The sequence below is a fragment of the Dactylosporangium sp. NPDC049742 genome, assembly GCF_040674675.1.
GTDB lineage: Bacteria > Actinomycetota > Actinomycetes > Mycobacteriales > Micromonosporaceae > Dactylosporangium > Dactylosporangium maewongense.
The window spans coordinates 57,672-103,334 of sequence record NZ_JBFANF010000044.1 but is presented as its reverse complement, the minus strand read 5'-3'; the positions used below and the strand labels follow the sequence as shown (position 1 = coordinate 103,334).

Genomic DNA, 45,663 nt, shown 5'->3' with positions numbered 1-45,663 from the left:
GACCGTGAGCACGGCGGTCACGGTCGACACGATCAGGCTGTTGGTGAGGTACCGCAGCAGCTTCGCGTTGTCGAGGATCGCGGTGAAGTGCTCGAACGTGATCCGGTCGGGAACGAAGTGCGGCGGGAACCGGAACACCTCCTGCGTGGGGGTCAGCGCCGTGACGAGCACCCAGTAGACCGGCCCGAACGCGAAGATGCCGACGAGCGCGACGGTGACCGCTGCCTTTCTCACGCCCGCTCACCCCGCTCGGAGAACCGGACGTAGACGACGGTCAGGCCGAGGATCAGCACCAGCCACAGGGCGCCGAGCGCGCTCGCCTGGCCCAGGTCGAAGGCCTTGAACGCGGTGTCGTAGACCGCGACCGCGAAGGTCGTCGTGGAGCCGGCCGGGCCGCCGTGCGTCAGCACGTAGATCATGTCGAAGTGCTGCAGGTTCCAGATGACCTCCAGCAGCACGACGATGCCGAGGACCCCGCGCAGGTGCGGCAGCGTCACGTGCCAGAAGCGGTTGACCGCTCCGGCGCCGTCGAGCGCGGCGGCCTCGTACAGCGCCTCGGGCACGGTCTGCAGCCCGGCCAGCAGCATCACCATGATCCACGGGAAGCTCGCCCAGGTCTTCGCCACGATGACGGCGGCCATCGCGGTGCCGGGGCTGCCGAGCCAGACGATCGGCTCGTCGATCAGGTGCGTGCTCATGAGAAGCCCGTTGAGCAGGCCGTAGTTGGCGTTGAAGATCCAGAGCCAGACGAACGACACGACGACGCCGGGGATCACCCACGGCAGCAGGAACAGCCCGCGCAGCACCGCCCGGCCCTTGAGTCGCGTGTTGAGCGCCAGGGCGAGGGCCATGCCGATCGCGACCGGCGCCACGGTCGCGCCGGCGGTGAAGACGAGCGTGTTGCGCAGCGTCGGCCAGAACTGCCGGCCGAGCACGTCGGTGAAGTTGGCCAGGCCGACGAACGAGCGCCCCGGCAGCACCAGGCTCTGGTCGAACAGGCTCGTGGTCAGCGAACCGATCAGCGGGTACAGCACCACGGCGCCCAGCAACGCCAGCGCGGGAAGGGTCAGCAGGAACCCGAACGTCCGGTCCTTCATGTCATCACGCTCGGGTGGTCGTCGTCGAGGTCGATCAGCTCCGGGTCGAGCTGGGCCGCCAGCTCCACGCCCAGCTGCCACTCGACGTGGTCCCGCGCGGCCCGCTCGGCGCCGTCCGGGTCCCGCCGCCGCAGCGCGCCGAGGATCGCCTCGTGCTCGGTGATGACCTGCCCCCAGGCCGGCTCGACGCGGACGCCGACGCGGTAGTGCTGCACCCGCAGCAGGGCCAGATCGGTCAGCTCGCGGAGCGTCGCGTAGCGGGTGGCGGTCGCGATGCCGGTGTGGAACTGCCGGTTGAGCCCCGACATCGGGGTGAGCTTGCCGCGCTGGTGCTGGAACTGCATCTGCGCGTGCAGCTCCCCCAGCTCCTCCAGCTCGGCGTCGGTGATGACCGCGGCGGCGACCCGGGCGCTGAGCCCTTCGAGCGCGCCACGGGCCAGGTAGACGCCGCGCATCTCGCGCAGCGACAGGGGTGCCACGTGCGCGCCCGCGTGCGGGTTGGGCTGCACCACGAGCCCCTGGCCGGTGAGCCGCTGGATCGCCTCCCGCAGCGGGATCTTGCTGATGCCGAACTGCCGCGACAGCGCGTCGATGTTGACCCGCTCGCCGGGGCGCAGCTCGCCGCTGAGGATCGCGTCGCGCAGCCGCTCGTACACGAGGTCCGCCTTGGTCTGGAACCCACCGAGCGGCCTGTCGAACGCGTCTGCCATGTCAGGCATCTCCCCTGCTCAGCGTCGACCGTATACGATCGACCATCTACTGAATCAGGAGTGTGGCACGAGCAGCATCGATCCACAAGAGCCCGGACGCGGGCGGTACGGATTGCGCCTTCACGGCATGCGGTGGCGTCGCGCCGATCCTGCTGAGCCCGCCTGCGCACGGTCGCGGCGGTGGTGGTGTACCTGGTCGTGGTCGGCGCTGATGAGGCTGACCGTTTCGTCGCCGGTGCGGGGCTTGTGGTGGCGTTGCTGGCATTGGGCGCGCCGTATCTGTTGCCTGTTGCGGAAGAAACAGCACAGATGCCAGAACCAGACCGGGTCGAGGACACCGGCAATGCCAACGCCACCAACGGCGGACAGGCGAACACCGGCGCTGACATCACCCGCGACGGTGGCCCAGTACAGGTGGTCAGGTCCGGGGACGCGACCACGGACGGACCGGGCTCAACGGCCAACACCGGGACGCCGCCGCGTTCTGCGAATGGCTGCACCCCACCAACCGGCGCTGGCTGATCGTCCTGGACGACATCGCCAACCCAACCCACCGCACCGAGTTAGGCGAAACCGGTCACCACCGACCAGGCACGCGCTGCCCTGCGGCTGCTGCACCGGTACGGAATCCTCACCCGAACCCCCACCGACGGCCCACGCGCCGCCCGCGAACACCCCACCACCAACCTTGCCGAAACCGCCCGCACCGCCGCCTACGCACTCCAGCAGCTCTGACCCACCACCGACCCACATCCTCGAAACCGCTCCGCTGGTCGAATCTCCGCGCCGACACCACCACCCTGCACACCCACGCCGGGTCAGCCCTCTGGCAACCCGACGCACACCAACTGCTCTACACCGCAGGTCAAAGCCTCCTCAACGCCGGCCTGCACACCGCCGCAACCACCCACTGGCACACACTCACCCGACCACCCCAACACCATCACCGCCCGCGCCAACCTCGCCGCCTCCTACCGGCAAGCGGGCCGCACAAGGTTGTCAAAACCTGTTCATTACGAGTGAACAGGTCCGCTACTTGTCGACGTCGCCGACTACGAAGAACATCGAGCCGAGGATGGCGATCAGGTCGGGGACCAGGGTGCCCGGCAGGAGCTTCGACAGGGCCTGGACGTTTGAGTAGGACGCGGTGCGCAGCTTCAGGCGCCACGGGGTCTTCTCGCCGCGGGAGACCAGGTAGTAGCCGTTGATGCCGAGCGGGTTCTCGGTCCAGGCGTAGGTGTGGCCCTCGGGCGCCTTCACGACCTTCGGCAGGCGGACGTTGACGGGGCCGGTGAGCTTGTCGACCTCGTCGAGGCACGCCTGCGCGATGTCCAGCGAGGCGTACACCTGGTCCAGGAGCACCTCGAAGCGGGCGTGGCAGTCGCCGGTGGTGCGGGTGACGACGGGGACGTCCAGGGCGCCGTAGGCCAGGTACGGCTCGTCGCGGCGCAGGTCGAAGTCCAGGCCGGAGGCGCGGGCGACCGGGCCGGAGGCGCCATACGCGGCGGCGGCCGCGGCGGACAGGACGCCGACGCCGACGGTGCGGGCGAGGAAGATCTCGTTGCGGCGGATCAGGTTGTCCAGGTCGGGCATGCGGCGGCGGACCTGGTCGATCGCGGCGCGGGCGCGGGTGGTCCAGCCGGCCGGGACCTCCTCCTTGAGGCCGCCGACGCGGTTGTACATGTAGTGCATCCGCCCGCCGGACGCCTCCTCGAGCACGGTCTGGATGGTCTCGCGCTCGCGGAAGGCGTAGAAGACCGGCGTGATCGCGCCGATCTCCAGCGGATACGAGCCGAGGAACATCAGGTGGTTGAGGATCCGGTTGAGCTCGGCGAGGGCGGTGCGCAGCCAGGTGGCGCGCTCGGGGACCTCGATGCCCATGAGGCGCTCGACGGCGAGGGCGACGCCGAGCTCGTTGCAGAACGCCGACAGCCAGTCGTGCCGGTTGGCCAGCATGATGATCTGCCGGTAGTCGCGGACCTCGAAGAGCTTCTCCGCCCCGCGGTGCATGTAGCCGATGATCGGCTCGGCGCTCAGGACCCGCTCGCCGTCGAGGACGAGCTTCAGTCGCAGCACGCCGTGGGTGGAGGGGTGCTGCGGGCCGATGTTGAGCACCATGTCGGCGGTGTCGAGGCCCGCCCCGGTGCCGACCGTCAACTCGGAGGTCATGCTGTAACCCTAAAGCCCCTACAGGTCCTGCAGGATCCGCAGCGCGCGCGAGACGTTGTGCATCGTGGCGGTGTCGGCCACGGCGACCCGCTCGACGAACCAGCGCTTCAGCGGTGAGGAGATCCGGTCGGGCATGACGACCAGGTCGTCGAGCTCGACGGCGAGCGGCGAGTCGCGCAGCTCCTCCTGGTCGGTGACCTCGGCGACGATGACGACGGGCACGTCGGTGCCGTTGAAGACGTCGGAGCTGATGATCAGACCGAGGCGCTCGCGGGCGCCCTTGATCAGCCAGACCTCACCGCGCCGCACGGCGCCCGCTGAACAGCTCCGCGTCGACCATGGCGATCTCTTCCTCGTCGGCGAGCGCGGCCCGCTCCAGGTCGGGCTTGGCGCGGCGCACCGCCTCGGCGTGCGCGGTGAAGATCTCACGCAGCGCGCGCTCCTGCGCGGCGCGGTCGATCCACGCGCTGAGCGACACGCCGTCGCGCTCGGCCCAGTGCCGGGCGTCGGCGATGGTCTGGTCGGAGAACGACAACGTCACCTTGGCCGTCATGCCCCTAGCGTACTCCCGGTATGACCGATGTTCATACCCAGTACATGACCCAATGATGGCCGCCGAGGCCGGCGGGGTCGGTCAGCTCTGCCGCCTCCCCGGCCCGCGCCAGGGCCCGCACGTAGCCGACCGGGTCGGTCGAGGCGAGCGCCAGCGGCGGGCGCCGGCCGTCCACCCCGAGCAGGCGCAACGCCTCTCGCTGTGTCGTCAGCAGGTGGTGCACGCCCAGCGAGTCCAACGCCACCGCGATCGTCAGATCACACGACCCGTCGGGCACGGGTGCGGTCTCCCGGCCGTCCCGGAAGCCGGTGAGCGTGCCGAACAGCGGGCGGTCCCCGGCGAGGTGCCCGTAGTCGACGGCGAGCGCCATGCCGTGCGCCACGCTGGCCGTGGCCGCCGCCCAGGCCTCGTCGCGCGGGGCGCCCACCTCGGCGCGGGCACCCTCCGGTAACCCTGCGAGGGGCCACCAGTCGGCCAGCCATCGGGCGTCACCGGGTTCCAGCGGCGACTCGTCGAGCGTCAGGGTGCCGTCGGGCGTGCTGCGCCAGTACCGTGGCCGCAACGTCGAATCGAGCTCCACGACCTCGACGGGGATGTTGTCGAGCCATTCGGTCGCCACCAGAAGGCCGGTGATGCCGAAGGGGATCGCGGAAGTCCACCCGATCGTGGGGGGCAGGTCCTCGGGGCGGGGCGCGACCTCGACGCCGACGGGCGCGACCCGGGCGGCGACCGCGGGCGGCAGGGCGGCGACGATGCCGCGCAGCAGCTCACCGCGGCCGGCGCCGACGTCGACGAGGTCGAGCCGGGCCGGGTGGTCGAGGGCCTCGTCGACGCGCTCCAGCAGCGTGGCGATCGCCCCGGCGAAGAGCGGCGACGCGTGCGCGCTGGTCCTGAAGTGCGCGGCCGGGCCGGCCTTCGCGCGGAAGAACCCGTCGTCGCCGTAGAGCGCCCGCTCCATCGCCGCCCGCCACCGCACGCTCATGCCGTCACCTCCGCTGCGCTCCGGCGCCGCCCTGAGTCAACCCTGCAACACCGGTGAGCGGCCCGAGCCGCTCCGCTGGCCGCTCACAGAAATACTTTGCCTTCTCCCCGGTACGTGGGCACGGTGTCGACGATCGTGTCGCCGGAGACGAGGTGCACCTCGTTGACGTGCTCGCACAGCTCGCCGGCCTTGGCGTGGCGGAAGTAGACGCGCTCGCCGAGGCGCAGGCCGGCCGCGCCGGGGCCGATGAGCGGGGTCTGCACCTCGCCGGCGCCCTCGGTGCCGATCAGCTTGAGGCCCTCCGGCAGCCACGGCTGCGGCTGGCGGGTCGGCGAGGTCTCCCCGGAGGCGATCCAGCCGCCGCCGAGCACGGTCGCGACCTGCTGGTTCGGCCTGCGCACGACCGACATGGCGAAGAACGCCGCCGGTTGGGGGCGCCAGCGGCGGTACGAGTCGAACAGCCACGGCCCGAACAGGCCGGACCCGGCGGCGACCTCGGTGACCGAGGGGTCCTGCGCGGTGGCCTGGACGCTGCCCGTGCCGCCACCGTTGACGAACTCGAGGTCGGCGTGGCGCCGCACCTCGGCGACGACCGCGGCCCGCCGGGCGAGCAGCTCCGGGAACGAGCGCGACTGGATCATGCGGATCAGCGCCCCGCGCACGGGCCGTCCGGGTGGGGCGTCGCCGAGGCCGGCGATCTGCGCCTCGTACGACATGAGCCCCACCAGCCTGAATCCCGCCCGGCCGGCGATCGCGGCGGCGAGCTCACCGGCCTGGCGGGCGCTGTGGACCGGGGAGCGGCGCACCCCGATGTGCACGCTGCTCATCGGCCGCCAGGAGGCGTCCAGGTCGATGCACACGCGCACGGCGCCGGCCCGCTCGCCGGCCGGGACGACCGAGTCGACCAGGTCGAGCTGGGCGGTGCTGTCGACCATGACCGTGACGGTCGCGGCGAGCTTCTCGTCGGTGGCGAGCCGGTGCAGCGCGGCGCGGTCCGCCGTCGGGTACGCCACCAGGATGTCCCCGGACGTGCCCTGCTCCGCCAGCCAGATGGCCTCCGGCAGCGTGAACGCCATGACGCCCTGCCAGCCGGGCTGGGCGAGCGCCCGGTCCATCAGGGCGCGGACCCGCACCGACTTGCTGGGCATCCGCAGCGGCTTGCCGGCGGCGCGGCCGAGCATCGCGGCACTGTTGGCGTCGAACGCGTCAAGGTCGACGATCGCGAACGGCGGGTCGAGATCCGCGGTCGCCCGGTCGTAGCGGGCCCGCTGGGCGGCACGTGAGCTGGTCACGACTCACCGTACCGAGTCGGCGATGAATATGAAAGAACCTCGCGTCCGCGCGTCGGCCGACACCGGGGCGACACCTGGGGACCGGTAGCGTGGTTACAGTAGGCGTCCTAGTTGAGGAGGTGCCGCCATCGCGAGCAGCGACCTGTCCGGCTTCGGGGAGCTCAAGGCGGTCCTGCGCATCCGGGCGTTCCGCCGGTTGTGGGCCGTCCTGGGGCTCTCGTCCCTGGGCGACTGGCTCGGCCTCCTCGCCGCGGCGACGTTCGCCGCCTCGCAGGTGTCCAACTCGGCGGCCCAGGGTGCGGCGTTCGGCTCGGTCATCGCCGTGCGCCTCCTGCCCGCGCTGATCCTCGGACCGGTGGCGGGCGTCTTCGCCGACCGGTTCGACCGGCGGCTCACGATGGTCGCCTGTGACCTGGTCCGCTTCGTGTTCTTCGCCTCGATCCCGGCGTCCGCGCTGATCCTCGACGACCCCGCGCTCGTGATCGGCTGGACCGCGGTCGCCACGTTCATCATCGAGACCACCGCGATGATCTGGAACCCGGCGAAGGAAGCCGCGGTGCCCAACCTGCTGCCCCGCGCCCGGCTCGAGACGGCCAACCAGCTGACCCTCGCCACCACCTATGGCATCACGCCGGTGCTCGCCGGGCTCGTGCTGATCGGCCTGGAGCAGCTCGTCGTCCTCGTGTTCGGCGCCGAGGGCCGCCCGAGGGGCGCGGAGCCGAGCGACGTCGCGCTGTGGTTCAACGCGCTGACGTTCCTGGCCACCGCCATCACCGTGTTCTTCGGCATCAAGGAGATCAGCGGCCGGCGCACCGCGGCCGTCGAGCACAAGCCGGGGATGCTCAAGGAGTTCGTGCAGGGCTGGGCGTTCGTCCGGCGCACCCCGCTGGTCCGCGGCCTGGTGCTGGGCATCTTCGGCGCCTTCGCCGGCGGCGGCGTGGTGGTCGGCACCGCGAAGTTCTACGCCGTGTCGCTCAGCGCCGGCGACGCCGCCTTCGCCCTGCTCTTCGCCACGCTCTTCCTCGGTCTCGGGGTCGGCATCGCGGCCGGCCCGCGGATCGTCGGCGCGCTGTCCCGGCGCCGCTGGTTCGGCCTGTCGATCATCCTGGCCGCCGGCTCCGTGCTCATCCTGGCCCTCGCCACCCACCTCGCGGTCGCCGTCGGCGGCTCGCTGCTCGTCGGCGTCGGCGCGGGCATGGCGTTCCTGTCCGGCACCACGCTGCTCGGCAGCGAGGTGTCCGACGACATGCGCGGCCGGGCGTTCGCCTTCGTGCAGACCGGCACCCGCGTCGTGCTCATGCTCACCATCTCGCTGTCCAGCGTCATCGTCGGTGCCGGCGGGTCGCGCCACCTCAGCCTCGGCTTCACCTCCGTGGAGATCTCCAGCACCCGGCCGCTGCTCGCCCTCGCCGGCGTCCTGGGCGTCATGGCCGGCATCGTGGCGCTGCGCCAGATGGACGACAAGAAGGGCGTGCCGCTCCTGGCCGACGTGCTCGGCTCGGTCCGCGGCCGCCCGCTCAGCCCCGACGAGCCGAAGGCCGCCAGCGGGCTCTTCATCGTCTTCGAGGGCGGCGAGGGCGCCGGCAAGTCCACCCAGGTCAAGCACCTCGCCGAGGCGCTGCGGAAGCTCGGCCGCGACGTCGTCGTCACCCGCGAGCCGGGCGCCACCGCGCTCGGCGCCCGGATCCGCAGCCTCGTGCTCGACCCGCCGGAGGTCACCGGCGAGGTCGTCACGCCCCGCGCGGAGGCCCTGCTCTACGCCGCCGACCGCGCCCACCACGTCGCCTCCGTCGTGCGCCCCGCGCTCACCCGCGGCGCCGTCGTCGTCAGCGACCGTTACGTCGACTCGTCCCTGGCCTACCAGGGGGCCGGCCGCACCCTCCCGGTCGACGAGGTCTCCTGGCTGTCGAAGTGGGCGACCGGCGGCCTCAAGCCCGACCTGGTGGTCCTGCTGGACCTGGAGCCCTCGATCGGCCTCGCCAGGGCCGGCCGCCGCGGCGAGGCCGACCGGCTGGAGAGCGAGTCGCTCGCCTTCCACGAGCGGGTCCGCTACGCGTTCCTCGACCTGGCCGCCGCCGACCCGAGCCGCTACCTGGTCCTCGACGCCTCCATGCCGCCCGAGGCCCTGGCCACCGGCGTCCTGCAACGGGTCCGGCACCTGATGCCCGCCGACGAGGAGTTCGACCTGGAGGAGGCCATCGAGGAAGCCCTCGAGGACGCCGCCGACACCGTCACCATGCTCACCGGCGACGAGCTGACCGACCTCTCGCCCGTCGACCTGGACAAGGACGCCCCCGGCGGAGGCCGGGAGACCCGGGTATGACCCCCGACGCCGCCCCGCTCCGCCCGTTGCCCGCCGACCTCCGGCCCGGCACCGGCGCCCGGGGCGACGTCCTCCCGAGCACCGTCGCGCTGAAGGCTGATGTGCACGGCGCCACCACCTCCGACGTCGTTGTGCCGCGCGTTGGCATGCACGACGGACGTCCTCCAGCCGGTGGTGTGCCGAGCGCCGACGCGGTGGTTGACTGCCTCCCTGACATCGGCGCGGTGGTCGACGGGCTTTGGAGCTTCGTCGCGCTGAAGGCTGATGTGCACGGCGTGACCACCTCCGACGTCGTTGTGCCGCGCGTTGGCATGCACGACGGGCGTCCTCTAGCTGGTGATGTGCCGAGCGCCGATGCGGTGGTCGGCGGCCTCCCGGGTATCAGCGCGGTGGTCGACGGCCTTTTGAGCGCTGTCGCGCTGAAGGTTGATGTGCACGGCGCCACCGTGTCCGACTTCGGTGTGTTGCGTGTCGGCGTGCACGACGGAGGTCCCCCGGTCGGCGGTGTGCCGAGCGCGGACGCGGAGGCCGAAAAGTTCCCGGACGGCGGTGCGCCCACGACCGCTGGGCGGAGCGGCCGTGCGTCGTGCGTCGGTGTGCCGCGCCGATCGGCCTGGCCGGGAGTTCGTGAGACGACGCGCCGGGAGACGACGCGCCGGGAGAGGACGGTCGGCGCGGGGCCGAGCGCTGTCACGACGCACCGTCCGCTGGGCGCCGGTGTGCTGCACGTCGGCAGGCGGGGCGAGCGCCTCCCAGGCAGCGACGTGCTGCGCGCCGCCGCGGTGGTCGATGTGTTTTCTGACGGCAGTGTGTTCGCGACCGCTGGGCGGCGCGGCCCGGTGTCGTGTGCCGGGGTGCCGTGCCGATCGGCGCGGTCGGGGTTTAGCGAGAGGCCGCGCCGGGGGCGGACGGCGGGCGTGGGTCCGAGCTTTGACACCGCCCCGCGCCGTCCAGCGGGCGGCGACGCAGGCACCTCTGCGGGGGTGGGTGTTGTCCGCGAGCCTCTGCTGAGCGGTGCTCGTATGGGCGACAGTGTTGGGGGCGGCCGACTGGCGAGTGACGCTCGTCGGGGTGCTGTGTTGCAGGGCGCCGGCTGGCGGGCGACGTTCGTCGGGGTGACCGGTGGTCGCCTGCGGTGTGGTGGGTCGGCTGGAGACTGCTCCGGCGGTCGGGGGAGGCGTGGGCATGATGCCTGAGGTCAGCACGGCTCCGCCGATCTTCGCGGAGCTGGTCGGGCAGGATGACGCGGTCGCGACGCTGAGCAGGGCGGTCGCGGCGGCGGGGGTGATCGTCCGGGGAGGCGTGCCCGAGGCGGGCATGACGCATGCGTGGCTGTTCACCGGGCCGCCCGGGTCGGGCAGGTCGGTGGCGGCGCGCATCTTCGCCGCGGCGTTGCAGTGTCCTGATGGTGGTTGCGGCGTGTGTACTGCCTGCCACACGACCCTCGGTGGCACGCACGCCGATGTGCGGTTCGTGGTGCCGGAAGGGCTGTCGATCGCGGTCGGTGAGATGCGGGCGCTCGTGTTGCGGGCGGCCAGTTCGCCGACGCAGGGGCGCTGGCAGGTGCTGCTGGTCGAGGACGCGGACCGGCTGACCGAGGCGGCGGGCAACGCGTTGCTCAAGGCGATCGAGGAGCCGCCGCCGCGGACCGTGTTCCTGCTGTGCACGCCCAGCACCCATCCCGACGACATCTCGGTCACGATCCGGTCCAGGTGCAGGGTCGTGCCGCTGCGGCAGCCGCCCGCCGACGCGATCGCCGGGCTGCTGCGGCGGCGGGACGGGCTGGACGAGCAGACCGCGGCGTGGGCGGCGGCCGCGGCGCAGGGGCACGTGGGGCGGGCGCGCCGGCTGGCCCGGGACCCGCAGGCCCGCGCCCGGCGCGAGGCGGTGCTCGCCGTGCCGCGGCGGCTGACGGGCATCGGGGCGGCGTTCGACGCGGCCGCGGCACTGATCGAGGCCGCCGAGGCGGAGGCGGCAGCGTCGGTACTGGAAACCGACGCGGCCGAGCGGGCGGCGCTGGAGACCGCGCTCGGCGCCGGCGGCACGGGCAAGGGCGCCGCCGGGGCGGCCCGCGGGTCGGCCGGGCAGCTCAAGGACCTCGAACGGCGGCAGAAGTCCCGCGCCACCCGGGCCCAGCGCGACGCGCTCGACCGAGCGCTGGTGGATCTCGCCGGGTTCTACCGGGACGTGCTGGTGCACACGTTCGGCGCGGGGGTCGAGCCCGTGCACGGTGACACCGACGAACTCGCCGGGGCCGCCGCGCAGAAGTGGGCGCCGGAGAGCACGCTGCGCCGGCTGGAGTCGGTGCTGGAGTGCCGCGTCGCCATCGAGGCCAACGTCAAGCCCCGCATCGCCGTCGAGGCGATGATGCTCGCCCTGTGGCGGGGCTGAGGCGCGAGGTTATCCACAGGCCTGAGTTCGGGGTTTCGTGTCACTCGCTGGTGCCGTACGGTCACTCCGGGGAGGGGCCGACATGCGCGAGATCGACGAGTCGTGGATCGAGGAGGCGGTGGAGCGTTACCGCCGCATCGAAGCGCTGCTCGCCGAGTTCGACAAGGCGGTCACGACCGTCGAGGTGAGCGTCCGCTCACCCGACGGCCTGGTCGAGGTGGTGGTCACCGCCGACGGCACGATCCGCGACGTGCGGATCGACCACCTGCGGGGGCAGACGGGCGCCGAGGTGTCCCGCTCGGTCCGCGCGGCCGTCACCGCCGCCACCGACGCCGCCGCCTGGGCGAGGAAGAAGCTGCACGCCGAGACGTTCGGCGACTACCGGTCCCTGGCCTGACCAGCACACGTCGACCCAGCGGGGGGACTGCATGCGACTCGACGACCTGGCCAACCGGCTCGACGCCACCGGCGACGAGCTGGCCGCCACCAGCACCACGACGGCGCTCATCGACCCCGGCTCCGGCCCGCTCGGCGGCGACGCCCCGGGCGGCCCCGGCGAGCTCGGCCGCGCCCTGCACCGCACGCTGACCACGGCCCTGACCGCCCGCGGCCGGGAGGCCTCGACCCACGGCGCCCGCCTCGCCGAGACGGCCGAAGCGCTCCGCCAGGCCGCCCGCTCCTACCGTGCCGCCGACCACGACGCCCGCCACCAGCACCGGGACACCTGATGCTCCGGGCCGCCGCACCTCCGACCCGCCTGCGCACCCGGGCCGCGGGCCGGCCGGCCGCACCGACCACCCCGACGGCCCACCGCGCCACGGGCACGGCGTCGCTGGACGCCCCCGCCATCGACACTGGGACACCCGGTGCTCGGGGTCGACGCATCTCTTGCCCGTCCGGGGACCGGTATGCCGTGCGGTCGAGGGCTCGCCGTGCCGTGGGCGTGGCGGCGTTGGACGGCCCCGCCAGCACATGCTCTGGGGCACCGCCCGCCCGACCCGTCCGGAGACCAGCCGGGCCGCCGCACCCCGTGCCCGTCCGGGGAGAGGCCGGCCACGCGGTCGAGGGCTCGCCGTGCCGCGGGCGAGGTGGTGCTGGACGGCCCCGCCACCAGCACGGGAACGCCCCATGTTCCGGGGCGACGCGTCCACCCACGACCGCTGAACGTCGTCGGCAGGGCCAGTCGCGTGCCGCCCAAGGCATCCGTTCCGCGGGACGGGCGGGGAGGCGATGATGGACGCGCTTGAGCGGTTGGCGGGGGTCGGGGGTGACCTGCTGCGCCGGGTCGACGGAGTGCTGATCGCCGGGGGTGCGCCGGCCGGGGACCCGGTCTGGGAGCTGCTGCGGCAGGTCGGGGCGCTGCCCGGGGACGTGCTGGAGTTCGGGCTCAAGGTCAGGGGCGAGCCGCTGCGGGTCGCCGGGGCGCAGCTGCGGGCGGACGCCGACCGGTTCGCGCGGCGGCAGGGCAAGCTCACCGTGGATCTGGCCGGGGTGTGGGAGGGGACGGGAGCCGAGGCGTTCGCGGTGCGGTGGGGGGCGCTCGCCTCGTACATCGGCGACGGCGGCGATCCGGGCACCATCACCGGCAGGCTGCGCGCCACGGCCGGCTACACCGAGGCGCTCGCCGACTGGTGTGACGCGCTGCGGGCCGAGCTCGCCGAGGCGGTCGCCCGGGTCGTGGGCTCAGCGGAGGCCGTCACGCTGCGGCAGGCGGGCGGGGAGGAGCCACCGGCGGCGGAGGTGCTGGAGGCGGCGGCGAGGATCGCGGGGCGGGTGCTGCGGCCGGCCGCGGACGCGTTCGCCGGAGCGCGCGAGCTGATGGCGCGCCGGGCGCCCGACCTGGAAGAGCTGCGCTACAGCGAGCCCGGGGCCGGGCCCGCCGGGGGTGCGGCACCGACCACCAGGGTCGCGCTGTAGGGGCATTACGATCGCCGCATGCCAACCGCGGTCGAGCAGCTCTCCGGATACGGCGACGACGGCTTCGAGGGTGACCTGGTCCGCTGGTTCCCGGATCGGCCGCCGGTCGAGGTACCGGCGGACACCCGGCCGGTGGAGCCGTTCCTGGCACGGCTCCCGCGGGAGGCGGCCGTGGCGCTCGCGGCGTTCGACCGGCGGGTGCGGTCCGGGACGCTGCCATGGGTCGTCGACGTGTCCGGGTATTCGTACGGGTTCGACTTCGCCGGGAACGAGTGCGAGATCCTCGACTCGGACTACGCGACCCGGCTCACCGACGACGACGTGTGGTCGATCGCGTCGGACGGCGGCGGCAACCTGTACGTGATGCTGACCAACGGCAGGATCGCCGTCTGGTTCCACGAGGAGCAGGTCATCGAGGGGCACACCCAGTTCGACAACCTCGACGTGTTCCTGTACTCGATCGTGCGGTACCAGGCGGCGCGCAGCGGCGTGCTGGACCGGGCCGCCGTCGCCGAGGAGTTCCGCGCGCTCGGGCAGCCCGGTGCGCTCGCGCCCGAGGTGGGGCTGCTGGCGTACCTCGGCGGCTAGGACACTTCGATCGAGGTCGCTCCAAGAGGCGGCTAGGACAGCTCGATCGGGGGCTCCATCAGCCGCAGGGCCATCGCCTTGCGCGGGGCGAACCAGGAGCCGGTCGGCTGCGCGTTCCAGCGGCGGGCGGTGCGGTCCACCCCGATGGGGTAGATCGTGAGGGTGCCGTCGGCGCCGAACCGCATCCGGAGGAAGCCCTTGTAGCCGGTGATGCCCTGGCCGGCGAACAGCTCGTTGAGGTTCACGCCGAACTTCGAGGCGATCAGCAGGTACAGCGCGAAGAGCTCGCCGGCCGCGACGCACGACAGCGGGAAGTACAGCACGATCGCGATGAGCAGCGGCAGCGGCCACGGCTGGTCGACGAACGGCAGGCTGAGCCACGCCCACGTGCCGAGCACGGCGATGCCGACGAACGCGGCGCCGTGCCCCAGGCCGAGAATCCAGTGCCGGGGTCTGCGTTTCCCGGCGACGCCCGGCATCGCGAGGAAGAAGCCGCTGAGCACGTCGATCATCACCATCAGGAACGCGGGGATGGTGACGAGCCGCTGCTCGGTGCCGGAGATGACGCGGTCGGCGGCGTTGACGAAGGCGAGCATCGTCAGGGTCTGCAGCACGCCGAGCAGGCCGAGGAACATGGGGTTGCGCCACGGCACGCGCCAGAAGACGCCGAGCGAGAGGCCCCGCGACCGGGCCTTGCTCGGGTACGCCGCCTTGAAGTCGAACCACTGCGAAGGGCTCGCGTTGCGCACCAGCGAGCGCCGGGGCGGCACCTCGATCCGCGGCGGCAGCTCGTGCGTCGGGTACAGGTACGCGCCCCCGCCGCCGCAGGTGATCAGCTGGCGGTCGGTGCCCTCGTACCGGGCGTAGTGATGCAGATCACCGGAGAGCATCAGCTTCACGTCGGCGCCGGTCGGGGTGATGACGGTCCGCACGAAGTAGTCGAGGCTGTCGTACGCCTTGCGGTCCTCCTGCGCCTCCACCCAGCTCGGCGCCGGTGGGCAGATGATCACCTTGTCGCCGGGGCCGAGGCGGGCCGCGACACGGTTGAAGTACCGCAGCTGCGGGTCGTCGATGTACGCGCCGGCCTGCACGTCCGTGCCGAGGATCCACCACCGGTTGGGCAGCTGGATCGCGAAGTACGACCGCGACTGGCGGGTCTGCCAGCCGCCGATCTTGCCCTCGCCGCCGCGGACGAACAGGCGGAGGAACGCGGTCAGGCCGTCGTACCAGTCGTGGTTGCCGGGCACCGCGTACATGCGGGGGCGGGGACCCTCCGCGGGCGGGTCGGGGAACGCGGCGCGGAACGGGCCCTTGAAGCGGTCCTCGTACTGCTGGCCGCTCGCCGTCGGGTAGACCTGGTCGCCGCCGAGGACGAGCACCTCACCGCGGGGCAGCTCGTGCCCCTCGACCGTCAGCGACTGCTGCGCCAGCAGATAGGCCACGGAGTAGGTGGCGTTGAACCCGTCGCCGGTGTCGGCGCAGTAGTCGACCCACAGCTCCCCGTCGGGGATGTCGTCGGCGTCCTCGGCGGTCAGGAAGCCGGTGTACCCGGGCGCCTCCCGCATGATCCGGTCCGGCATCGAGTCCTGCAGCTCGCGCTTGTCCAGGTACGCCCCGAACAGGTCGGCCAGCACCACCCGCACCGCGGTGCCGCTGAGCAGCACCGGGCTCAGCCACGGCACGGCCCGCCGCGGGGTGAACCCCATCTGGTCGGGGTCCAGCGCGTTGGGCCGGTCACCGACCTGCGCGACCGGCGGCCCGGCCTCGGGCATCGGCAGGATGGGGTCGCCGGGCTGTGCCGTGAGCTCGCCGGGGGCGGCCGGCAGATCGTCAGGGATCACGCGCCGGACGTTACTCGGATAACCCCTCGCGCGCGCCCCCAGGGCGTGCCGTACACTTGGTCATCGTTGCCGCCTTAGCTCAGTCGGCAGAGCGATTCACTCGTAATGAATAGGTCAACGGTTCGATTCCGTTAGGCGGCTCTGGCAACCCGGATGCCCTCCACCGCAGGTGGGGGGCATCCTCCGTTTCCGGGCCAAGCCGGCCGGCGGAACGGAGGGATCGCTGCGGCGCCGGCGCGGCACGACCGCGGGCCCGTCTCAGTCTTGGTGTGGAAGCACCGGATGCCGCCGCCGGTGCGCCCGGGGCCGCCAGTCCGCGTGCTGAGCGCAGCCTGGTGGGCAGGCCTTTGTGCAGTGGTGCAGGTCGCGGTGTCTCCGGCAGGCGCCTGGCCGGGCGGCGTTTGAACACTGACCAGCTCGGTGCTTGGTGCACTCCGCAGGCGGCCTCTTACACAATGACCAGGACGGCGCCGTGCAGGTACCGGTCGCCGTGTCTCCATCGTGTCGTGCATGCCGCCTTCGGCGCCCCGACGAGCGCCTCCATCTTTGAGTGGATGTGATCACGGTCTGCTTTGGGCAAGGATGCCGAGGTTCCATTCCTCGGCAAACGATCCTTCGCTGATCGCGTGACGGTGTCACACCACGCGGACATGCCGGAGCACCGATGACCGTCATGACCAACGTCGTGGCGCCGGACGCGAACGCCGCCTCCGGTTCGTCGCCGCGGGTCAGCGCCAGCGGTCGTCGTCGCCTTCGAAGTCGACGATCTGGCGGGCGGGGCGGGGGCGGGGGTCGTCGCGGGAGCCGTTCCAGCCGTAGTCATCGTCGTCGTCGTGGCGGGCGCGGCGGGAGACGCGCTCGTCGTCGCGGGCGGGGCCGGGGTCCTGCCAGCGGGAGGCCGGGGACGCCGGGAGGGCGGCCTGGGTGCCGCCGATGGCGGGGCGGCGGACCTCGGACCAGCGGGTGGTGCCGGTGTCGTCGCGGCGGGCTTCCTCGTAGCTGGACTCGGACCACTGGACGTCGGCGCCGTGCTGGCGTTCGCGCTCGCGGCGGGCCTCGGACCTGCGGGGGCTCTCGCGGCGGGGCTCGGCGTCGTCGTCGGGCACGTACTCCTCGTGGCGCACCGACGCCCACCGGTCCTCGATCCGGACGTGGGTGCCGGTCTCGTCGGCGTGGACCGCGGCGCGGCGCTCGCCGACGCGCAGCTCCCGGCCGCCGTGCTCGTCGCTGTGCACCGACGCCCACCGGTCCGTCGTGCGGACCCCGGTCACGCTGCCGGCGTCGTCGTCCGGGTCGTACGCGCGGCGGCGCCCACCGGAGCGCACCACCTCGCCGGAGTCGTCGGCGCGCGCCATCCGGTCGCGCAGGAGCTGCTCGGTCCAGGACGGCTCGCGGGGTTCCTCGCGCGGGGTCTCGCTGCGTTCGATCCACTCCGAGCGCTCGCTGCGCTCGGTCCACTCGGAGCGCTCCGACCGCTCGGTGCGCTCGGAGCGGCTGACCCGCTCGGCACCCCAGCCCCGATCGGCACGGTCGGCACGGTCGGGCTGGTCGTCCCGGCTTCCGCGGTCGGTGTGCTCACCACGCCCGCCGCGGTCGGCGTGGTGACCCCGGCTCCGGTCGGAGTCCCAGTCGCGGTCCCTGTCTCGGTCCCTGTCGCGGTCTGTGTCACGGTCGGCGTCGGACCATTCGCCGCGCCTGCCGCGGCCCTCGCCGCCGCCGTCCCAGTCACCGCGCCCGCCACGGTCGGCGCGGTCGGCGCGGCTCGCACGGCCGGCCGCCTCGCCGCGCTCCGACCACTCGCCACGGCCCGCGCGTTCGCCCCGTCCCGGGTCGCCGTCGCGGGAGGACCACTCGCCGCGGTGATCGGCCCGGTGGCCGGCGCGGTCCGCACGGTCGTCGTCGCCGTCGCGGGAAGCCCACTCACCACGGCCGCCGTCACGGCCGCCGTCACTGTCGCGGGACGCCCACTCGCCGCGGCCGCCGTCGCCGTCGCGGGGGGAACGGCCGGCGTCGCCGTCGCGGGAGGACCAGTCGCCGTGGCTCGCGCGGCCGCGGTCGGGCGCGCCCGCCCGGCCGCCACGGTCGGGAGCCTCGCTCCAGTGCCCGGTGCCGTCCACGACCCGGCCGGTCTCGTGCCAGTCGGCGTCGCGGTCGGAGGCCCGCTCCGACACGCGCTCCGACACCGGGCGGCGCTGCTGCGGGATCTCGACGGGGCGGGCGCCGTACACGGTGCCGTCGCGCCGCTGGTCGGTCGGGTCGACGACCATCGTCTTGGTGGTGACCTGCACGGTCTCGGTGTGCCGGAGCACGCCCTGCGGGACCGCGGCGGAGCCGACCGGCTGCGGGCCGCCGTGCTGCGCGGCCGCCGCCTGCTGCGCGGCCCGCGTCGCGCGCTCCAGCTGGCCGCGCATCATGTCGACCTGGTTGCGCAGCGCGTCGACGGTCTCGTGCAGCACGCCGATGCGCTCGACGAGCTGACCGTGCGTGGCGCGCGCCGCGTGGGTGATGTCGCCGCGGATCTCGTCGCGGAGCGTGTCCATCTCCTCGAAGACCGCCTCCTCGACCTCGCTGCGCACGTTGTCGTTGTCGGGGCGCAGCGCGATGGACAGCCCGATGAGCACGACGACGCCGACGGCGAGCACCGCGGCGAGCTGCAGGACGAACCCACTGCCGACCAGCAGTAACAGTGCCGCCAGGGGAGCCAGGCCGACACCGGCCCAGAAGAGGATCTGGAGCAGCTTCGCGCTCGGCCGTCCTCCGGTGGTCTCCGCGGCTGGCATGAGCAGAGACCTTACCTACTCTTCAGGGCAAGCGAAATGCCCGCCCTGGAAGGCCAGGACGGGCATTCGCCAGCTACCGTGCGTATCGGATGAGCTAGCCGAGCGAGCCGTCCGAGGAGAAGACGAGCGCGATCGTGGCCGTGCCCTTCTTCAGCGCGTCGAGGCTCTGCGGACCGCCCGCGTCGAGGCTGACGAACTTGCCGAACTGGATGCTGTACGTCTTCTCCAGGCCGGGCTGGCAGAACGGCCGCTGCGGGCACTCGGCCGGACCACCCAGGATGGTCTCCTTGCCGGAGCACTTGGCGGCGAAGTCGCTGAGCGTCTTCACCCCGTTCTTGTCGGCGAACGCGGTGGTGACCGCGAACGCGTTCTGGTCGGCCGCCTTCGACGCCTTGCCGAAGCTCAGACCGGCCTTGCCGCCGATCTCCTTGAGCGCGGTGACGGTCTTGTCGACGTCACCCGAGGCCAGGGCCTTGGCGTCCTTGCCGTTGACCTGCCCGTTGATGAACTCGGTCAGGGTGCCGGCGTACTCCGGGATGACCTGGATGTCGCCCTTGGTCAGCTGGCCGTAGTAGACCTCGCGCTTGCCGATGGTCTGGACGGTCGCGTCGTAGCCGGCGGCGTCGAGGACGATCTCGTAGAGCGCGCCGAGCGTGGCGCTCTCCGCGAAGTCGGCGGCGCCGATCTTGATCGCCCCGCCCTTGCCCTTCTCGATGCCGGTGGTGAGGTTCTCGGCCTTGGCGAAGTCCTCCGCCGCGACCTTGGACGTCTTGCGGTCCACGACGACCGCCTTGTTGAGCTGGATCAGCTTCTCCGTGGTGAGCGCGTCGGAGACCTTGTCCAGCGCCGCGACGAGGGCCGGGTCGGCGGCCTTCGTGTTGATCGCGGCAATGATGTTGTCCGCCGTCTGCAGTTGCTTGTCGTCGGTGAGGACGACGAGCTTGTCCCCGGCGACAGGGGCACAGCCGGCCCCGCTCACACTCGCCGGCGCCTTGGTGCCCGAGGAGCCCTCCTCGCCGCAGGCCGCGAGGCCCACGGTGGCGAGGCCCAGCAGGACCCCGAGCGTGGCGCGCATGGCAGTTCGCAAAATGGCCCGCCTTCCGTGTCCCGGCGCGATCACTGTGACCGGCCGCGTGTCCGACGGACGGCGCTATCGGCTTGAAGCCCGCCCGCTGCTAAATAGGCAACTCTGGCTATGGGAAATCGGCAACCGCATGCAGGCACGGTTTCGTAACGACCCGTCACGGCGGTGCCGGCGGCCGCGGCGCGACCGGTGCCGCGCCCCTGGTGGCAGGTACCCCGGAAGGGTCACGCCCTACCCGCGGCCTGCCGCAGCACCTTGGGTGTGACCTTGCGCTCCACCAGGGCCATCAGCCCGTCGATCAGCAGCGCGAGCAGGGCCACGAGGACCGCGCCGGCAAGGATCTGGGCGTCGCCGCGGCCCGGGCCGAGACCGAAGCCGGCGGAGATGATGTTGCCGAGCCCGCCGCCGTTGACGAGGGTCGCGAGGGTGGCGGTGGCGACGACCTGGGTGGTCGCGATGCGCAGGCCCGTCGCGAGGTAGGGCACGGCGAGCGGCAGCTCGACCCGCATCAGCATCTGCGCGGACGTCAGGCCCATGCCCCTGCCCGCGTCGCGGACCTCCTCGTCGATCTCGCGCATGCCGGTGTACGCGTTGGCGAGCAGCGGCGGCAGGCAGAACACGGTCAGCGCCACCACCACGGCCGGCTTGCCGATGCCGAGCGGGCTGAGCGACAGGATCGTCAGCAGCGCGATGACGGGCATCGCCTGCGTGATGTTGGACAGGATGACGACCACGCCCGACCCGGCGCCGCGCCGCCCGAGCCAGATCCCGATCGGCCAAGCCACCAGACTGCCGAAGAGCACAGAGAGAAACGAGATCTCCAGGTGCTCCTGGAGTCGTACGAGCACCCCGTCGGGATTGGTCCAGTTCAGCGGGTCGTTGAACCACAGAACCATGTCGTTGATCGCGCTCATGCCGTCACCTCCGCTGCGCTCCGGCGCCGGCCCGAGCCGCTCCGCTGGCCACTCATACCTTCGTCCTCCTGGTCCACGGCGTGAGGGCCCGGGTCAGGGCGACCAGGAGCAGGTCGAGCACCAGGGCGAGCAGCACGCAGACGAGCGCGGCGGTGGCGATCTGCGCCTTGTAGAAGTTGTTGCGGAAGCCGCTGAGGATCAGCGCGCCGAGGCCGCCCTGCGAGCCGACGGCCGCGCCGACAGTGACCAACGCCACTGTCGAGACCGTCGCGAGCCGCAGCCCGGTCAGGATCGCGGGCAGGGCGAGGGGAAGCTCGACGCGCAGGAGGCGGGCGCCCCGGCCGTAGCCCATCGCGGTGGCGGCTTCGCGCACGTCGCCCGGCACCTGCTGCAGTCCGGTGAGCGAGTTGCGGATGATGACGATCAGCGCGTACATCACCAGCGCCACGACGACCGGAGTGCGTCCGGTGCCCAGGAACGGCGCGAGGAAGGCCAGCAGCGCCAGCGACGGAATCGTGTAAAGCACGCTGGCTGATGTCAGAATCGGCGTGGCGAGCGGGCGCACCCAGTAGGCCAGCACCGCCAGCGGCACCGCGATGGCCACCGCGATCGCGACCGACCACACGGTGATGGCCACGTGATCCAGCAGCGCGTCGCGGATCGTGTCGGCGTTGTCCCGGACATAGCTCCAGGAGAACCAGGGGTTGCCCGCCTCACCGCGAGCCAGGAAGGACATGCGTGGACCGTACCGCGAAGGCCGACGGCGCGCCGATCACGCTCGATCGGCTGGGCAAGACGTATCCGAACAACACCACGGCGGTCGAGGAGCTGAGCCTGGAGATCGCCGGCGGCGACGTGACCGTGCTCATCGGCCCCTCCGGCTGCGGCAAGTCGACCGTGCTCAGGATGGTCAACCGGCTCATCGAACCGACCCGCGGCCGGGTGCTGGTCGACGGCGAGGACGTGACGCGCGCCGACCCGGTGCGGCTGCGGCGCACGATCGGCTACGTCATCCAGAACGTCGGACTGTTCCCGCACCAGACGGTCCGCACCAACGTCGGCACCGTGCCGCGGATGCTCGGCTGGGACAAGCAGCGCATCGCCGCTCGCACCGATGAGCTGCTGGAGCTCGTCGGCCTGACGCCGGAGCAGTACGCCTCCCGCTACCCGCACGAGCTGTCGGGCGGCCAGCGGCAGCGGGTCGGGTTCGCCCGGGCGCTCGCCGCGGACCCGGTGGTGCTGCTGATGGACGAGCCGTTCTCCGCCGTCGACCCGATCAACCGCGGGCGGCTGCAGGACGAGTTCCTGCGGCTGCGGCAGAGCGTGCGCAAGACGACGATCGTGGTCACGCACGACCTGCAGGAAGCGATCAAACTCGGCGACAAGATCGCGGTGCTGTCCGACCGCGGCCACCTGGAGCAGTACGCGACGCCCGCGGACCTGCTGGCCAACCCCGCGAACGCGTTCGTCGAGCAGTTCATCGGCGAGGACCGCGGGCTGATGCGCCTGTCGGTGACCCCGATCCCCCGCGACCGGCTGCACTCCCTGGACGGCGCGCCCGGCGACCTGCCGGTGGTGTCCGCGGACGCGACCCTGCGCGTCGCCTTCGGCGCGATGCTGGCGGCGGGCGTCGACGCGGTGGTGGTGCGTGATGGCGATCAGCCGCTCGGGTTGCTGTCGGCTGCCGATGTACGGGTAGCGCTCGCCGAGGTCGACGCCGTCAAGCGGTGACCGGCGGTGGAGAGTTCCCCGCCGCCGGCATGCCGCACTGTCAGGCCCGCGTCTGCCGCCACAGGCCGGCCGGCCCATGTCGCTGCTGGGCCGCTTTTCGCTGTTCAGGGCCACTTTTCGCTGGTCAGGCCGCTTTTCGCTGGTCAGGGCCGGCGGCCGGCCATGGTGGCGAGGCCGATGATCCAGCCGACGATGAGCCCGTAGCCGGCGCCACCGGCGGCGGCGACGACCGCTCCGCCGATCGAGGCGTCCGCCAGCAGGAACGCGGTGATGAGGGCGGCCAGCGCCGCCGCGAACATGTAAGCGGCCCAGCCGGTCAGGATCGCCGAGATGGTGCCGCGCGCGCTGGCGAGCTGCGCGCCGACGAGCAGCGTGATGAACACGGCCGTGAACAGGACCAGCAGGATCGCCTTCAGATCGGCGGCGAGCAGGTCACGCACCGACTGGTCGGTGTCGAAGTTCCACGCGGGCCACGCGAGGGTCTCCAGGAACACGCCACGGTCGCCCTCGTTGACCCAGTCGACGTACCAGGGGCTGCCGAAGATCAGCACCAGGAGGAACGCCACCAGAGTGCCCGCGCTTGACGCGGTGCGGTAGCGCGAACGAGTGATAGCCATGCCCCGGATGAGTCCCGGGAAACACGTTTTATAAACAAGTACCGATAGTTACTTGGCCGGCGACATGATGTAGTCGATGAACGCGGCGCGGACCAGCGGCTCGGACTCGCCATAGGTGTGGTCGGTGACCTCGCGCCACAGCGCCACGACGTCGTCGATGGTGGCGTCGAGCGAGCCGAGCCAGCCGTCCTGCGTGTCGTCGTTGCTGGCCGTGACGTGCTTGAAGAGGTCCCAGAAGAACTTCACGTCGCGACGCTGCCGGGCGAGGGCGAAGGCACGTTCGCGGAGCTCCTCGGTGGGTAGTGCGTCAAGCTCCGCAAGGGTGGCGTCGGTCATGACCACAGCTTAGCGAGACACCCGCCGACCTAGTCGGCCGCGCTCACGCCCTCCGTCGCCAGCACTACCCGCCCCCAGCAACCCAACGACACTCGCCCGGCCCGCCGGAGACCACTCCCCGGATATGTCCGCTTCGCGAACATATCCGAAATTTCGGTTATGTCGGGGAGCGCAGCGAGTCGACATAACCGACCCAGGGCGGCACCTGGAGACCAGAGCGAGCCGACATGCCCAGGCGCCAGAGAAGGAAGCAATCCACCACGACCGGCTCGGCGACGGTGCCGAGGAGCGAGCGAGCAGACCGCCGCGGCGATGTCCACCCTCCGCCCTACAAATCAGAAACTTCGGCTATGTCGAGTGGCGGAGCGAGTCGACATGACCGGCTCGGTGGTGCAGGAGAACGAGGCAAGCCGACATGAGCAGCCCAGCGGCGGCGCCGGAGAAGGACGCGAGCCGACGTGACAGGCCCAGCGGCGGTGTCGGGGAGCGGAACGAGCAGCCCGCCCCGGATATGTCCGCTCCGCGAACATATCCGAAATTTCGGTTATGTCGGGGAGCGTAGCGAGTCGACATAACCGACCCAGGGTGGTGCTGGCAGTCGTTGCGGTTCAGCGGTTGCTGCCCCAGCGCTCCTCGACGCCCCAGTCCTCGTCGGTGCTGCGGGCCGGCATCTGGCTGGTCCAGCCGCCGGTGCGCGACGCCGACCAGGCGCTGTCCGGCTCGGCCTGGCTCGACCCGTAGCTCGCGGTCGAGGTGCTCGGCGTCCAGATCTGCTCCTCCTCGACGTCGTCCTCCACGGTCCGTGGCCGGCCGAACGTCTCGATCAGACGGGTCACGACCAGCCCGATGGCGATCGCGCCGCCGCCGACGGCGAGCGGAGCGATGTTCCACTGCTCGGCGGCGGAGTACTGGAACAGCAGCGTGATCGCGGCGACCGCGAGGACGGTGCCGAGCACGCCGCCGCGGCGGCCGTAGACGGAGGTGCCGCCGAGCAGTGCCGCGCCGAGGGCGAGGATGGTGATGGAGAGCCCGGCCGCGGCCATGCCGTTCTGGGTGGTGGTGACCTCGCGCTGGTCGAGCGCGGTCAGCACGCCGGCGAAGGAGGCGAGCAGGACGGAGCCGGCGATCGCGAAGCCCGTGATGGTGGCGGCGCCGCCACCGCGGCGGCGGGCCGGGTCGGCGACCGGGCGGAAGCGGCCGACCGCGCGGCGGACCGGCCGGATCAGGCCGATGGCGCTGCCGGCGACGGCGACGAGCACGACCCCGAGCATCCACCAGAGTGCCTGGTCGTGCGGGTCGTACGCGCCGGTGACGACCTTCTCGTCGTTCTGGTCGGCGATCCAGGCCATGAGCGCGACCGCGACGCCGAGGCTGGCCGCCCAGCCGGGCACGTGGAAGCCGACGACCAGCACCGCGATGACCACGCCGACGCCGAGCGCGATGAGGGCGGTGATGCCGGCGGTCATCGCCAGGCCACGGTCGGAGTTGTCGGCGAAGAACAGCGCCGACGCGTACGCGATCGGGCCGAGCGCCAGGTTGGCGGCGCCGGCGCGCAGGGTGAGCCCCATCGCGATGCCGACGAGCCCGAGCTCGGTGCCGGCCAGCAGCAGCGACTCGAGCTCGGTGCCGCGCAGGGCCTCCGGTCGGGCGTCGCGCAGCAGGTACAGCAGCGACACCGCGGCGAGGAGCAGCACCATCTCCCAGAGCGCGTGGACGGCCAGCCGGTCGCGGCCGGGCTCGCCGTGCTCCGGGTCGTCGAAGACGTCGCCGAGCTGCGCCGGGCTGGGCGTGGCGCGCCTGGCGGCGAGGCCCAGCGTGCTCTCCGTCGGCGGGACGCTGTAGTCGGTGTCCGCCGCGTACGACCCGGGGGTGTAGACGGACTGGTTCGAGACCCCGAGCGAGGGAGCGTCCTCGGGCACCCCGCCCGAGCGGAAGTCGGGCTCCTCCCGGAACCCGGGCTCACCGCGGAACCGCGAGTCGTCGTACGCCATCGCGCGCGCCTCCTGCCAGCCGACGACCGGTTACGCGTCGCACAGTAACCGCGGATTGTGGCCTGCGACAGTCTTTGGGCGAGGAAGACGGCAGTGTTTATGCCAGATCTCTATCGATCGAGGCTTTCGTCCTCGCTGCGATCACCCTCCCGGCGTCCGTCCATGCGGCCCTGCCTGGGAAGATCCTTGTCGCGCTGGCTGGGTGGCACCTGGCACGACCGCTCCAGCCACAGCGCGGCGGCGAGCAGGACGATCGATGCGGCGACGCCCAGCAGCGCCTGCGGCAGGTTCTCCGAGACCTTGGCGAGCACGCCCCGCTGGGTCAGCAGCCACGACGACATGCCCAGGTAGAGGCCGCCGAACAGGGCCGCGACCAGCGCCGACGCCTTGCCGAGCACGGCGTACCGCGCGATGACCAGCGGCTGGAGCGGGCCGGCGCCCTCCTTGCGGAGGATCCGGTTGCGGGTCGAGTACGCCTCGAAGCCCTCGAAGATCGCCAGGCCGATCAGCGTCAGCGGCGGCAGCCAGGGCAGCGTCGGCAGGCTGTTCCACAGGCTGCTGATGCCGATCCAGGCCAGCGCGGTGGTCGCGAGCGCGGCGATGACGAGGGTGGCCGGCCTGGTCGGCTCCATCCGGCCCTTGGGTCCGTTCGCGTTCGGTTCGTCGGGTGGCGGCGTGGCCATCGGCTCGGCTCCAGATCACGAATCGAGGTGGATGTCTTCCCGCGGGCGCAGGTCGGCGAGGTCGGCGGCGACCGGGGCGGCCCGGACCAGCTCATACAGCCATCCGTGGCCCGGCACCTGCCCGTAGGGCTGGATGTCGAGCCACGGCCGGAGCACGAACGCCCGGAGATGCGCCCGCGGGTGGGGCAGGGTCAGCTCCGGGTCGTCCGACACGACCGGCCGGTCGTCGTCGTCCCAGACGGCGATGACGTCCACGTCAAGCGTACGCGGACCGAAGCGCCGCTCCGGGTCGCGCACGCGACCGGCGGCCTCCTCCAGCCGGTGGGCGCGGTCGAGCCAGTCGCGGGACGTCGCGGCCGGGTCGACGGCCAGCACCACCGCGTTGAGGTAGAACGGCTGGTCGGCATCGCCCCACGGGGGTGTCTCGTAGACGCCGGAGACCGCCCGGACGGCGTCGCCGAGTCCCGCGACGGCGCCACGAAGGTTGGCCTCGCGGTCGTCGAGGTTGCTGCCCAGCGACAGCACGGCCCTGGTCACGGCCTCGTCCGCCGGATGGTCACGGCGACGTCGGCGAACTCGTGCGGGATCGGCGCCTGGGGCTTGTGGACGGTGACGGTCGCCGCCCGTACCCGCGAATCCTCCAGGCAGGAGCCGGCGAGGCGGTGGGCGAGGGTCTCGATCAGGTTGACCGGGTCACCCGCGACGATCTCCGCGAGCCGTCCGGCCAGCTCACCGTAGTGCACGGTGTCGGTGACCTCGTCGGACTCCGCGGCGGGGGCGAGGTCGAGCTCCAGGATCACGTCGATCACGAAGTCCTGGCCGTCGCGGCGCTCGAAGTCGAACACGCCGTGGTTGCCGCGGACCCGCAGCCCCGTCAGGGTGATCCGGTCAGCCGTCATGCCCTTGTCGTCCTCACTCGTCACCGCGCCGCCTGTACTGCCTGCCACACCTTGATCGCGTCCACGTTGCCACGGACCTCGTGGACCCGCACACCCCAGGCACCCGCCGCGACGGACAGCACGGTGGTGGCGATCGTGGCCGCCTCGCGCTCCTCGGTCGGGCGCGGGGAGCCGTCGGCGGCCTGCAGGAGCCGCCCGAGGTGCGACTTGCGGCTCGACCCGACCAGCACGGGGTAGCCCAGGCCGATGAGGTCCGGCAGGTGCGCGGCGAGCCGCCAGGTGTGCTCGGCCTTCTTCGCGAAACCCAGCCCGGGGTCGAGGATCAGCCGTTCGGGTGCGACGCCGGCGGCGACGGCCTCGTCGACCCGCTCCAGCAGTTCGGCACACACCTCTTTGACGACATCGTCGTAAACGGCCAAATCAGCCATCTTGCGCGAATGGCCGCGCCAGTGCATGAGCACCCAGGGACAGCCGGCGTCGGCGACCACGCGGGCCATGTCGGGGTCGGCGAGCCCTCCGGAAACGTCGTTGACCAGGGCGGCACCGGCGGCGACGGCCTCGGCGGCGACCGCCGCGCGGGTGGTGTCGATGCTCATCGTGACGCCGGCCGCGGCCAGCTCGCGGATCACCGGCAGGACCCGGTCGAGCTCGGTGCGCGCGTCGACCCGGTCCGCGCCCGGGCGGGTGCTCTCACCGCCGATGTCGATCACGTCGGCGCCCTCGGCGACCATCTGCATGGCGTGGTCGACCGCGGCGCCCAGATCGGCGTAGCGGCCGCCGTCGGAGAAGCTGTCCGGGGTCACGTTGAGCACCCCCATGACCACGGGGGAAGGACGGCGAAGGAGCGTCACCTGAATGAAGGTACTCACCTCCGGTCAGTCACCTGTCCCCCACCAGGGGTAACCGCTCAGGCGCCTCATCCGCAACACTGATCACGGACCGGTCAGCTTGTTGGAAAGAGGGCTGCAACGTACTCTCTGCAAGTGAACGTTATTCGGACCGTTAAACCCGACAATGGGCATTTAGCAGGGCAAACGCCCGGATAAGGTTCCGCTGGAGGGCGACACAGCAGCCGGGGTCGTATGACCGGGTCGTCTTATCAGCGAGGCTTAACGCGCGGCGTGCACCTCGCCCGTCGCGCCTCCGGGGAGGTCTGATGATGTTGTTGGAGATCGGCCACGCGTTGTGGGGGGAGACGACCCGCGTCGCTGATGCGATCGCTCTGGCGCCGTCGCCCGAACCCGCACCGAAGACGATCAACACCGACGGCATTCTGCAGTTCTTCACCACGAAGATCGTGCCGATCCTCCTCGCGGCGCTCGGCGTGATCTTCATCGGCCGGGCCAGCAAGGGTGAGGTCTCCCGGGTGCTGACCAGCTCCGCCATCGCGATCATCGGGCTGGCCTTCGTCGCGGGCGCCGCGTCGCTCTTCTTCTTCGGCGACTCCCTCGTCAAACTGCTCTTCAACTAGAGCTGCCCGTGCCTTCCGGACTCACTGCTGAGCCTCACTGCTGAGACGAGTGAACAAGACATGCGGCTGCGCACCGACGACGACATCTACCGGGCCCGCCTGGTCTACCTCGGGCCGCCCGGCTACACCCTGCCCATCCAGCTGCCCTATGCGCAGTACGGGGTGTTCGCGCTCCTGGTGCCCCTGTTCATGTTCATCCGTTACCTAATCACGCTGCAGGTCGACTACTTCCCCGCCTACGAGATCGCCCTCGCGATCGTGGCGACGTCGCTGATCTTCCGCTACGTCGACCCCGATCGTCCCGCCCGGATGGTGGTCCGCACAGCCCTGACCGACTGGCGCCACACCCGGGAGCCGAGCCACGAGCAGCGCGACGCTCGGCTCGTGGCCACCAGGGTGCGTATCCGCCCGGAACTCACCGGTGATCTCGCATGACCAACCCGCCTCCCCGCCGTACTGGGGGCTACTCCAACCAGCCGGACGTCGATGACGACGCTGCGCACACGTCCGATTACGACGGTGGCCTGCGGGCCGCCGCCGAGGGCGGTCGCGTGGCGATGTTCCGCGGACCGGCCCGCGGCCCGTCGGCCGACCGACCGGCGAGCGCGCCGCCGGCGGCCGACGTCGACTCGCCGTTCCTCGGGCTGTTCGACGACCCGCCGGGCGGGCGGCCGCGCGACCGCGTGACGGGCAGCGACCCGGGCAACCGGCCGATCTCCGGCATCCCGGTGTCGGCGGCGCCGACGTCCGGCGCCGGGCGGGCCCCCGAGGACCTGCGGGCGCCGAAGCGGGTGGTGCCGCGGACGGAGGCGCTGCCGTCCTCCGCCTCCCCTTCCGCCGCTCCGACGTCTGCGGTCCCCTCGTCCGGCTCCGCCTACGACCGGCGGCTGGCCCCGGCCGAGCGACGGCTGGTGGACGCCGCTGAACGGCGGCTGCTGGACGCGGCCGCCGAGCGGCAGCAGGCGGACGTGGCCGAGCGGCGGCAGATCGAGGCCGCCGAGCGGCGCCAGGTGGATGCCGTCGAGCGGCGGCAGCTGGACCGGGCGCCGGCCGACCCGCCGCCCGCGCTCCCCCCGGCCGCCCGGTCCGGCCCGCTGACGGCCGCCGAGCGGCTGGAGCGCAGCGGCGAGCATCCGGACGCCTTCGACTGGAGCGGCGAGCACCCGCGGCTCCCCGGCCGGCTGGGCACGGGCGAGCACCCGCAATACCCCGGACGGTCCAGCACCGGCGAGCATCCGCGGTACCCCGGACGGCCGGGCACCGGTGAGCACCCGCGGCTTGCCGGCAGGCCGGGCACGGGCGAACGCGCACCGGTCGAGCGGCAGCGGCCGGCGCAGCGGCAGGCGCCAGAACGCGCTCCCCGTCAGACCCCACCGGCGATGGGCGACGGCGGTAGTCGTACCGGCGCCAGAACCGCAAACGGGAAGGTCGTGCCGGGCAAGGACCTGGTGCCCCCGGCGCGGCGCTCGAGCCCTCCGCCCAAGCAGCCCGCCCGGCCCACCGGCAAGCGGACGCCGCTGGACCGCACGCCGAAGCCCCGGGTCAGGGACCGGCAGCCGTCGATCGACCTGGCGATCACCGAGATCGCCGGGCACCTGACGTTCACGCCGAACACCGTCACGGCCTGGTACTGGCTGCCCGAGGTCCGCTGGGCGTTCCGCCCCGACGCCGAGCGCGAGGCGCTGCTGTCGGCGATCTCCGAGCAGTACGCCGGACTCGCCGGTTTCCGGCTGCACCTGCGCCGCACGACCCGGCCGTTCCCCGCCGACCAGTGGGCGCGCGTGGTGGACAACAACACGCCGTTCCCGCTGCCCACGGCCGGCGCCGGCCCGTCGTGGACCGACCACCTGGTCGCCGCGCAGAAGCACCTCCTGTCGATCAACCACGCCGAGGGCCAGACGTACCTCGGCATCTCCTTCGCCCGGCGCACCCTCGGCGACACCTTCGCCGAGCGAATCGGCTCCCTCTTCCGCCGCGGCGTCGCCGATGCCGAGCGGCGCCGGATGGCACGGACCGTCGAGCAGTTCGACGAGGTGCTCGGCGCGTTCGGCATGCGCGGCCGCCGGGTCACCGCCTACGAGCTGGAGTGGCTGCTGTACCGCTCCGTCGCGCTGTGCATGTCGCCGCCGGCGCACGTCACCTCGCTGGACGGCGGCTGGGACCGCGGCGACCTGCTCGCGCTGACCGAGCAGGTGGAGCGCTACCGGACGCCGTACGGCTCGACCGTCAAGCTGGTCAACCGGGTCAGCGGCGAGGAGCGGCACGTCGCCGTCCTCACCGTCGGCCGCATGGAGCCCCTGGAGATCCCCGAGCGGCACGAGCCGTGGCTGCACTTCCACGAGCGGCTGCCCTGGCCGATGGAGATCTCCTCGCGGATCGACATCCTCGGCCCCAACGACTCGTTCCGTAACCTCGAGCACCGGCTCCGGCTGATCCGCTCCCAGCAGGCCGACTACAGCGAGCACGGCATCGACGCCCCGCCGGAGCTGGAGCGGCTCGCCAAGCGCGCCCTCACCATCGGCGACGAGATCAGCACCGGCCTGCCCGTCGACTCCTCGCGCGCGCACGGCTGGCACCGCATCGCCGTCGGCGGCCGCACCCGCGAGGAGTGCCTGGAGCGCGCCCGCCGGGTCACGCAGATGTACTCCCGCGAGATGCGCGTCGCCCTGCAGCACCCGAAGCAGCAGGACTGGCTCGCGCGCGAGTTCATCCCCGGCGAGCCCCTGGCCAACACCGGCTACCTGCGCCGCATGCCGGTGAAGCTCTTCGCCGCCGCCCTCCCCCAGGCCGCCTCGACCGTCGGCGACCGCCGCGGCGACCTCATCGGCCGCACCGCGGGCACCTCCCGCCGCCCCGTCTTCCTCGACCTGCACTTCCCGATGGAGGTCCGCGAGCGCTCCGGCCTCGCCGTCTTCGTCGCGGAGCCCGGCGGTGGCAAGTCCACCCTCATGGGCGCCCTCGGCTACCTGAACGCCCGCCGCGGTGTACAGGTCACGCTGCTGGACCCCTCCGGGCCGCTCGCCCGCCTCTGCGCGATGCCCGAGCTCGCCCCGTATTCGCGCGTCCTGAACCTCACCGGCTCCGAGCAGGGCACCCTGGCCCCCTACTCGCTGATCCCGACCCCGCAGCGCGGCCACTACGTCCCCGGCCCCTCCGGCGACCGCGAGTTCGAGATCGCCATCTCCAACGCGCGCGCCGAGCGCCGCATGCTCGTGCAGGACATCTGCATGATGCTGGTCCCGCCGCAGGTCGCCCGCGAGGCCTCGACCGCCACGATGCTCCGCCACGCCGTCCGTCAGGTCCCGGCCGAGGAGTCGTCGACCCTGGAAGACGTCATCCGCTCCCTGCGCGACACCGGTGACCACGACGCCCTGGAACTCGGCAACCTCCTCCTGGACACCGCCGAGATGCCCCTCGCCATGCTCTTCTTCGGCACCCCACCGGCCGGCCTCCTCGGCGCCGACGCCACCCTCACCGTCATCACCATGGCCGGCCTGCGCCTACCCGACCTCAAGATCGAGCGCGAGTACTGGTCCGCGGAGGAGTCCCTCGCCCTCCCCATGCTCCACACCGCCCACCGCCTGGCCGTCCGCCGCTGCTACGGCGGCGACATGACCCAGCGCAAGCTCGTCGGCCTGGACGAGGCCCACTTCATGGAAGGCTGGCGCTCCGGCCGCTCCTTCCTGGTCCGCCTCGCCCGCGACTCCCGCAAGTGGAACCTGGCCGCCCTGGTCGCCTCCCAGAACCCTCGCGACATCCTCGGCCTGGACGTGCAGAACCTGGTCTCCACCGTCTTCGTCGGCCGCATCGCCGAGGACTCCGAGATCGCCGCCGAGGCCCTCCGCCTCCTGCGCGTCCCGACCGACGTCGGCTACGAACAGACCCTGGCCGCCCTCTCCCAGGTCGACACGTCCTCATCCTCGCGCCTCGGCTTCCGGGAGTTCGTCATGCGCGACGTCGACGGCCGAGTCCAGAAGGTCCGCGTAGACGTCTCGTACGTCCGCGACCTCCTGCGCTACCTCGACACAACCCCAGGCGGCATCCCAACCGGCGACACCGTCGGCGGCGAGATCGTGGACATCCACGACGACGACTCGGAGGTCGACCGGTGAGACGCCTGCCCGTGCACGCAGCCGTGGTCATCGTCACCGCCCTGGCAACCCTCTTCGCCGGCCCCGTCTCCCCAGCCACCGCTGCCCCAGTCCGCGCCCCAGGGGACCCATTGTGCACGGTCCAGGAATGGAGAGTACCGGGGAACTTCGAGAACTGCGCCGATCGATTGCAGGTAGACGTCCAGTCTCGAATAAGCTGCCTGGACGCACCAACTCCGAGTGCGCCAGATTCAGGCATGGCGGGCTGGTTTGCCAGCCGACCCAAAACCGGTACAGGCCTACGCTTTGCATACCGCTACAGCGAGTATGGATACGCCGGTTACGACTTTTCAACCTATGATCTGAAATGCGCTTCGGTAGTCAGAAATCCAAGCGCAGAGTTCGAAGGAACGATTGCCAACGGCGAGTTCCTCGTTGCAACTTCGATCATCGGGGCATCTAACGCCCTGCGAGAGCGAGCGTGGGATCCGTCAGCGACTTGGGGTTGGGCGGATCCTCTCGTCGAAACCGCAACCAAAGCAGTATACGAAAAGGTCTTCACTGCTTTTGGCGCAGTGACATTGACTATTGTCGGAATGTACCTGCTCTGGCGCTCACGGCAAGCGGATCTCTCAGGTGCGGTAACTACCGCGGGCTGGGCAATCTTCGTGATGGTCCTCATCACCGGCATTGCATCATGGCCGCAGCTCTCTGCGGGTCTCGCTGACAAAACGTTGATCGGCAGCCTTGGCGTGATCCACGACGCTATCGGCCCGCCTGACGAAAGCATTCCTGCAGATAAGTGCCGTAACCCCGAACCGAAAGCGTGCATAGACATTCGACCTCCAGCGGCTCGGGCAAGCGACACGGTCGTTGACGGGCTCCTGTATCGAAACTGGCTTCGCGGGACACTGGGGTCCGCGGACAGCATCACAGCACAAAAATATGGCCCTGCACTGTATGACGCAAAGTCCTTTAGCTGGGATGAGATTGACAGAATTCGCGCCGCCGAGACACGAGCCCGCGAAAGCGAAGAAGAACGAATCCGCCTGAAGCGCCCTGGGCCAGCCATTGAGTCGAACGAACGTAAGATTCTTACTGACCAGAAAAAGAAGCGTTGGATGCAGGTCGCCGAACAGATCAAGACGGAAGATCCTGAGGCGTACGAGCATCTCCAAGGCAGTAATGGCATGGACCGAATCGGCGCCGGCTTCCTCGCGATCCTCTCCGCATTGTTCTTTGCCTTATTTGATCTGACTGCATCGGTGCTCGTTTTCCTCGGATTCTTGATTTTCCGGTGGGCGGTAATCGCGGCACCGATCCTCGGCACTGTCGGACTTCTACGGCCAGCAAATGCGGGCCTTCGCCGACTCGGCAATGCGGTGATCGCGGCAATATTCAACATTGTCATCTTTGGAACAGGATCAGCCATCTACCTGTTGGCAGTCACATTGATCCTCGGAACTTCTTCGCTTGCCGGGTGGCTGCAGGTTTTGCTTATTTGGCTGACCGGAGTCGTCGGCTGGCTGTTGCTGCGGCCTTACCGGCGGATCACGCAGCTCGGTGGGAAGGATTCCACTCGCGCCATTACATCCGCTGGTAGCTGGCACCGGCTCTTCTTGCGGGACGTGCGGCAGGCGGCGGCGCTCAAGGTTGTTGACGTTGGTGGAACGAATGAGCCGCGGCAACGTGGGGACAGCCTGCCGGGACATCAGCGGCCAGAACAACGGCCGGAGACGCGGGACGACGACGTCGTGACGGTCAGTGGGGGTGGCGACCAGACGCGTCCGGAGGAGCGGCCGGCGCGGCAGGACGGTCCGCAGCGTCGGCGGCGGGAGCCGACGTGGGAAGAGCCGGACTTGCCGCAAGAGACCGCGCCGTCGTATTCGATCTATCGGCCCGACTCCGAGCGGTCCACGTCTGACCGGTCAACGGTGCGACGGCCGGAGTCGGCGAACCTGCCGGGGTGAGCGTCCATGCGTACGGTTCTGCGTCTGCTCGGTACGCGGTACGGCATCGCCATGGTCCTGATCGTTGTTGTGCTGATCGTGGTGGGATTCGGTCGCACCATCTTCACGGACGATGACGGGACCGGCAACGACGCGCTCGGACCTACCGTTGCTCCCGCGACGACGACGCCGGACCCGTACAACTCGCTCGGCGACGACGGTGTCGTGGAAGAGCCGAGTTCGGCGGCACCGTCACTGAGCAAAGGGGCAGCCGACGTGAGCACGGTGGCCACTCGATTCGCGAAGGCATGGCTGCGCAAGCCCGGTGTTTCCGGCGCCCAATGGCGGGACGGGTTGAAGCCGGACGCGACGAACGAACTGATGGAAGACCTGGCCGACACGGATCCGAGCGACGTCCCCGCCGCTACGATCACCGGCGCCACGGTCGTGGAGAACCTCGGACAGGTCGCTACCGCCAAGGTTCCGGCTGATGGCGGAACGATCATCCTGCAGCTCGAGGCCATCGGTGGCCGCTGGCAGGTCACCTCGCTGGACTGGGAGGTGGCGTGACCGACTTCGAGACCGCTGACGAGCACGGTGAAGGCGGACAGCGAAGGCTTCGCCCGGCGCTGCTGGTGGCGCTTGCCGCGGTACTGATTCTGGTCTGCTGCGGCGGAGGCGTGGTGTCGTTCTTCCTCGACGCCGCGAACAAGACCGTCACCTACGATTCCGGCTGCGGCAACGGGAAGCTGGTCGATGTAGCGGCAGAAATGCCGAACCATCGCAGGCTCGGGCCGGAGCAGGTACGAAACGCGGCGATCATCGTGCGGGTCGGGCAGGATCTCAATGTCCCGCCCCGGGGCTGGGTGATCGCCGTCGCGACGGCGATGCAGGAATCATGGCTTCGTAACCTGCCGAATCTGGGCGCTCGCAACGACCACGACTCACTCGGGCTCTTCCAGCAGCGACCCAGCACCGGCTGGGGCACACCCGAGCAGATCATGGATCCGAAGTACGCGTCGCGGAAGTTCTACGAGAAACTGGTGACGATTCCCGGCTGGCAGACCATGAGCCTGACTCGCGCCGCTCAGAAGGTGCAGCGCAGCGCGTACCCCAATGCCTATGCAAAGCACGAGGAACTGGCCTCGACGGTGGTCAACTCCTTGACGGGCGGCGCCGCCCGCGCGGTCGGCGACCAGACCGACCTGCAATGCGTGAGTGCCGGCCAGGTCGCCGCCTCTGGCTGGACGGCACCGGTCAAGGGAAAGGTGGGATCAGGGTTTCGGACCGCCTCCCGCCCCACTCATCAGGGCGTCGACCTCATCGTTCCGCGAGGTACCGTCATCCACGCTGCGGCGGCGGGGCGTGTCATCAAAGTGCGCTGCGACGCAATCGGCCCGAACGGTAAGCCGTGGGGCTGCGACCGGGATGGTTCACCGTCCGTTCGTGGCTGCGGCTGGTTCGTCGACATTCTGCACGCCAATGGCATCATCACGCGGTACTGCCACATGGTGAAACAGCCGAGCGTCGTGGTGGGCCAGAGCGTTGCGCCCGGCCAGGAGATCGGGCTCTCGGGCACGACCGGACATTCTTCGGGTCCTCACGTACATTTCGAGACGCACCGGAACAGCGACTCGAGCAAGAACGGCGCGATGGATCCGGTGCAGTTCATGCAGCTGATGGGGGCGCCGCTCGGAGGGGAGCCGTGAGCGGTTTCCCGAGCGACGATCTACCCGACTGGGATCTGATTGCCGGCGGTGCCGAACGCGCTCCCGCGGGCATCGAACTGGTGGCCGCAGTGTCCGTTCGCGACCTGCGCGGGCACCGGGCAATGGTTGGCATGCCGGGTCTTGGCTGGCGGGGTGACCTGCGGGTCGATGACCCGGTGGTGCAGGCCAGCCGGACCTATGTGCCGGTGTTACCGGAGCAGGAATGGTACCGAGCCGAAGCGGAAAGAACCGAGGTTTTTGCGCCGCTGGTGCCGATCGAGCGGGTGTGGGTGGAGCGGACGTCTTCGGCTGTGACCCCCGTCGAGGGGCGCTCGGATCTGGTGGGACGGCTCGTTTCGCTTGACGTGCCGCCGCCTCGACCGCCTCGGCCGATTCGAGAGGTCGGGGTGGTTACCGGACTGCGCGTCGTACGCGTCCCCGGTCCTGACAACAAGGCCGGGGGGGACGAGCGGGATCTTCGAGCGGTGACAGAGCCGTACAGCAGCACCGAGGGCGACATCTGCGTGCGGGTCTGTAAGGAGTTGGACTGGTATCGGTGGGCTTGGAGCGGACAAACACCGAAGACACTCGAACTGCCGATCCACCTACTCTGGATCGAATAGTCGCTAGAGCTGCTCTGCACTGCAGATCAACCAACTGTGACTCTTTTCCAGCACAAAACGCCATTCCTGCAAAGAAACGGTTTCACGCCCATCCGCCTCTGGCACGAAGACGTTCAGCGTCGCCTTAACTTCTGCCTGAGTGCCGGCGGCACTTACATCGAATCGAGCAGGCTTCACCGTAATCCTGATGGCGAATTTAGCTTCCCGCTCTTTGACCGCGGCGAGCGCAGCATCGACTTCCTTAAGGCTAGCCGTGGGGCACTCGAAGAGCCTCGCTCGAATGTTGTCTCTGGAGGAGAACTTTGCCTCGAGATATTGCTCGATAACACCTTCGGGTGTGCTGCGGTCGGGGGTGGTGGCTTTGTCGTACAGGATGTATGCGGTGATTGAACCGCCCAGGCAAAGGCCGGCGGCGGCTACCGCGATCACCAGGAGCAACGTCTTCCGGAGGCCGAGGCCTCGCTTCGGGGGGCTGGATGGCGGGGTGGGGGCGGGGCGGGCGAGGGGTTCGTCCTTGCCGATGATCTCGCCTTCGAGGACCTCGTCGTTGCCGGGGCGGGATCTGGGGATCGACCTGCCCTGATCGAGGTTTGGCTCGTTCGGCTTCGATGCGTCCACGGTTCAGAGGCTATCGGGCCGCATCGAGGCTGGCACGCTCCCACGCGCTCCGAGGGATCGGTGGGGGTGGGTGCAAGATCGGGAGGGGGTGGGGTGTGGTTGGGAGGGTGTGGCGGTCACCTGCGGGAACACAAGACTCCCAGTGCGCCTACTGACTGCTTCCGCGGTCTGCGTTACCGTTCCGGCATCTGCTGGATCGGAGCGGGCGGAAAGGGGCACGGTGGCACGGCTGCGGGCACGGATCGAGCGAGCGGCAGCGCTGCACCGGCACACCGCTGCGCTGGTCGCCGCCGCCGGGCCGATCCTCGATGGTTACTCGCCCAGTGCGGCGCCGACGGAGCAGTACGCGGAGCAGCACGACCTCACCGCTGAGCTGCGGGCCGACGCGAATCTGCTGGCGCCCGGCTGGCTCGGGGCGCAGCTGGACGCGCTCTCGCCCACCACGCCGCTCGGGGGGCCGCTGCCGCCGACGTTCGTGCGGGTCGGGCAGGCGCATCCGCTGGACGACGCGCGGTTCCCGGTGGTGGTGCCGTTGCTCCGGGCGGGGCACATCGCCATCGACGCCGACGCGAGGGACAGCCGGGTCGCGGGGTTGCTGCGCAGTCTGGTGCTGCGGCTGCTGGCGTCGTCGCCGCCGGGTTCGGTGCGGATTCGGGCGGTGGACGCGGTCGAGGAAGGGTCCACGTTCGGATGGTTCGCCGGCATCGAGTCGATCATGCCGCCGCCGGCGACCGATGCGGAGGGTCTTCGCGCGGTACTGGATGAGGGCGAGCACTGGCTCGCCACCCGCACGGACGGTGCCGGGCCGACGCTGCTGATCGTGATCGCGTCGCTGCCGGAGCTGACGGAGGGCCGGGACCTGGCCAGGATCGCGGGGCTGGCGCACGCGGGTCCGGCGGGCCGGCTGCACCTGATCGCCGCGGGCTGGCCGCCGCCGCCGCTGACGGCGGAGACCACGCAGGCGCCGTTGCCGCACGCGACGCAGATCGCCATCCGCAACCCGCATGCCTGGGTGGGCGATCCGCCGGGCGCGACGTTCTCCGGCACCGGCGTCACGCCCGGGAGGCTCAACGCTCCGGTGTACCTCGACCCTGATCCGCCCGCGGATCTGGTACGCCGGGTCTGCGCCCAGCTTGCCGGCCCCTGGACCACGCCGCCCGCCCCGGTCGGTGAGCCGAGCCGCACGGCCTGGCTCAACTACGTCGCCGCCGGGCAGCGGCTGGACGCGGTCCGGCGTGAGGTGATCGCCGTCGTCGCAGAGCACAAGGCGGCACTGAAGGCCGCCCGCGACGACCTCGCCGCGATTCGGGCGAAGCTCGCCCACCACCAGGCGTACCTGACGGAGGTCGCCCGCGAGGTCGGTGGCCGCCCGTTCGACGTGGTGCCGAGCTGGCAGGAGACGCAGACCGCGGCCTCGGTGCTGACCGGCGCGGCCCAGCCCGGCGGCCGCCGCAGGAGCGCGCCGCAGCAGGCCCCCCGCACGACGGTCCCGGTGAGCTCACCACCGGCGCCGCCCGGACCCGCGAGCGCGGTCCCGCCGGTGACGGGCAACCTGTACATGGGCAGCACCGCCGGCAACACGGGCGCGATCATGGGCCCGCACCAGACTTACCCGGGCGCGCTGAACAGCCCCACGGGCGCCCAGCCCGTCTACCGCCCCCCGGGCGGCGCGCTGAACGGCCCCACCGGCGCCCAACCCGTCTACCGCCCGCCGGTCAGCGGCGTCCCGGCCCGTCCGCAAAGTCCGGGCCAGGGTCCAGGCCCGGGTCAGGGCCCGGCGCCGGCGAAGAGCCCGGCTCAGGTCAGCGGCGGCCCCGTGCGCCCGGCCGCCGTCAGCGGAGTGCCGGTCTCCGCACCGGGCGGCGCGAGCGGTACGGGTGCTGTGCGCCCCCAGAGCCCTCCAGCGCCCGAATCGCTGCCGGGGAGGGTGTCCCATGCCCTCCGCGTGGCGGCGGCCGGTCTGAAGCAGTCTGAGGCGGCGCTGGCCGCCCCCGGCCGGTCCGACACCGCCTCCAGCACCAGGGTCTGGATCAACGCCGCGGTCTATTTCACGTTCGCTGTGCTCGCCGCCGTCGTACAGGTGCCGACACTGCTGGCGGGCGAACGGTTCGACGAGATCAGCCTCCTGGCGCTGCCGTGTGCTCTGGTACTGCCGGCCCTCGCCTTCGCCCTGGGCTGGCTGACGATCGGCGCGACGACCCGCCGCCCGACCTCCAGAACGCCCGTCATGGGCATGGCGATCAGCCTCCTCGCCCTGATCCCCATGATCGTCTTCGCCGCCGTGCTCTTCCTGGGCTGACACCCCTCGCGAGCCCCCGCCGAACCCGCCGGGAAGCCAAGCGACGCGGGGGCGCCGCAGGAAACGCGAAAGCCCGGCCGCCAACCGGCGACCGGGCTCACAGCAGCACCTAGGCCCGCTAGCCGCTCAGAATCAGCGACATCGCCTCGGCGCGGGACTTCGCGTCGTCGCGGAGCAGGCCGCGGACCGCTGACGTGATCGTCCGCGAGCCGCCCTTCTGGATGCCCCGCATCGACATGCACATGTGGGCGCACTCGATGACCACGATGACGCCGCGCGGGTTGAGCTCCTCCATCAGCCGGTCGGCGATCTGCGCGGTGAGCCGCTCCTGCACCTGCGGCCGTCGCGCGTACACCTCGACCAGCCGCGCCAGCTTCGACAGCCCGGTGATGCGGCCGTCGTGGCCCGGGATGTAGCCGATGTGCGCGACGCCGTGGAACGGCAGCAGGTGGTGCTCGCACATCGACATGACCTCGATGTCGCGGACGAGGACGAGCTCCTCGTGGTCCGCCTCGAAGGTCGTGGAGAGGACCGTGGCGGGGTCGACCCGCAGCCCGGCGAAGAGCTCGGCGTAGGCCCGCGCCACCCGGGCGGGCGTCTTGCGCAGCCCGTCGCGGTCGGGGTCCTCGCCGACGGCGATGAGGATCTCGCGGACGGCGGCCTCGATGCGCTTCAGGTCCACGTTGCGCTCGACCTCCACGCCGCCGAGCTTCCCGCTGACGAGGCGGGCGGCCACGTGGTCGAGCTCGCCACCGAGGAAGGGTTCCGTGGAAACACCGAACCCGGCGCCATCGTCATCGGCGTCGGGCTCGGTGCTGCTGATCTCGTTCAGTTCTTGCCATCCGTGGTCTCGCCGCCGCTGGTGATCCGCACGTGGTCACCCTCGCCGTTCACCCCGACGGGCGTCCCGAGCTCGGCACCGTTGGCGCCGGCCTCCAGAGCCCTCCGCCGGCGGCCGTTGCCGCTGTACGGCGCCATCGGCGGCCGCTTCACGACGCGGGCGCAGATGCGCGCCATGTCGTTCTGCGAGATGGTCTCCTTCTCGAACAGCTCCTCGACGATCTGGTCCAGGACGTCCCGGTACTCGACCAGGATCTCCCACGCCTCGTCGTGCGCGATCTCGATGAGGGCGCGCATCTCGCCGTCGATCTCGGCCGCGACCTTCTCCGAGTAGTCCCGCTCGTGGCCCATGGTGCGGCCGAGGAACGGCTCGCCGTCGCCCACGCCGTACTTGACGGCGCCGAGCTTGGAGCTCATGCCGTACTCCGTGATCATGGAGCGGGCGAGCGCGGTCGCCTTCTCGATGTCGTTGCCGGCGCCGGTGGTCGGCTCGTGGAAGACGAGCTCCTCGGCGGCCCGGCCACCCAGCGCGTAGGCAAGGGTGTCGATCATCTCGGAGCGGGTCTGCGTGTACTTGTCCTCGGTCGGCAGGACCAGCGTGTGCCCCAGCGAACGGCCACGGGACAGGATCGTCACCTTGTGCACCGGCGCCGAGTGCGGCAGCGCCCAGGCGACCAGCGCGTGGCCGCCCTCGTGGTAGGCGGTGACCTTCTTCTCGTGGTCGCTCATGATGCGGGTGCGCCGCTCGGGGCCGGCGATCACCCGGTCGATGGCCTCTTCGAGGTAGTCGTTGGTGATCGCGCGCTTCTCGCTGCGGGCGGTGAGCAGCGCCGCCTCGTTGATGACGTTGGCCAGGTCCGCGCCGGTGAAGCCGGGCGTGCGGCGGGCGACCGAGTCGAGGTCGACGTCGGGCGTGAAGGGCTTGCCCTTCGCGTGCACCCGGAGGATGGCCTTGCGGCCCTCCATGTCGGGCCGGTCGACGGCGATCTGCCGGTCGAAGCGGCCCGGGCGCAGCAGCGCGGGGTCGAGGATGTCGGGCCGGTTGGTCGCGGCGATCAGGATCACGCCGCCCTTGGTGTCGAAGCCGTCCATCTCGACGAGGAGCTGGTTGAGGGTCTGCTCGCGCTCGTCGTGCCCGCCGCCCATGCCGGCGCCGCGGTGACGGCCGACGGCGTCGATCTCGTCGACGAAGACGATGGCGGGCGCGTTGGCCTTGGCCTGCTCGAACAGGTCACGGACCCGGGAGGCGCCGACACCGACGAACATCTCGACGAAGTCCGAGCCGGAGATCGAGTAGAACGGCACGCCTGCCTCGCCGGCGACGGCGCGGGCCAGCAGCGTCTTACCGGTGCCGGGCGGGCCGTAGAGCAGGACGCCCTTCGGGATCTTGGCGCCGAGGGCCTGGTACTTCGCCGGTGCCTGCAGGAAGTCCTTGATCTCGTGCAGCTCTTCGACGGCCTCGTCGGAGCCGGCCACGTCGGCGAAGGTCGTCTTCGGCGTGTCCTTGGAGATCAGCTTGGCCTTCGACTTGCCGAAGTTGAGCACCCGCGAGCCGCCGCCCTGCATCTGCGACATGAAGAGCAGCAGAAGGACGACCAGCACCGCGATCGGCAGCAGGTTGATCAGCAGGCTGACGAAGATATTGTCCTGCGTGACATTGACGTTGTACTGGTCGAGCTTCTTAGCCGCCTGCAGCTCGTTGAGCTCATTCTGCAGGTCGTTGGCCGACCGGGCGGTGAACTGGGTCTCGACCTTGTCGGTCTTGGAACCCTTGATCGACTCCTTCGTCTTCAGGTCAAGCTTGAGCGTCTGCTCCTTGTCCTGAATCACCGCCTTCTTGGCCTTGCCCTCGCGCAACAAGGCAAGCACCTGCGATGTGTCCGCCTTCGTGTAGCTGGGGCCGGACGTGAAAAGGGAGCTAAGGATGATCGCACCGATGATCACCACAAGGATCCAGACCACCGGCCGGCGGAACAAACGGGTACGTTCCATGTTGTCGTCGAGCGCACGCGGCGCCCGGCCCCTCCATCCGTAAGACCGCTGACCGCGCCGGACCCAGTGTGCCGACGCGATGTCGAAAGCGTCGACAGAATGGCCTAGTTGACGCTCGCGACCATTTGACGGTACACCGTGGCACCGACAGTCGCGGATCGGCGTGGGCCGGGACGGAGATGCTCCCAGCAGACTCCCAGGAAGTGCGGGGTCAGCCCCGGCCGTACACAGACGGCTTGAGGACGCCGACGAAGGGCAGGTCACGGTAGCGCTCGGCGTAGTCGAGCCCGTATCCGACCACGAATTCGCTAGGGATGTCGAAGCCGACATACCGCACCGGGACGTTCACTCTCAGCGCATCGGGCTTGCGCAGCAGCGCCACCACCTCGACCTGGGCCGCGGAGCGGCTCTCCAGGTACTTCAGCAGCCAGGACAGCGTGAGGCCGGAGTCGACGATGTCCTCGACGACGATCACGTGCCGGTCGGTGATGTCGCGGTCCAGGTCCTTGAGGATGCGGACGACCCCGGACGAGGACGTGCCCTGCCCGTACGACGAGACGGCCATGAACTCGAGCTCGACGGGCGGGCCGACCCGGCCCAGCGCGCGGGCGAAGTCCGCCATGAACATGACGGCGCCCTTGAGCACCCCGACCAGAAGGATCGACTTGGCGTCGGCGTGGTCCGCCGCCACCTGCTTGGCGAGCTCCGCTGTCTTGTCGCGGATCTGCTCCTCGCTGATGATCACGTGGTCGATGTCGGACGCGTGCCAGGTGTTGCCGTCGGCCATGGATCTAGCCTGCCGTATCGGCCCTCCCGGATCGACGGCGGGTCACCCCAAGGAGACATCCGCCATCAATAGCCCAGTGCCGCGCCGTCGGCCCGCGGCTCGGAGCCCGCCGCATAACCGGACGGTGTGCGCCAGATCGCCTGTCCGTAGCCGAAGGCGCCCTGCTCGTCGACGATGCGCACCCGGTGACCGCGCCGTCGCAGGTCGTCCGCGGCGCCGGCGAGGCCGGGCTCGAGCCGCACGTCCAGCCCCGTGTGCCAGTACCAGCGCGGCCGGTCGAGCGACGCCTGCGGGTCCAGCAGGTCGTCGACGGTCGACCGGACCACCTGGACGTGGCCTTGTGGCTGCATGTGGCCGCCCATCACGCCGAACGGCCCGACCGGCGCTCCGTCCCTGGTCAGGAAGCCCGGGATGATCGTGTGGAACGGCCTGCGCCGCGGTCCGACCTCGTTCGGGTGACCCTCGGCGAGCACGAACCCGGCACCCCGGTTCTGCAGGCTGAAGCCGGTGCCGGGCACGACCACGTGCGAGCCGAAGCCCATGTAGTTCGACTGGATCAGGCTGACCATGCGGCCGTCGGCATCCGCAGTGCAGAGGTAGACCGTCCCGCCTCGCGCGGGGTCACCGGGCGGGTGCTCCGCGGCGTCCTCGCCGATCAGCGCCCGCCGCCGCGCCAGATAGTCCTCCGTGAGCAGCGGCGGCCACTGTACGGCCGGCGAAGGGTCGCCCACGTAAGCATGGGCGTCGGCGAACCCGAGCTTGACGGCCTCGATCTGCCGGTGCAGGTCACCGTCGCCGCCGGCCCCGAAACCGTCGAGGATGCCGAGCGCCTGCAGCGCCACGATGCCCTGGCCGTTCGGGGGCAGCTCCCAGACGTCGTGTCCGCGGTACCGGACGGACAGCGGCTCGACCCAGAGCGACGCGTGCTCCGCCAGGTCGGCCTCCCGCAGCAGCCCGCCGGTCCGCTCGGCGTGCGCCACCATCCGCTCGGCCAGCTCACCGCGGTAGAACGTGGCACCGCCGGTGGCCGCGATCGCGCGCAGCGTGCGGGCTGCGTCCGGGTTGCTGAACCGCTCCCCCGCCCGCGGCGCCCGGCCGCCGTGCGTGAAGACGCGGCTCCACTCGGCGAACTCCTCGCCGGCCAGCCCCGCGTGGACGACCTCGACCGCGCGGTCCCAGTGGTGCGCGACGGTCGGCGAGACCCCGTAGCCGTGCTCGGCGTAGGCGACCGCGTCGTCGAACAGGTCCGCGAACGGCAGCGACCCGAAGCGTTCGTGCAGGTCGTGCCAGCCCGCCGGGGCGCCGGGCACGGTCACGGGCAGCCAGCCGTGGGCCGGCATGACCTGCGCCGCGACGGCCTGCGTGCCGCCGAGCGCGGCGGTGACCCGGGCAGCAGGCTCGCGCTCGACGACGAGGTCACGGGTCAGCAGCGTCGGCGACCGACCGGACGCGTTCAGCCCGTGCAGCCGCTCGCCGTCCCAGACCAGCGCGAACAGGTCACTGCCGATGTCGTTGGACCCGGGCTGCAACACCGTCAGCGCCACGGCGGTCGCGATCGCCGCGTCGACGGCATTGCCGCCCCTGCGCAGCACCGCCAGTCCGGCCGACGCCGCGAGCGGCTGGGTCGTCGCCACTACGCCGCGCGGCGCGTACACCGGCCGGCGCGGATGCAGGTCCTTTGACATCTGTGGATCTTACGTGATCCGCCGCAACCTGCCGCCCTGGCGGGCGACCCGCAGGCCACCCGGCAGCGCCGCGGGCCCCTGCCCATGCCAGTCCGTGACCAGCGCGTCCATGGCGACCACGTGGCGGTGGGAGAGCGCCCCGCCGGAGACCCCGAGCCGCCGCGCCCACGAGTGCAGCACCCGCGTGCGTACCGGCGCCGGGAGCCGCTCCAGCTGAGCGATGTCCAGCTCGTCCGCCCCCGTCGCCGCCTTGTCGAACGCGTCCGACGCCAGCTCGTCGAGGTGCGCGGTGTCCGCCGCGATCAGCGCCGCCGTGCGGGCCAGATTGTCGATCACCGCCGGCCCGAGCGCCGCCACCAGCGGCCGTACCCGCGACCGGGCGAACGCATGATCCGTGTTGTGCGGGTCCTCCCACGGCGTCAGCCCCGCCACCTCGCACGCGGCCCTGGTGTCGGCCCGCGTCACGTCCAGCAGCGGCCGGGCGAACAGCACGCCCTGCCGCTCCCGCCTGGCCGGCATCCCGGCGATCCCGTGCGGCCCGGCTCCCCTGGTCAGCGCCAGCAGCACCGTCTCGGCCTGGTCGTCGCGGGTGTGGCCGAGCAGGACCAGCGCCGCCCGGTGCGACTTCGCCGCGGCGACCAGCGCCGCATACCGCGCGTTGCGGGCGGACGCCTCGGGCCCGCCGTGCCCGGCGACCTTGA

General features: G+C 71.2%; 42 protein-coding genes, 1 tRNA gene and 1 pseudogene (1 of these 44 cut by a window edge). 18 read left to right on the top strand and 26 right to left on the bottom strand.

The window, feature by feature from the left end; genetic code table 11:
- The 3 genes and pseudogenes from AB0J72_RS39805 to AB0J72_RS39795 all read right to left on the bottom strand — a co-directional run.
- Positions 1 to 234 (bottom strand): annotated as a pseudogene (locus AB0J72_RS39805) (carbohydrate ABC transporter permease); the annotation flags it as partial.
- Positions 231 to 1,097 carry a sugar ABC transporter permease gene (locus AB0J72_RS39800; protein WP_363408754.1) on the bottom strand — a complete coding sequence of 289 codons (867 nt, stop codon included), beginning with the start codon at positions 1,095 to 1,097 and terminating at the stop codon, positions 231 to 233. The gene AB0J72_RS39800 and the pseudogene AB0J72_RS39805, both read right to left, overlap by 4 nt.
- Complete coding sequence (locus AB0J72_RS39795) at positions 1,094 to 1,816, bottom strand: GntR family transcriptional regulator (RefSeq protein WP_363408751.1); 723 nt, start codon at positions 1,814 to 1,816, stop codon at positions 1,094 to 1,096. The genes AB0J72_RS39800 and AB0J72_RS39795 overlap by 4 nt, the downstream gene beginning before the upstream one ends.
- A 171-nt stretch (positions 1,817 to 1,987) precedes the next feature.
- On the opposite strand from AB0J72_RS39795, the gene AB0J72_RS39790 reads away from it, so the two are divergent.
- Positions 1,988 to 2,329, top strand: coding sequence for a hypothetical protein (locus AB0J72_RS39790; protein ID WP_363408748.1), 342 nt, complete (start codon positions 1,988 to 1,990; stop codon positions 2,327 to 2,329).
- Positions 2,330 to 2,839: 510 nt separating this feature from the next.
- Here the strand turns inward: AB0J72_RS39790 and AB0J72_RS39785 are convergent.
- The 5 genes from AB0J72_RS39785 to AB0J72_RS39765 form a co-directional block, all read right to left on the bottom strand.
- Positions 2,840 to 3,976, bottom strand: coding sequence for an NADH-quinone oxidoreductase subunit D (locus tag AB0J72_RS39785; protein ID WP_363408745.1), 1,137 nt, complete (start codon positions 3,974 to 3,976; stop codon positions 2,840 to 2,842).
- Between the two features lie 18 nt (positions 3,977 to 3,994).
- Complete coding sequence (locus tag AB0J72_RS39780) at positions 3,995 to 4,285, bottom strand: type II toxin-antitoxin system PemK/MazF family toxin (RefSeq protein ID WP_344514163.1); 291 nt, start codon at positions 4,283 to 4,285, stop codon at positions 3,995 to 3,997.
- The gene (locus AB0J72_RS39775; protein WP_344514165.1) at positions 4,272 to 4,529 is read right to left on the bottom strand and encodes a DUF6364 family protein; all 258 of its coding nucleotides are present in this window, start codon (positions 4,527 to 4,529) and stop codon (positions 4,272 to 4,274) included. The genes AB0J72_RS39780 and AB0J72_RS39775 overlap by 14 nt, the downstream gene beginning before the upstream one ends.
- A gap of 31 nt (positions 4,530 to 4,560) precedes the next feature.
- Positions 4,561 to 5,511, bottom strand: a complete 951-nt coding sequence (locus tag AB0J72_RS39770; protein ID WP_363408741.1) for an SAM-dependent methyltransferase — start codon at positions 5,509 to 5,511, stop codon at positions 4,561 to 4,563.
- An 83-nt stretch (positions 5,512 to 5,594) separates the two neighbouring features.
- Positions 5,595 to 6,803: an amino acid deaminase/aldolase gene (locus AB0J72_RS39765; RefSeq protein ID WP_363408738.1), complete on the bottom strand. Its 1,209-nt coding sequence runs from the start codon at positions 6,801 to 6,803 to the stop codon at positions 5,595 to 5,597.
- 196 nt (positions 6,804 to 6,999) lie between these two features.
- Here AB0J72_RS39765 and tmk point away from each other — a divergent pair, with 196 nt between their 5' ends.
- From tmk to AB0J72_RS39730, 7 genes are all read left to right on the top strand, one after another.
- A complete protein-coding gene (gene tmk / locus AB0J72_RS39760; protein ID WP_363408735.1) occupies positions 7,000 to 9,126 on the top strand; it encodes a dTMP kinase in 2,127 nt (708 codons plus the stop codon).
- Positions 9,123 to 10,322 (top strand): hypothetical protein, encoded by a 1,200-nt coding sequence (locus tag AB0J72_RS39755; protein WP_363408732.1) that lies wholly within the window; start codon positions 9,123 to 9,125, stop codon positions 10,320 to 10,322. The genes tmk and AB0J72_RS39755 overlap by 4 nt, the downstream gene beginning before the upstream one ends.
- A complete protein-coding gene (locus AB0J72_RS39750) occupies positions 10,315 to 11,517 on the top strand; it encodes a DNA polymerase III subunit delta' (protein WP_363408771.1) in 1,203 nt (400 codons plus the stop codon). Before AB0J72_RS39755 ends, AB0J72_RS39750 begins: the two co-directional genes overlap by 8 nt.
- Before the next feature lie 82 nt (positions 11,518 to 11,599).
- Positions 11,600 to 11,914 (top strand): YbaB/EbfC family nucleoid-associated protein, encoded by a 315-nt coding sequence (locus AB0J72_RS39745; RefSeq protein WP_344514173.1) that lies wholly within the window; start codon positions 11,600 to 11,602, stop codon positions 11,912 to 11,914.
- A 31-nt stretch (positions 11,915 to 11,945) separates the two neighbouring features.
- Positions 11,946 to 12,245, top strand: a complete 300-nt coding sequence (locus AB0J72_RS39740) for a hypothetical protein (RefSeq protein WP_344514175.1) — start codon at positions 11,946 to 11,948, stop codon at positions 12,243 to 12,245.
- 505 nt (positions 12,246 to 12,750) lie between these two features.
- Entirely contained in the window at positions 12,751 to 13,434 is a 684-nt protein-coding gene (locus tag AB0J72_RS39735; RefSeq protein ID WP_363408728.1) for a hypothetical protein, read from the top strand.
- Positions 13,435 to 13,452: 18 nt separating this feature from the next.
- The gene (locus AB0J72_RS39730) at positions 13,453 to 14,022 is read left to right on the top strand and encodes a hypothetical protein (protein WP_354889025.1); all 570 of its coding nucleotides are present in this window, start codon (positions 13,453 to 13,455) and stop codon (positions 14,020 to 14,022) included.
- 32 nt (positions 14,023 to 14,054) lie between these two features.
- Here AB0J72_RS39730 and AB0J72_RS39725 read toward each other — a convergent pair whose 3' ends face one another.
- On the bottom strand, positions 14,055 to 15,863 hold the full coding sequence (locus AB0J72_RS39725; protein ID WP_363408725.1) for a metallophosphoesterase: 1,809 nt from the start codon (positions 15,861 to 15,863) through the stop codon (positions 14,055 to 14,057).
- 68 nt (positions 15,864 to 15,931) lie between these two features.
- Between AB0J72_RS39725 and AB0J72_RS39720 the strand changes: the two genes are divergently transcribed.
- A tRNA-Thr gene (locus AB0J72_RS39720) sits at positions 15,932 to 16,004 on the top strand.
- Between the two features lie 587 nt (positions 16,005 to 16,591).
- On the opposite strand, the gene AB0J72_RS39715 is transcribed toward AB0J72_RS39720, so the two are convergent.
- The 4 genes from AB0J72_RS39715 to AB0J72_RS39700 form a co-directional block, all read right to left on the bottom strand.
- The gene (locus AB0J72_RS39715) at positions 16,592 to 18,643 is read right to left on the bottom strand and encodes a hypothetical protein (protein WP_363408722.1); all 2,052 of its coding nucleotides are present in this window, start codon (positions 18,641 to 18,643) and stop codon (positions 16,592 to 16,594) included.
- Between the two features lie 94 nt (positions 18,644 to 18,737).
- Positions 18,738 to 19,718: a glycine betaine ABC transporter substrate-binding protein gene (locus AB0J72_RS39710; protein WP_363408719.1), complete on the bottom strand. Its 981-nt coding sequence runs from the start codon at positions 19,716 to 19,718 to the stop codon at positions 18,738 to 18,740.
- A gap of 233 nt (positions 19,719 to 19,951) precedes the next feature.
- On the bottom strand, positions 19,952 to 20,641 hold the full coding sequence (locus AB0J72_RS39705) for an ABC transporter permease (RefSeq protein WP_363408716.1): 690 nt from the start codon (positions 20,639 to 20,641) through the stop codon (positions 19,952 to 19,954).
- Between the two features lie 52 nt (positions 20,642 to 20,693).
- Entirely contained in the window at positions 20,694 to 21,377 is a 684-nt protein-coding gene (locus tag AB0J72_RS39700) for an ABC transporter permease (protein ID WP_363408713.1), read from the bottom strand.
- A gap of 2 nt (positions 21,378 to 21,379) precedes the next feature.
- Between AB0J72_RS39700 and AB0J72_RS39695 the strand changes: the two genes are divergently transcribed.
- A complete protein-coding gene (locus tag AB0J72_RS39695; protein ID WP_363408710.1) occupies positions 21,380 to 22,372 on the top strand; it encodes an ABC transporter ATP-binding protein in 993 nt (330 codons plus the stop codon).
- A gap of 143 nt (positions 22,373 to 22,515) precedes the next feature.
- On the opposite strand, the gene AB0J72_RS39690 is transcribed toward AB0J72_RS39695, so the two are convergent.
- From AB0J72_RS39690 to folP, 7 genes are all read right to left on the bottom strand, one after another.
- Positions 22,516 to 22,989: a hypothetical protein gene (locus AB0J72_RS39690; RefSeq protein WP_344514152.1), complete on the bottom strand. Its 474-nt coding sequence runs from the start codon at positions 22,987 to 22,989 to the stop codon at positions 22,516 to 22,518.
- A 48-nt stretch (positions 22,990 to 23,037) separates the two neighbouring features.
- On the bottom strand, positions 23,038 to 23,325 hold the full coding sequence (locus AB0J72_RS39685; protein WP_363408707.1) for a hypothetical protein: 288 nt from the start codon (positions 23,323 to 23,325) through the stop codon (positions 23,038 to 23,040).
- Positions 23,326 to 23,933: 608 nt separating this feature from the next.
- Positions 23,934 to 25,316, bottom strand: a complete 1,383-nt coding sequence (locus AB0J72_RS39680; RefSeq protein WP_363408704.1) for an ABC transporter permease — start codon at positions 25,314 to 25,316, stop codon at positions 23,934 to 23,936.
- A 110-nt stretch (positions 25,317 to 25,426) separates the two neighbouring features.
- On the bottom strand, positions 25,427 to 25,948 hold the full coding sequence (locus AB0J72_RS39675; RefSeq protein WP_344514145.1) for a DUF3180 domain-containing protein: 522 nt from the start codon (positions 25,946 to 25,948) through the stop codon (positions 25,427 to 25,429).
- 66 nt (positions 25,949 to 26,014) lie between these two features.
- Entirely contained in the window at positions 26,015 to 26,536 is a 522-nt protein-coding gene (folK, locus tag AB0J72_RS39670; protein ID WP_363408701.1) for a 2-amino-4-hydroxy-6-hydroxymethyldihydropteridine diphosphokinase, read from the bottom strand.
- Complete coding sequence (folB, locus tag AB0J72_RS39665) at positions 26,533 to 26,898, bottom strand: dihydroneopterin aldolase (protein WP_363408768.1); 366 nt, start codon at positions 26,896 to 26,898, stop codon at positions 26,533 to 26,535. Before folB ends, folK begins: the two co-directional genes overlap by 4 nt.
- 20 nt (positions 26,899 to 26,918) lie before the next feature.
- Positions 26,919 to 27,716 carry a dihydropteroate synthase gene (gene folP / locus AB0J72_RS39660; protein WP_363408765.1) on the bottom strand — a complete coding sequence of 266 codons (798 nt, stop codon included), beginning with the start codon at positions 27,714 to 27,716 and terminating at the stop codon, positions 26,919 to 26,921.
- 341 nt (positions 27,717 to 28,057) lie between these two features.
- On the opposite strand from folP, the gene AB0J72_RS39655 reads away from it, so the two are divergent.
- From AB0J72_RS39655 to AB0J72_RS39625, 7 genes are read left to right on the top strand one after another with little or no spacing between them, the layout of a single operon-like run.
- Positions 28,058 to 28,369 carry a hypothetical protein gene (locus AB0J72_RS39655; RefSeq protein ID WP_344514201.1) on the top strand — a complete coding sequence of 104 codons (312 nt, stop codon included), beginning with the start codon at positions 28,058 to 28,060 and terminating at the stop codon, positions 28,367 to 28,369.
- Positions 28,370 to 28,429: 60 nt separating this feature from the next.
- Entirely contained in the window at positions 28,430 to 28,804 is a 375-nt protein-coding gene (locus tag AB0J72_RS39650; RefSeq protein WP_327006656.1) for a hypothetical protein, read from the top strand.
- A complete protein-coding gene (locus tag AB0J72_RS39645; protein WP_363408698.1) occupies positions 28,801 to 32,481 on the top strand; it encodes an ATP-binding protein in 3,681 nt (1,226 codons plus the stop codon). The genes AB0J72_RS39650 and AB0J72_RS39645 overlap by 4 nt, the downstream gene beginning before the upstream one ends.
- Before the next feature lie 41 nt (positions 32,482 to 32,522).
- On the top strand, positions 32,523 to 34,430 hold the full coding sequence (locus AB0J72_RS39640; protein ID WP_363408762.1) for a DMT family transporter: 1,908 nt from the start codon (positions 32,523 to 32,525) through the stop codon (positions 34,428 to 34,430).
- Positions 34,431 to 34,436: 6 nt separating this feature from the next.
- Positions 34,437 to 34,979, top strand: coding sequence for a hypothetical protein (locus tag AB0J72_RS39635; RefSeq protein ID WP_363408695.1), 543 nt, complete (start codon positions 34,437 to 34,439; stop codon positions 34,977 to 34,979).
- Positions 34,976 to 36,118: a M23 family metallopeptidase gene (locus AB0J72_RS39630; RefSeq protein ID WP_363408692.1), complete on the top strand. Its 1,143-nt coding sequence runs from the start codon at positions 34,976 to 34,978 to the stop codon at positions 36,116 to 36,118. Before AB0J72_RS39635 ends, AB0J72_RS39630 begins: the two co-directional genes overlap by 4 nt.
- Positions 36,119 to 36,153: 35 nt before the next feature.
- Positions 36,154 to 36,741 carry a hypothetical protein gene (locus AB0J72_RS39625; protein ID WP_363408760.1) on the top strand — a complete coding sequence of 196 codons (588 nt, stop codon included), beginning with the start codon at positions 36,154 to 36,156 and terminating at the stop codon, positions 36,739 to 36,741.
- 3 nt (positions 36,742 to 36,744) lie between these two features.
- Here AB0J72_RS39625 and AB0J72_RS39620 read toward each other — a convergent pair whose 3' ends face one another.
- Positions 36,745 to 37,359 (bottom strand): hypothetical protein, encoded by a 615-nt coding sequence (locus AB0J72_RS39620; protein WP_363408689.1) that lies wholly within the window; start codon positions 37,357 to 37,359, stop codon positions 36,745 to 36,747.
- A 220-nt stretch (positions 37,360 to 37,579) separates the two neighbouring features.
- Between AB0J72_RS39620 and AB0J72_RS39615 the strand changes: the two genes are divergently transcribed.
- A complete protein-coding gene (locus tag AB0J72_RS39615) occupies positions 37,580 to 39,658 on the top strand; it encodes a hypothetical protein (RefSeq protein ID WP_363408686.1) in 2,079 nt (692 codons plus the stop codon).
- 118 nt (positions 39,659 to 39,776) lie between these two features.
- Here AB0J72_RS39615 and folE read toward each other — a convergent pair whose 3' ends face one another.
- From folE to tilS, 5 genes are all read right to left on the bottom strand, one after another.
- Complete coding sequence (gene folE, locus AB0J72_RS39610) at positions 39,777 to 40,394, bottom strand: GTP cyclohydrolase I FolE (protein WP_363408683.1); 618 nt, start codon at positions 40,392 to 40,394, stop codon at positions 39,777 to 39,779.
- 92 nt (positions 40,395 to 40,486) lie between these two features.
- On the bottom strand, positions 40,487 to 42,490 hold the full coding sequence (gene ftsH / locus AB0J72_RS39605) for an ATP-dependent zinc metalloprotease FtsH (protein WP_363408680.1): 2,004 nt from the start codon (positions 42,488 to 42,490) through the stop codon (positions 40,487 to 40,489).
- 211 nt (positions 42,491 to 42,701) lie between these two features.
- Entirely contained in the window at positions 42,702 to 43,277 is a 576-nt protein-coding gene (gene hpt / locus AB0J72_RS39600; protein ID WP_363408677.1) for a hypoxanthine phosphoribosyltransferase, read from the bottom strand.
- Between the two features lie 65 nt (positions 43,278 to 43,342).
- Complete coding sequence (locus AB0J72_RS39595; protein WP_363408674.1) at positions 43,343 to 44,962, bottom strand: gamma-glutamyltransferase family protein; 1,620 nt, start codon at positions 44,960 to 44,962, stop codon at positions 43,343 to 43,345.
- Between the two features lie 9 nt (positions 44,963 to 44,971).
- A protein-coding gene (gene tilS, locus AB0J72_RS39590) for a tRNA lysidine(34) synthetase TilS (RefSeq protein WP_363408672.1) crosses the window boundary here: on the bottom strand, positions 44,972 to 45,663 show its 3' portion. 277 nt of this gene lie beyond the right edge of the window; the window shows 692 of its 969 coding nt (coding positions 278-969); its start codon lies beyond the right edge, outside the window; the stop codon is at positions 44,972 to 44,974.

What these genes read in the sequence shown, in the direction of transcription:
- AB0J72_RS39800 (WP_363408754.1), bottom strand. Translation starts at nt 1,097, where the DNA reads ATGAAGGACCGGACGTTCGGGTTCCTGCTGACCCTTCCCGCGCTGGCG.
- AB0J72_RS39795 (WP_363408751.1), bottom strand. Translation starts at nt 1,816, where the DNA reads ATGCCTGACATGGCAGACGCGTTCGACAGGCCGCTCGGTGGGTTCCAG.
- AB0J72_RS39785 (WP_363408745.1), bottom strand. Translation starts at nt 3,976, where the DNA reads ATGACCTCCGAGTTGACGGTCGGCACCGGGGCGGGCCTCGACACCGCC.
- AB0J72_RS39775 (WP_344514165.1), bottom strand. Translation starts at nt 4,529, where the DNA reads ATGACGGCCAAGGTGACGTTGTCGTTCTCCGACCAGACCATCGCCGAC.
- AB0J72_RS39770 (WP_363408741.1), bottom strand. Translation starts at nt 5,511, where the DNA reads ATGAGCGTGCGGTGGCGGGCGGCGATGGAGCGGGCGCTCTACGGCGAC.
- AB0J72_RS39755 (WP_363408732.1), top strand. Translation starts at nt 9,123, where the DNA reads ATGACCCCCGACGCCGCCCCGCTCCGCCCGTTGCCCGCCGACCTCCGG.
- AB0J72_RS39750 (WP_363408771.1), top strand. Translation starts at nt 10,315, where the DNA reads ATGCCTGAGGTCAGCACGGCTCCGCCGATCTTCGCGGAGCTGGTCGGG.
- AB0J72_RS39745 (WP_344514173.1), top strand. Translation starts at nt 11,600, where the DNA reads ATGCGCGAGATCGACGAGTCGTGGATCGAGGAGGCGGTGGAGCGTTAC.
- AB0J72_RS39740 (WP_344514175.1), top strand. Translation starts at nt 11,946, where the DNA reads ATGCGACTCGACGACCTGGCCAACCGGCTCGACGCCACCGGCGACGAG.
- AB0J72_RS39735 (WP_363408728.1), top strand. Translation starts at nt 12,751, where the DNA reads ATGGACGCGCTTGAGCGGTTGGCGGGGGTCGGGGGTGACCTGCTGCGC.
- AB0J72_RS39730 (WP_354889025.1), top strand. Translation starts at nt 13,453, where the DNA reads ATGCCAACCGCGGTCGAGCAGCTCTCCGGATACGGCGACGACGGCTTC.
- AB0J72_RS39715 (WP_363408722.1), bottom strand. Translation starts at nt 18,643, where the DNA reads ATGCCAGCCGCGGAGACCACCGGAGGACGGCCGAGCGCGAAGCTGCTC.
- AB0J72_RS39710 (WP_363408719.1), bottom strand. Translation starts at nt 19,718, where the DNA reads ATGCGCGCCACGCTCGGGGTCCTGCTGGGCCTCGCCACCGTGGGCCTC.
- AB0J72_RS39705 (WP_363408716.1), bottom strand. Translation starts at nt 20,641, where the DNA reads ATGAGCGCGATCAACGACATGGTTCTGTGGTTCAACGACCCGCTGAAC.
- AB0J72_RS39700 (WP_363408713.1), bottom strand. Translation starts at nt 21,377, where the DNA reads ATGTCCTTCCTGGCTCGCGGTGAGGCGGGCAACCCCTGGTTCTCCTGG.
- AB0J72_RS39690 (WP_344514152.1), bottom strand. Translation starts at nt 22,989, where the DNA reads ATGGCTATCACTCGTTCGCGCTACCGCACCGCGTCAAGCGCGGGCACT.
- AB0J72_RS39685 (WP_363408707.1), bottom strand. Translation starts at nt 23,325, where the DNA reads ATGACCGACGCCACCCTTGCGGAGCTTGACGCACTACCCACCGAGGAG.
- AB0J72_RS39680 (WP_363408704.1), bottom strand. Translation starts at nt 25,316, where the DNA reads ATGGCGTACGACGACTCGCGGTTCCGCGGTGAGCCCGGGTTCCGGGAG.
- AB0J72_RS39675 (WP_344514145.1), bottom strand. Translation starts at nt 25,948, where the DNA reads ATGGAGCCGACCAGGCCGGCCACCCTCGTCATCGCCGCGCTCGCGACC.
- folB (WP_363408768.1), bottom strand. Translation starts at nt 26,898, where the DNA reads ATGACGGCTGACCGGATCACCCTGACGGGGCTGCGGGTCCGCGGCAAC.
- folP (WP_363408765.1), bottom strand. Translation starts at nt 27,716, where the DNA reads ATGGGGGTGCTCAACGTGACCCCGGACAGCTTCTCCGACGGCGGCCGC.
- AB0J72_RS39655 (WP_344514201.1), top strand. Translation starts at nt 28,058, where the DNA reads ATGTTGTTGGAGATCGGCCACGCGTTGTGGGGGGAGACGACCCGCGTC.
- AB0J72_RS39650 (WP_327006656.1), top strand. Translation starts at nt 28,430, where the DNA reads ATGCGGCTGCGCACCGACGACGACATCTACCGGGCCCGCCTGGTCTAC.
- AB0J72_RS39645 (WP_363408698.1), top strand. Translation starts at nt 28,801, where the DNA reads ATGACCAACCCGCCTCCCCGCCGTACTGGGGGCTACTCCAACCAGCCG.
- AB0J72_RS39635 (WP_363408695.1), top strand. Translation starts at nt 34,437, where the DNA reads ATGCGTACGGTTCTGCGTCTGCTCGGTACGCGGTACGGCATCGCCATG.
- ftsH (WP_363408680.1), bottom strand. Translation starts at nt 42,490, where the DNA reads ATGGAACGTACCCGTTTGTTCCGCCGGCCGGTGGTCTGGATCCTTGTG.
- hpt (WP_363408677.1), bottom strand. Translation starts at nt 43,277, where the DNA reads ATGGCCGACGGCAACACCTGGCACGCGTCCGACATCGACCACGTGATC.
- AB0J72_RS39595 (WP_363408674.1), bottom strand. Translation starts at nt 44,962, where the DNA reads ATGTCAAAGGACCTGCATCCGCGCCGGCCGGTGTACGCGCCGCGCGGC.